Source organism: Flavobacterium sp. GSA192, assembly GCF_006386525.1.
In the GTDB taxonomy this organism is placed as follows: domain Bacteria; phylum Bacteroidota; class Bacteroidia; order Flavobacteriales; family Flavobacteriaceae; genus Flavobacterium; species Flavobacterium commune.
This window is the reverse complement of sequence record NZ_VAHC01000002.1, coordinates 576,714-634,384: the sequence shown is the minus strand read 5'-3', so window position 1 is coordinate 634,384 and position 57,671 is coordinate 576,714. Positions and strand designations below refer to the sequence as shown.

The window sequence follows — 57,671 nt, the reverse complement described above, 5'->3', positions numbered from 1 at the left end:
CAAATTTGAGCCCTATTTTAGGTTTACAAGGTTATCGTTCGATTATAGAAATTTTAAATACTAATGCCTTCGAAATTCCGATTTACGCTATTGGAGGCATCACATTAGAAAATATAGATGATCTGATGGAAACAGGAATTCAGGGAATTGCTGTTTCGGGTTTAATTACAAATAGTGACAATCCATCAGAATTAATTAACCAACTTAAAGAAAAATTATATGTTACCATTTAATATAGGAGACAAAAGTTTCGAATCCCGGCTGTTTTTAGGAACAGGAAAATTTGGTTCGAATATACAAATGGAAGAAGCTATTTTAGCTTCGGGCAGCGAATTAGTAACCGTTGCCCTAAAGCGCGTTGACTTAGAAACAGAAACCGATGCTATTTTATCGCATTTGAAACATCCGCATATTAATTTATTACCTAATACTTCGGGTGCCCGAAATGCAAAAGAAGCTGTTTTTGCAGCACAATTAGCAAGAGAAGCACTAGAGACAAATTGGTTGAAACTAGAAATCCATCCCGATCCAAAATACCTGCTACCCGATCCAATTGAAACTCTAAAAGCCACCGAAGAATTGGCTAAATTAGGTTTTGTCGTTTTGCCATACATCCATGCCGATCCTGTTTTATGTAAAAGATTAGAAGATGCCGGAACAGCAGCTGTAATGCCTTTGGGATCACCAATAGGAAGCAACAAAGGACTAAAAACTATCGATTTCCTGGAAATTATCATCGAACAATCTAAGGTTCCTGTGATTATTGATGCGGGAATTGGAGCACCATCAGATGCTGCCAAAGCTATGGAACTGGGTGCCGATGCCGTTTTAGTAAACACCGCAATTGCAGTAGCCGGAAATCCAAAAATGATGGCTGAAGCATTCAAAGAAGCTGTAATTGCAGGAAGAAAAGCCTACGAAGCCAAACTGGGACAGCAATACTCGCATGCAATAGCATCAAGTCCATTGACGTCGTTTTTATATGAATAATTTTTCAACCGCAAAGTTCGCAAAGCAAAGCGCCAAGAACGCAAAGCTTAGTGAACTTTGCGTAAATCTTTGTGCCCTTTGCGGTTAAAAACTATGACAACATTTAAATCGGTTTTTGAACAATACAACTGGAACGAAATTCAATCCAAAATTTATACTACTACAGCCAGGCAAGTAGAACAATCATTGTCGAAATCAAAAAGAAATCTTGATGATTTTTTGACTTTAATTTCTCCTGCTGCTCAGCCGTATTTGGAACAAATGGCGCAATTAAGTCATGAATTGACTAAAAAAAGATTTGGTAAAACGATTCAGATGTATGCTCCGTTGTATCTAAGTAATGAATGCCAAAACATTTGCACCTATTGTGGTTTTAGTCTGGATAACAAAATCAAACGAAAAACCCTCACGGATTCGGAAATAAAAATCGAAGCCGAAGCCTTGAAAAAAGCAGGATTTGATCATGTTTTATTGGTTACCGGCGAAGCCAATTACACCGTAAACATCAATTACTTCCTGAATGCAATTGAACAAATAAGAGAACAATTCTCTATTATTTCTGTCGAAGTACAACCACTTTCACAGGAAGAATACGAGCGATTGCATGAAGCAGGAGTCTATTCGGTTTTAGTGTATCAGGAAACCTACCATCAGGAAGTCTATAAAAAATACCATACCAAAGGCAAGAAATCAAATTTTGATTTCCGTCTTGACACTCCTGACCGAATTGGGAAATCGGGTATTCACAAAATTGGATTGGGCGTTTTATTAGGTTTAGAAGATTGGCGCACTGACAGTTTCTTTAATGCCTTGCATTTGGATTATTTGCAAAAGACTTATTGGAGAACCAAATACGCAGTTTCGTTTCCAAGGCTACGCCCCGCCGAAGGAATTATCGAACCCAATTTTATCATGGACGATAAGGATTTAACCCAACTAATTTGTGCTTACCGTTTGTGGAATGAAGATGTGGAAATTTCAATTTCTACCCGCGAGAATGAAAAATTCAGAAATAACATTATTCCGATTGGAACTACCAGTATGAGTGCCGGTTCTAAAACTAATCCAGGAGGTTATGTGGTTGACCCACAATCATTAGAGCAATTTGAAATTAGTGATGAACGTTCAGTAGCAGAAATTGCAAGAATTATTACCGAAAGAGGATACGAACCTGTTTGGAAAGATTGGGACAGAACTTTTGATTTTAAATTTTAGATCAACGATTTTAGATTGCAGATGTAATGAGCGTAATACAAGATTTTTTAAGATACAATCGACAGGTAATTTTACCTGAAATTGGAGAAGAAGGACAAGAAAAATTAAAAAGTGCCAAAGTACTTGTTATTGGTGCCGGCGGTTTAGGCTGTCCTATTTTACAATATCTGGCTCCTGCAGGTGTTGGAACCATTGGCATTGTAGATTTTGACACTATCGAAATTCATAATCTTCACCGTCAAATTTTATATACCGAAGAGCAACTAGGATTAAGCAAAGCCAATACAGCAAAAGCGACTATCGAAAAACTAAATCCGTTAATTACAGTTTCGGCTTTCGAAGAAAAACTAACCGCTGAAAATGCTTCCAGAATTATTGCCGAATTTGATATCGTAGTCGATGGTTCTGATAATTTTAGTACCCGCTATTTAGTGAATGATACTTGCGTAACTTTAGGAAAACCTTTGGTTTATGGCAGTATTTTAGGTTTCGAAGGTCAGTTAGCTGTTTTTAATCATCAGGGAAGCAAAAATCTACGTGATTTATTTCCTGAACCGCCTAATCCTAAAGATGTACCTAATTGTAGTTTTAATGGCGTTTTAGGTACTTTACCGGGGATGATTGGCACCATGATGGCACACGAAACCTTGAAATTAATTATCGGTTTACCGGGTTTAAAAAATGAATTGGTCTTATATAAAACCCTGGATTGGAGTTTTACTAAATTAACTTTTTAAAATTGTCATAAACTCATCGCGTTCAATTTCGCGACAGCCTAAACTTTCAAGATGAGAATTATAAACCTGACAATCGAGGAGTTTGTAATTCTCATTTTTAAGTTTCTCAACTAAGGCTATAAAAGCTACTTTAGAAGCATTGGAAACCGAAGAAAACATACTTTCTCCACAAAAAATGTGTCCCAAATCGACTCCATATAAACCACCAACGAGTTCATCATTCTGCCAAACCTCAACCGATTTGGCTATTCCTAATTCATTGAGTTTACAATAGGCTTCAATCATGTCATTAGTAATCCAGGTTCCGTTTTGACCCTCTCGTTTTATGTTTTGACAATTAGAAATCACATCCCTGAAATTCTGATTGAAAGTCACTTTGAACATTTTCCTGTTCAGGATATTACGCATGCTTTTAGAAACTACCAATTCATCCAGAAACAAAACCATTCTGGGATTTGGCGACCACCAGGTAATAGGTTCCCCATCTTCAAACCAAGGAAAAATTCCGCTATGATAAGCCAATTGCAATCTCTCAGGAGACAAATCGCCACCTAAGCCTATAATTCCAGAGGAATGGGCTAAATGAACAGGCGGAAAAAATAAGTCTTGAGATAAATAATACATGCTTAAATTTCAAAAATCAATGGCAATGGCAAAACAAAAAAGTCAGAAATTCAAGTAAACTCAAACTTCTGACTTCTCCCGATAGCTATCGGGACTTCTGACTTTTTTAATTCTTAGAACGGCAAATCGTCCGGTTCGTCTTCGTTTAAGTTGGTAGCTGGTGCAAATGCAGGAGCAGCAGGCATTGGCGCAGCAGCAGGAGCTTCTGCAGCCATTTTTTCGATTCTCCAACCTTGGATACTGTTAAAATATCTTGTTTCTCCTTGTGGATTTACCCATTCTCTACCTCTTAAATTGATAGATACTTTTACTGCTTCACCAATATTGTAATTGTTCAACAAATCACATTTATCTTGTGTAAACTCAATCATTATATGTTGAGGATATTGCTCCTCTGTAGTTACAACTACTTCTCTTTTTCTAAATGATGCACTAACTTGTTGCTCTGGATTAACAACTTTAATTTTCCCTGTAACTTCCATCTTCGTTATTTTAACTGTTATATAATATTATTTTTCAAAAGCATTCCTAAACCAGAAAACAAGCTTCCCATTCGAATTTTACAAGTTCAAAATCAATTGAATGCAAAAACACAATAGAAAAACATTTGATATACAAATATAATAACTTCTTCTATCTGACCACAATGTTTGTTTTACAATTTTAATTTTAATTTTTAATTCCTTGTCAAGCAATGAGATTTCGGCTTTACTTATAATATTTTCTTAAGAAGAAACCACATAAAAACTTTAAAGCGAACTAAAACAATAATACGTATATTTCGTTATATTTATGGTTCAAAATATAGCGCATGCAATTTTCTGACAAAAGAAGTACCGGAAGATGGATACTTATTTTTACTTCATTTCTTATCATTTCCTTGATCCTATGGAATACCTATACTTTTTTTCAGATTTTTAAAAATGAAGAACGTCTCAAGATGAATCTTTTGGCCAAAGCCCAAAAAACACTCATCAACGCCGATGAAAATACCGATGTGGAACTTCCGCTTCAAATTTTTAAAAATAACACTTCTATTCCTGTCATTCTTACCGAAAATGACAGCATTATCAACACCATTAACATTGACGAAGCCATAGTAAAAAATAAATCGAAAGCTATGGATTTTTTATCCCAATTAAAGAAAGAAAATGACCCAATTATCATTGAATATGCGCCTAACAAATACCAGAAATGGTATTATGGAAACTCGGCTTTACTAAACAAACTAAAATATTACCCTATCGCCTTATTGCTGATTATTTTCTTATTCTCAGCTCTGATGTATTATTTTTATCGCAGTACTAAAATTGCCACTCAAAACAAACTTTGGGCGGGAATGGCAAAAGAAACTGCCCATCAGATAGGCACACCACTTTCGTCTTTAATAGGCTGGGTCGAAATCTTAAAAACAGAGAATATTGACCCCACAACCACAATCGAAATCGAAAAAGATGTTGATCGATTGCAAACCATTACCGATCGTTTTTCAAAAATAGGCTCCGAACCTGTTCTAGAAAAAAGCAACATTATAGAAGAAACTTTAAAAACCTACAACTACCTACAATCCCGATTTTCTAAGCAAATTGAATTTTCTTTTGAAAGTCCGAAATCCGAAATCTACACCATGCTCAATCCTACTTTGCACAGCTGGACTATAGAAAATTTAATAAAAAACGCCATCGATGCGATGAAAGGAAAAGGAAAAATTGCCGTTTCCATAGAAGAAGAACCACTGTATGTAAGAATTAATGTTACTGATACCGGCAGCGGAATCCCTAAAAATCAATTCAATACCATTTTCGAACCGGGATTTACCACTAAAAAAAGAGGCTGGGGATTAGGACTTTCTTTAACCAAACGAATCGTAAAAGAATACCACAAAGGAAACATCAAAGTTTTACATTCTGAAATTGGTAAAGGAACCACCATGCAGGTCAAATACAACAAAATCTAATTTATAACCCTGGATACAGGTCTCTTAACGACTGTATAAAACATTGTTTTTCTAACTAAGGCAGGCTTAGTAAGATATGAGTTAACAAATTTCAAATGTTCTTCTGAATTCTCCAGTCTTTTGGATATTGCCTGTTTTAAATCATCAATACTGCTTTTATTGAGATTATTTGCATTTTTTTCAAAATCCAAAAGAGTCTCCTGACATTTCATTAAATTATCTCTCGGCTCTTCAATCTTTCTTTTTATTTCTTCATCGGAAACTATCGGCTGAAATTGCTTATTCCTATAATTGATAAAATCGTTTAACTGCTTATTAGCTCTATTAAATTGATTTACAATTTCGGTAAATTTATTTCCTTTTTCACGTTCGCTTTCGTTTCGCCAAGCTGTTTTTGCATGGACAAAAGCCTGAGAAATATGCTGATTTCTCATCCCTCCCTTTTCGATTCGGTCAGCAACTCCCTTTAATTGTTCTATCCTGGGCAATTTTTCGAATCTTATTATTTCATTGGCAAAATCAAACTTTTGCTTTGCATTATCTCCGGCATAAACTCCTTCAGTAAATTCCTGATTAGTTATTGGATAATCCCGCAACTGCCATAAATAGTCAAATGGCATGTGTGTATTTATCATTAGCTCAGGATCTACCTTAAAGTGTTTGTCATCAAGTCTTCTGGTAAATATTCCATTAATAACATATCCAGAACCCCATGTTGGGTCAAACAAATACCATTTATTATCAATTCGGGCAGCATTCCAGGCATGAGATAAATTATCTACTTTTACTTTATTCCACTTTGTATATCCTGTAATCACCATTGATTTTACTCCAACTGAATTAGCCAATTGATTAAAAATACTGGCATAATCAAAACAAACTCCTTTTTTATCATTAAATGTCCTTTCAATTCGATCTTGTAATTTTTCATCAAATTTTACTTCGAACATATTATCAACATCATAACTAATTGTTTTAGCAACCCAATAATAAACCGCACGAATTTTATCATTTTCTGTTTGAAAATTGCTTTTGATATAAGAACTAATACTATCCATAGACTGATTGAAACCAAGCGGCATTTTATCCATTCTGTCATCAATTAAATCGTAATTTTTCTGGATTTTCTGTTTCTTTTGTGCCAAAACAGAAAAAGAACAAAAACAGGCTAATATCAAAAAAGTGTATCTCATAAAAATTTAAAAAGTACTAAACTACATCAAATATATAAAATAAGATTAATTCTACAAGATACGTCAATCTCATTTTTTTTAAACAAAAAAAATCGTTTAGAAATTACTCTCTAAACGATTTTTATAAATTGTATATTGTAAAAAACTACAAGTTAGCCCTAATTCCCTGAGCCAGTTTTTCAAATTCTTCTTTGCTTAAAGCTACTTTTTTCTGAAAACGTATATCCTCCATTGTATTTAATGGAATCAAATGTACATGAGCATGCGGCACTTCAATACCTATAACCGAAATTGCAATTCGGTTACACGGAATAGTTTTTTCTAAGGCAACAGCCACCTTTCTCGAAAACTGCATTAATCCTAAATAAACGTCTTCGTCCAAATCAAAAATCTTATCGACTTCTACTTTTGGAATACACAAGGTGTGTCCTTTAGCATTTGGATTAATATCTAAAAAAGCGAAATAATTATCATCTTCAGCAATTTTATAACATGGAATATCTCCGTTTACTATTTTGGTGAATATAGAGCTCATATTTATACTTTTTAATGGTGAAATTTACTCTCTTGTGATTTCCAGAATTTCAAATTTCAAAACACCGTTAGGGACTTTAATTTCGGCTACTTCACCTATTGATTTTCCTAATAATCCTTTCCCGATTGGGGATGTAACAGATATTTTCCCGGTTTTTAAATCGGCTTCACTTTCAGCAACCAAGGTATATTTCATTTCCATACCATTAGCCTGATTTTTTATTTTCACGCTTGATAAAACCAAAACCTTAGACAAATCAAGATTTGACTCGTCAATTAAACGGGCATTAGCATGAATTTCTTCCAATTTGGCGATTTTCATTTCCAACATTCCTTGTGCTTCTTTAGCAGCATCGTATTCTGCATTTTCAGATAAATCTCCTTTATCTCTTGCATCGGCTATATCTTGAGATGCTTTAGGACGCATCACCGTTTTTAAATAATCTAATTCTTCTCTTAATTTTTTAAGTCCTTCTGCTGTGTAATAAGATACTGTACTCATAACTTCATCATTTTATAAAATAGAAAAAATCCCATCGCAACGGGATTTCTTTCCACAAAGATAATATATTTTTTTTTAGTCTATAATTATATGTTAACCATATGATATTTCAAATGTAAATAAATTAAATTTGTTTCACTAATACTTTTACAAAATTAAAAACATGAAAAAAATCATACCACTTTTACTGATTAGTCTTTTGTTTTTTTCCTGTTCAGATAATGGCTTTAATAATAACAATCCCTATATACCCAACTATAATTTTTCGGTAGCATTCAACCTGAGTTTACCTCAATATTCGAATCTTAACTATGTAAGTAATGCTATTTATTATGCCGGTCCCGAAGTAGGACCAAGAGGAATTTATGTTTTCAATACTGGAGCCGGCTACAATGCTTTTGATGCCGCCTGCCCAAATCAGGCTCTGAGCAATTGTTCAACCTTAACACGCGATGGCATCAACTTAGTTTGCCCTTGTGATGATGAAGAATACAGCTTATTTACAGGTCAGGGAAAATTAAAATATCCCTTAAAACAATATCGTGCAGAACTAAACGGAAACATCCTTAGAGTATATAATTAAAATCAAAAAGCCTGAAAATTTTAAAATAAATTTTCAGGCTTTTTTAAATATAAAAAACTACAAATTAAAACTTCAATGTTAATCCCGCTAAGAAATTAGCTCCGGCTTGTGGATAATAATAAACATAGCCTCCACCATAATCAGCTCCATCCGAAACATAATGTCTATTTGCAATATTATTTGCCAATACACTTATTGTAATTGACTTAAAAACACTTTTAGGAAAAATAGTATAAGTAGCATTAAAATCGTTTACAAAATAATCATTTAATTTTCCTTGTCCGTCATTGATATTGTTCAAATATTGACTTCCCACAAATTTAGACAACAGGTTCAGCTGCAAATTTGCTACAGGAGAAAACAAAAGACTGTTAGCCGCAATTAATTTAGGAGAAAAAGCAATATTAGTATTTCCCAAATTAGCTGTACCGCTTCCGCTATCCAGTACAAAATCAATATTTTTATTGTCACTCAAGGTAAAATTAGGTCGGATTGCCCATTTTTTATCTAATTGAAAACTGGCATCAACCTCTATTCCTAAGCGATAACTTTTCCCAACATTAGTTCGAACCGGATTTCCTACATCATCCAATTCACCTGTTAAAACCAACTGGTCTTTGTATTTCATGTAATAACCATTGATATTTATCTGTGTTTTTGGAGCCACAAATCGCCAACCCAATTCAAAATCATCCATTCTTTCCGGTTTCACATTTCCCCCTTCATAATCCGTTCTGTTAGGCTCACGATTAGCTCTGGCATATGAAACGTAAACAGCATTTTTATTACTTAGCGTAAAATTAAAACCCGCTTTAGGATTAAAGAAATTGAAATTATCATTTACCAATCCTGTTTCTGCACTATTAGCTTGATAGTGCACATTTCTCAGCTGTGCATCAACATAAACATTAACAAAAGATCCAATTTGATAATTGATTTTTGCAAAAACATTTCCATCCGTTTTTGAAGCAAAGTCGTCATAATAGCGATCTCCTAATTCACTTTGAGAAGCAAATCGTGCCCAAATTACCTTTCCAAAATGATCGCCTTCATATTTATTCCAGCCTCCGCCTAAAATAACATCAAGCGTTTCATTTTTATAATTTGCCGAAAAAGTAGTCCCGTAAAAATCATTATCCAACCATTTTTGACGCACTAAATCAGTTGTAACCTCTGATCCTACAGGATTTAAACCGTAATCGGAAAAATCAGCATCTTCTTTGTAATTCTCATAATAGCCTTTCCCTTTCGTATAATGAAAAGCCAAATTGGTATTCCAGTTAGAGGACAATTTTTCATTCCAATGCAACTGATAGTGGTCTTGTTGGTAATTATCGGTTTCGTTGTCATAAAAACGGGTATTACCCGATTCGTCTGTATAAATTCCACCAAAATTAAACGTTCTATCTGAGCCCAAAGTAGCAGCATCAATTCCGTTCCAGGCTTGATATGTTTTTTCAGTTCCTCCAAAAACTAAGGCTTTAACCAAAGTAGTTTTGCCCACATAAGTTCCCTGCAAGAAATACGACTTTAAATCCGAACTTCCTCTATCAACATAACCATCTGATTTTAAAGCCGACAAACGTCCTGCCAATTCAAAATGGTCGTTCATTAAACCGGAACTAAATTTTACAGTATGCTTTCTTGTATTAAAACTCCCAAAAGAATTAGCAATTTCGCCGCTGCTCTTTTTGGAATAAGCATCAGTCAATAAGTTCAAACTTGCCCCAAAAGCACCCGATCCATTTGTTGAAGTTCCTACTCCACGTTGTAATTGCATGCTCTCTACAGAAGATGCAAAATCAGGCATATTTACCCAAAAAGTTCCGTGACTTTCCGAATCATTATAAGGAATTCCATTAACCGTAATATTCACACGGGTAGCATCGCTACCACGCACGCGAATTCCGGCATAACCAATTCCGTTTCCGGCATAAGAAGTACTCACCACCGATGGCATGTAATTCATCAAAGCCGGAATATCCTGGCCTAAATTGCGGGGAGCAATTTCTTTTTTGTTTAAATTAGAAAAACTAACCGGTGTTTTTGTGGTAACCCGAATGGCAGAAACCAATACTTCATCAAGTTGGGTAATTTTTGTAGTGTCTTTAACTTGAGAAAAGGAGAATAAAGAGAATAGAGAAAAGAAAAAAAACATCAAAAATTTTGAGCTTTGTGTCTTTGCGCCTTTACTGCGTCCGTTCGCTGTCGCTCGGTCGTGGCAAGAAAAAATAGTATTCATCCGTAATTGTTTTACGAATAAAAGGGGGAATTATTCTTTTTGTTTAATTAAAAATAGATTTGTTCAACCGAAATAAATCAATAGTTAGACTATTAATCTATCACATTTTCCCTTAGCAACATTACTCGCTCAGGTTCGTTGGGTATGATCTCAGCTCGTTATTTAGAGCACCCCTTTGAGACGGCGCAAAGGTAACACTAAAAAATCAAATCCCAAGGGACAAATTCTAAATTCCAAAAACTAGTCTTTAGACGATTTCTTATTGGAATTTTAATCTAAGTTTGGTTTTCTACGTGATTGCTTAATTTCAGATAAATTCTTTTTATCCTTAATTCGTTTTTTAATCACCGATTTTGGGACTTTTGTAGCCTTTCTGATTTTAGGAACATGGAGCCCTTTTTTAATCAGTTCCAAAAAACGTTTCGTGACAATTTCTTTATTTTTAAGTTGACTTCTGTCTTCATCACAATTCAGAATCAAAACTAAATCAGCAGTCAATCTTGAGGAAAGATTCGTTTCCAACAAGGCTTTTTCTTCCTCAGACAAAGCCTGAGAATTTTTCAAATCAAAAGACAACACCACTTTTGACGAAACCTTATTTACATTTTGTCCTCCGGCTCCACTGCTTCGAACCGCTTTATACTGTAATTCGGCTATGATTTTTTGAATTTCCATTTTTACAACGACTGATGGGCTTCTTTCAACAAATCATTTACGGTTTTCACCGGATTAAAAGTAATCAAAGGCACTTCGACAAAAACAGTAAGCCAATTAGCCATAGCTCCGTTCCACAAACCCGGTAATTCGTAACCTTTGATATCTTTTCCCTGATAATTTTTCTCCACTATAAAACCGCTATTCTCATCCACAAACTGATGCAAATCAAACTTTTCATTTTTATAATTTTTAGTCGCACAAACTAAATCCACAGGATTAAAATGAGTGGCATTGGCCATAATTTTAACCTGCTTTTTATTGTTCAAATCCACTTGCGAAGATTCTACAATTTGTAACGAAATTTCTTTTTCTGCATTTTTCACCCAAAAAGGACCTCCTCCGGGCTCGCCTTCATTTTTTACCATCCCGCAAACTCTGATAGGACGATCTAAGATGTTTTTGAGGAATTTTATTTTATTTTCGAAAGTATATAAATCAAAATCAGCCTTGATATCTACATTCAATTTTACTTTTAGGAAATTTTTAATCTCCTCAATTTGATTGTTCTCTGCCGTATAGCGGTCAATCAAATTCAAACAGGCAAAAATTTGCTGTTGCAATTCTAACAAAACACCGGCCAACGCTTTTTTATAAAGGGCAATTTTTTCATTATTGTGCAAAATAACATTATCAATATTTTTGATAAAAATAATATCGGCATCTAAACGATTCAAATTACCAATCAAAGCACCATGACCTCCTGGTCTGAAAAGTAATTTTCCATCCTCAGTTCTAAATGCTTTATCATTCATATTGACAGCAATGGTATCGGTACTTTTATCCTGATAAGAATAACTTACTTCAATACTCGTATGCGTTTCTTTTTCAACCTTATCCTTAACATTATTAATAATTTGCTCGAACTGTTCCTGATGCGACTCTGAAACCGTAAAATGCAAATAGGATTTATTGTTCGTACTGGAATAATAACCACATTCATACAAATGTTCTTCAATAGGTGTAGCAATTTTGCTAACATATTTATGAAAAGGCAAAATCCCTTTAGGCTTGGATGCAAAATCAAAATACTTCGAATCCAACATGAATTTTATAAAATAATAATTTTTATAATCACGGGACAAAGTGTCAAAATCGGGAAATTCCTCTTTTAATTTTGAGTAAATAACATCAAAAAAAGGCAACTTCTCCATTCCTACGATAAAAACGGGCAGTTTAGTATCTTTTTTTCTGTTGATATAGGCGTTAATAGTTTCTTTTTCGATATCAAACTCATTCAGAAAAGCCGTCAGAAATTTAAACATTCTACTGGCTGCTCCTGATGCCGGTACAAATTTCAACAACTTTAAATTAGATTTGTGTTCATCAAAAAAGTTCGCATTTTCTACAAATTCTTCTTCTGTTAATCTCAATATTCCATTACCAACAGTAGCCGGTTCCAGTAATTCCATCTTAGCAATTCCTTTCTTAAAAATAGCCAATTCTTTTTTGATATTTTCTAATGAAACTCCATGCTCTTTGATTTGTTCAAAATCTTGTTCTGACAATCCCATACTTTTAATTTTATTTAAATCATCAATTGATTTCGATTTTTCTATCACCAAATCTTTTACTTCACTCATGTAATTGCAATAAAATATTCTAAAATTACGACTCTAAAACTACTCTTTCATTGGTTTCCTTACGCTGGTTACTCAAAATTTTCTTCCATTCCAAATAACCATATATGGCAAGAATTGTAAAAATTAAATATTGCAAACTCGTAAAGGTATAACCCTTAAAAAAATACAAAGGTATCGAAATGAAATCTCCTACAATCCAAAAAATCCAATTTTCAATTTTTCGTTTCGCCATCAACCACATTCCAACAAAAAACTGTGCTGTTAACAAGGTATCTACATAATTATACCAAGAAGTAAATTTATCAAAATACTGATAGACCAAAAACACAAAAACCAAAGTTATAACGAAAATCAATGCCGCAATTTTATGTTCTTTTTTTGTAGCAACAGCAACCGGAAATTCTTCAACTTCTCCTTTTTTTCTGGTCCAATGGTACCAACCGTAAAGGCTCATTACAAAATAATATACATTAATCATCGAATCGCCTAACAATTCCCATTTCCAAAGTAAATAAGCATATATAGAAGTATTGACTAATCCTGTTGGAAAAACCCAAATATTATCTTTTTTGGCAAACCAAACACTCGCTAATCCAAAAAACACTCCTATTAATTCCAACACAATTTCCGATGTGGGATAATCAGCATATTGAGCAAAAAAGAAATCTATCATTTACTTTTTTTTTGAGTATTAAAAAAATCAGCGTCTTTTTCAAAAGCCGTTCCTATCACAACCAAATCAGCTCCCGATTCATACGCTTTTTGAATCCCTTGTCCATCTACAATTCCGCCTCCAACAATTAATGGAATTTCAATATTTTGAGCAACTAACCGAATCATTTCTTGCGGAACTGCCTCTTGAGCACCACTTCCCGCTTCCAAATAAATTAATTTACTGCCTAACATTTCTCCTGCCTGAGCAGTTGATAAAACCAAATCAAGATTGTCTCTTTCTAAAGGTTTGGTTTTACTCACCCTTTCAACAGCCGTTTCACTCCCACTTTCGATTAAAATATAACCGGTAGATAAAATTTCAAGTTGTGTTTGTTTTAAAATCGGTGCTGCATTCACCTGATGTCCTATTAAATAATCAGGATTTCGTCCGGACAATAAAGATAAAAACAAAATTCCGTCGGCATGATTCGAAATTTGAGAAGGATCGCCCGGAAAAAGAACTATTGGTAAAATACAATTCTGTTTAATTCTGACAATCAAATCGTCTAAAATTGTACTTTCAACAAGGCTTCCGCCAATAAAAACATGAGTTGCGGGAGATTGATTAATCTTGTAAATCAAATTTGCCAATGTATCCCAAACCACTTTATCCGGATCCAGAAGAATGGCCAATAATTTCCGGTTATTTGCCTTAGCAATTTGTATATCGTTGTAAATTGATGCTTTTTCCATGAGAAGGTAAAAGTAAAAAGTTTTTAGAGTACAGAAAACCATTTCGAAAGAATTATATTTGTTAACCCTTTAAAAATCCAAAATTCATTTCATCATGATTGCAATTGAATTGCTCGAAAAATACAACGGCATTGTAAAAAACTACAAAAGCGGCTATACTATTTTTGAAGAAGGCAAACAGCCAACGCATTATTACCAAATCATTTCGGGCGAAGTAAAGATGAACAATTACAATGATGAGGGCAAAGAATTCATTCAGGGAATTTTCTATAAAAACCAGTGTTTTGGTGAACCACCTTTATTTATCGATCAGGTTTATCCGGCGAATGCTGTTGCTGTAACAGACTCCGAATTGATTATAATTACAAAAGATAAATTCTTTGAATTACTAAAAAACAATTCCGAAATCAGCTTGAACATCATCAAAAATCTATCACAAAGACTCTATTACAAATCGGTTATGGCTGCCGAGATTTCGTCTCAGGATCCGGAGCACCGCGTACTGCGACTAATTGATTATTCAATCGAACAATTGAATTTTAAAAAAGAAGAAGCCGGTTTTCTAATCAATTTCACCCGACAACAAATAGGAGATTTAACTGGTTTAAGAGTCGAAACCGTTATACGGGCTATAAAATCCCTGGAAAAAAAAGGCGATTTAAAAATAATTAACCGAAAAGTATATCGCTAAAAAATAGTATTTCATATGATTTAAGTCATAAAATGCTGCTGTAGTGTCGTTGTAAATTTGTGGTATTAAAACAAATTATTATGACACTTTACAACACTACCTTCGAAAGATTCCATCAAAACTTTATCGGATCGGCCACTTTGAGCATTCTGGTACAAAGCTGTTTAGGCGGTGCAGCTGCCATGAGTATTTTAGCTAATGGCACCTCATTAATCCAAATGATACAACTGGCCATTATTGTGTTTATCAGCATTATTGCCAACACCTCTATTCTGGCTCAAATGACACATAAATTTATTTTTAACTGTGTACTTTTAAGTGCTGTTTCAAGTATCTTTTTTATTGTTATAAACCTTTTATAAAATGAAAAAAGACATCGAGAACAGAACCGATGTTAGCCTTTTGGTTCACACCTTTTATGATAAGATAAGAGCCGATGCCGAAATCGGCTTTTATTTTAACGAACTGATTCCTGACTGGGATTCTCATTTAGAAAAACTGACTGATTTTTGGGAAACCAATTTATTTGGTATTCGAAAATTTAAAGGCAATCCAATTGAAGTTCACAATAAAGTGGACAAGCATTTTAACGGTCAAATCAACGCAAATGAATTTGGGATTTGGCTTAACTATTGGTTTCAAACCTTAGATACTCTTTTTGAAGGAGAAAATGTGGAAATCCTAAAACGCAGAGCCCGAAAAATGGGTAGTTTTCTTTATTTGAATATGTTTAAAAACAGAACGAAAAATATAGAAACACAGATTAAAGAAATTCAATAAATCTTATAAATTTATCTTTGCACTACTTACTACTTTTGTTTCTCTTTGCGAAAAACCATTATGCTCTTTACGGTTAAAATAGCACGCAGATAATACAGATTTAAGCATATTTAAACTGCTTTTTAAAAATCTTTGCTCAGCTTTGTGCTTCTCTTTAGGACTCTTTGCGGAAAAAAATTGCGTTTAAATAGCCTATTTCTCCAAAACATACACTAAAGTAAAATGTTCTATTTCTTCAAAATAGACATTGAATTCTTTATGGACTCCATTAAAATTAAGACTTGCCGTGGTTTGGGTTTGATTTAAATCAAAATCATCAACTGCAATATGATCCTTAAAGCTGATTCCTTTTTCGTTGCGGATTTTAAAAATCGCTTCTTTGGCTCCCCAAATCACCGTTAGCTTTTTAACGTATTCCTCCGTTTTTTCACGATTCAGATATTGAAATTCGGCATCACAAAATTTATCGGCAATACGTATAATTTTCTCTCTTTGCAATTCAATATCAATCCCTACCGTTTCATCACTAATAATTATTGACGAAAATTCATAAGAATGGGTTATTGAAATATGCCTTCTATCATGAAGATGTGGTTTTCCAAATTCGTCGTAATACAAGTCAAAATCAGTGTAACCCGCTTCATTCAAAAGTTTGCGTACACTTAGAAAACCACGTTGATGCAATTCAGATTTCATTCCTTCAATTCGAGATTGACATTTAGGATTGAGACTTACTTCTTCAAATAATTGTTCTAAGGGTTCGGCAATCTTCCAAACGTAGATAGCGGTTACGGAATTAAATTGTATTTTTTTAAATAAAGGCATAAAGATTCTGGATTTCAGATTTCAGACTTCAGATTTCAAATTTGGGTTACAACTAGATTTAAGAAATCCATTTTGCTTGGTTTTCATAAATCAAAAATCCTAAATCGTTAATCTACAATCTAAAATACTTTCGATTAGGAACTTAAACAAATCATAAATGTCCCCGAATGCTTTTTAAATAATAAGTTATTACGTAAATTTGCAAAAATTTTACAATACAAATATACTATAAATGAGTACAACGACTACGCCATATGTGGCTTTCAAAGTAAAAGACATTTCTCTAGCGGCTTGGGGAAGAAAAGAAATTGAACTAGCTGAAGCTGAAATGCCAGGTTTAATGGCACTTCGCGCTGAATATAAAGACGAACAACCGCTTAAAGGTGCTCGTATTGCAGGATGTTTACACATGACGATCCAGACTGCAGTTTTAATTGAAACTTTAATTGCTCTTGGTGCTGAAGTTACCTGGTCTTCTTGTAACATTTTCTCTACTCAGGATCAGGCTGCTGCTGCAATTGCTGCTGCCGGAATTTCAGTTTATGCATGGAAAGGTCTTAATGAAGAAGAATTTGACTGGTGTATTGAGCAAACTTTATTCTTTGGCGAAGACAGAAAACCATTGAACATGATTCTTGATGACGGTGGAGATTTAACTAATATGGTTATCGATCGTTACCCTGAATTAGTTCCTGGAATCAAAGGATTGTCTGAAGAAACTACAACAGGAGTTCACAGACTTTACGAAAGAGTAAAAGCCGGAACTTTACCAATGCCTGCAATTAACATTAATGACTCTGTTACTAAATCTAAATTTGATAACAAATATGGTTGTAAAGAATCTGCTGTAGATGCCGTACGTCGTGCAACTGACTTAATGTTAGCTGGGAAAAGAGTTATCGTTTGCGGATATGGTGATGTTGGAAAAGGAACTGCTGCTTCTTTCAGAGGTGCTGGTTCTATTGTAACTGTTACTGAAATTGACCCAATTTGTGCTTTACAAGCTGCAATGGACGGTTATGAAGTTAAAAAATTAGATACTGTAATTGCTAATGCTGATATCATCATTACCACTACAGGAAATAAAGATATTGTTCTTGGTCGTCACTTCGAGCAAATGAAAGACAAAACTGTTGTTTGTAACATCGGACATTTTGATAACGAAATTGATATGGCTTGGTTAAACAAAAACCACGGTGCTTCTAAAATCGAAATCAAACCTCAGGTTGACAAATATACTATCAACGGTAATGACATCATCATTTTGGCTGAAGGTCGTTTAGTAAACCTCGGTTGTGCTACAGGTCACCCAAGTTTTGTAATGTCTAACTCATTTACAAACCAAACTTTGGCTCAAATCGAATTATGGAATAACAGCGCTGCTTACAACAATGACGTTTACATGTTACCTAAACATTTAGATGAAAAAGTTGCTGCTTTGCACTTAGCTAAATTAGGAGTTGAATTGGAAGTTCTTCGCGAAGATCAAGCTGCTTACATTGGTGTTGATGTAAAAGGTCCTTTCAAACCGGAATATTACAGATACTAGATTTTAGATTGCTGATTAGCGATTTATGATTTCAGATTTAGAACCCTTGCAGCAATGTGAGGGTTTTTTGTTTAAACGCAACCTACTTTTAAAAAAAATAAATATAAATTTCACACTTCTTGATTAAACCTTTTCGTTTAATTAACATCTTATGTTAAGTTTAACCAAATTATCATGAGTAAATACTTATCATTACTGTTCTTTTTTGCTTTTTCTTTTTATGCAACTGCGCAAAGCAATTATATCTTAAAAGGAAAAGTTCTAAACATTAACAACCAACTTCCTTTGGAATCGGCTACTGTGTATATCAGTACTGTTAAAGATTCTACTATTTTGGAATACACCTTAACAGACAAAAACGGAAATTTCAATTTTGCAGTTAAAAAAAATGAAAAACCCGTATTTTTAAAAGTAACCTATGTAGGATTTGAAACCTTTGCCGAAGAGCAAAAAGAAATCAATACCAACAAAGATTTCAACAACATTTACCTTGCCGAATCAGTAAACACACTTAAGGAAGTCACCATAAAAGGAGAAGATCCTCCAATCCGAATTAAAAATGACACTATTGAATTCAAAGCTAACTTATTCAAAGTTCGTCCGGACGCTAATGTGGAAACATTATTAAAACAACTTCCGGGAATGGAAGTGGATAGTGATGGAAAAATTACCGCTAATGGTAAAGAAGTGACTCAGGTATTAGTAAACGGAAAACCATTTTTTGACCGTGATGGTGCCATGGCCTTAAAAAACCTTCCTGCTGAAATTATCAATAAAGTTCAGGTTTCTGATTTTAAAACTAAAAAAGAAGAATATTCTAAAGACCAGGCAGCATCTGATAACGCCAGCATTAACCTGACAATTGACGAAGATAAAAACAAAGGTTATTTTGGTAAATTCCTTGGCGGATACGGCACTGACGACCGTTACGAATCCAGTTTTATCGTAAACTTTTTTAACAATAACAGAAAAATAAGCTTATTAGGATCTTCTAACAATATCAACGCTCCCGGATTCTCCATGGATGAAGTTTTTGATAATATGGGTGGAGGCCGAAACAACCAGGGTTCTACAATTAACAGAGGGCAAGCCAATGGTATTACAACATCTAATTTATTAGGAATAAACTATTCTGACGAATTATTTAAAGATTTTCAAACTACTGCCAGCTACGATTATTCTGATAGAAAAACAGAAAATGTTAGCTCATCAAAATCAGTTGAATTAAGACCTGACGGAAATTTTTACGACACTACATCTGATTCTAAAACAGAAAACAGGAACACAACTAACAAAGCCAACGTAGAATTGGAATACAAAATATCGCCTACGATGCGATTATTTGTCTCCCCAAGATTCAACTCTTCTATTTCAGAAAATTTTTCAGATTCAAACAGAAGAAGTATCAATACAACAGATGACATAGTAACGAATGCTTTTACATCAGAATCAACTAATAAAAACGAATCCAACAGCTTTAGCAACTCAATCAACTTCAACAAATCCTTCGAGAAAAAAGCCCGAAATTTAAGCTTTGTATTTAACAACAACAACAACAGTTCCAATTCTAATGGTTTAGTGTATTCAAAAACATTTCGTAGTCAGGAAAACGACACTATTTTTAGAGACCAAAACACCCGAAACAAAGGGATTAATGATTCGTATTCAGCCGAAATTGAATTTACAGAACCCGTAACCGATTCGATTCGTTTTAGAATAGGTATGGAATACAATTTCCAAAATTCCATTAACGACAATAAAACCTTTGACAATACCGGAACAGAGACTGATAAAATCTTTACTAATCTGAATGACGAACAAACCACTTACATTACTTCTAAACAAAGAAGCATCACACCAAAAGCCGGAATTCGATTTGAAAAAAACAAATTTACTTTCGACCTTAATTCTTCTACCAATATCATACAATACGACAACTATTCAGACTATCTGGGAGAAATAATCGATTTGAGAAGAAAATACATTTTACCTAACAGTAGTGCTCAAATTAGATACCGAGCCGACCGATCTAAATTTTTCACTGTTAGATACAACTATAATCAGTCTCTGCCATCAGCCTCTCAATTGCTTCCTATACAAAACGTATCGAACACTTTAAATACCATTACGGGAAATCCAAATTTGAATCCTACCGAAGCACATAGTGCTAATATTAACTATAGAAATTTTGATTTCCGCACCCGATCAGGATACAACCTGTACTTTAGAGCTAACTATTACAACAATGACATAATTGCAACTTCAAACTTTGATGAGAACAACATCAGAAGAACCAGTTATGAAAACATATCCGGTATTTACTCTTTTTCAGGGGGAGGTAGCTGGAATAAATCCATCAAAAAAGAAGAAAATTTATTACGCTATGGACTAGCTTTAAACACCAGTTATTCCTATTCAAAAGAATTTACTAACAACATATTGTATGGTGCAAAATCAACGGGAATATCGCCAAGAATTTACCTTAATTACGATTATGGTCAGTTTTTTACTATTGCGCCTTCTTATAATTTCTCATACAATGAAACGCAATACGAACTTAGTACACTTAATTCCAGATCCAATGTAGTACACCGACTGAATCTTCAAACCACAAGTTACTGGCCAACTAATTGGATTTGGGGGAATGATTTTGGATACACTTACAATTCTATCAATCAGGAATTCTACTTGTGGAATACCAGCTTATCTTATACTTTCTTAGACAAAGCATTTGTAGCCAAAGTAAAAATATACGATGTTTTAAACCAAAACCAAAGCATTACCCGAAACATATCCTCTTCGGCAATTACCGATAGCGAAAATACTGTTCTAAGACGTTATGCTATGTTTTCTCTTACCTATAAAATCCAGAATTTCTCAGGGATGAAAAATCCTCCGGGAAGAAGAAACCGAAACATGGAAGGTATGGACAGAGGAGGGGAACGCCCGGAAGGTTTTGGCGGCGGCCGACCTGGAGGCCCTATGGATTAATCAAACGCAATTATTAATTCAATTTTAACCAACAAATCCCCTTACTTCTTAAAAGTAAGGGGATTTGTTATTTAAACAAAAAAGCACAGACCAAATCAATTTACCATTTTAATTATTCTAATTCTCATAGAATATTATAGCGATTTATATTTGATAATTACTCAATAGAAAAGATGAATAGAATAGGACTTTAGCCCTATTTTACGAAAATACAGATTCAGCTTTAGCCAAATGTAAAATACCATTTTGGCTAAAGCCGATTACATAATTATTTCAAACTTTATTAAGCAATCAATCTGTATCCTAAAATATCCATCACACTTTTTTAAACACAAAAAAACCTGTTAGATAAGCTAACAGGTTTTTAAATAAATTGAGAAAATCAATTAAGCTTCTACTTCGAATGGAAGGATTGAAACATATGATTTATTATCTCTTTTCTTTTGGAACTTAACAATTCCATCTACTTTTGCATGTAGTGTGTGATCTTTACTAATGTAAACATTTTCACCTGGATTGTGTTTTGAACCTCTTTGTCTTACGATGATGTTCCCTGCGATAGCAGCTTGTCCTCCAAAAATCTTAACACCTAAACGTTTCGATTCTGATTCTCTACCATTCTTAGAACTACCGACACCTTTCTTGTGAGCCATGATGTTTTAGTTTTAATATTGTTATTACTCTTGAGTATCTTCTTTTTTAGCTTTAGCTACCTTTTTCTTTGGAGCTTCAACTTCTTCTGTAGTTGCTTCAACTGCTGCTTTTTTAGAAGCTGCTTTCTTAGCACCTGCTGCAGTAATACCTTCAATTACAATTTGAGTAAGATATTGTCTGTGACCATTTCTCTTTTTGTATCCTTTTCTTCTTTTCTTTTTGAAAACGATAACCTTGTCTCCTTTTAAGTGTTGTAACACTTTAGCTTCTACTGAAGCACCTTCTATAGCTGGGGCGCCCAAAGTTACATTCCCATTATCGTCTAACAAAAGAACTTTATCAAAAGAAACTTTTGATCCTTCTTCGCTAGCTAAACGGTGAACATAAACCTTTAAGTCTTTGCTTACTTTAAATTGTTGCCCTGCTATCTCTACGATTGCATACATACCAAATTGATTTATTGATTTTTAAGGATGCAAATATACAATTATTTTTTTACCACGCAATCACTAAATTTAAAAAAATATTTCTTCTCATTTTTACTTTATTTTCAATACTTTAGAAACCCAATTATAACTTATATTTTTGTTAAAAAAAGTTCGATTACCAAATCAATACTAAAAAAAAGTATTTTTGGATTAACAATATTACCTATTAAGTATTGCAACCTTATTTTTTACTAATCTTATATGAAAAAAACAATAATGGCAATTAGTACTGCACTTTTATTTGGCGGTGTCGCCACAGCCCAAAAAATAACTTTCGAAGAGTACGATTTAAACAATGGCATGCACGTTATCTTACACCAGGACAACAGCGCTCCTGTAGTTATTACTTCGGTAATGTATCATGTAGGCTCTAAAGACGAAAACCCAAACAAAACAGGTTTTGCCCATTTTTTTGAACACTTATTATTCGAAGGAACCCAAAACATCAAAAGAGGCGAATGGTTTAATATTGTTACGGCAAACGGCGGTGTAAACAACGCTAACACTTCAGACGACCGAACCTATTATTACGAAGTTTTCCCTTCTAACAATTTAGAACTGGCGCTTTGGATGGAATCCGAGAGATTAATGCACCCTGTAATTAACCAAATTGGGGTTGACACCCAAAAAGGAGTAATTAAGGAAGAGAAAAATTCGCGCTATGATAACCAGCCTTACGGCAAAATAATTGAAGCTGTTAAAGAAAATTTATTCACCAATCATCCTTACCGCTGGACAACTATAGGCTCTACAGAACATTTGAATTCCGCAAAACTGGAAGACTTTAAAGCTTTTAACGAAAAATTCTATGTGCCAAACAACGCTGTTTTAGTTGTAGCAGGCGATTTCGAACAAGGACAAGCGAAAGAATGGATTCAAAAATATTTTGGACCAATTAAAAAAGGAGATGAAATAAAACGAGAAACTTTTATCGAAAAACCTATAACCGAAACTATCAAAGCAACTCACATCGACCCAAATATCCAAATCCCGATGCTGGTTGCTGCTTACCGAACTCCGTCAATGAAAACCAGAGATGCACGCATTTTGGATTTTATTTCTTCTTATCTGAGCGATGGAAAAAGTTCTAAACTTTACAAAAAAATTGTAGATGACAAGAAAAAAGCACTGCAAATTGGCGCCGTAGGTTTTAACCAGGAAGATTATGGCATGTACATATTATACGGCTTACCAATGACAAACTTCACCAACGAAGATTTACTTAGAGAAATTGACGAAGAAATTGTAAAAATTCAAACCGAATTAATTTCTGAAAAAGATTATCAAAAACTACTGAACCAATTTGAGAATCAATATGTAAATCAAAACTCAAGTGTAGAAGGAATTGCCGAAAATTTAGCCAAATATTACCTGCTTTATGGCGATGTAAATCTTATCAATACCGATATTGACATTTACCACTCTATTACCAGAGAAGAAATTAGAGCCGTTGCCCAAAAATACCTAAATCCAAACCAGCGATTAATATTGGATTACATTCCTAGCCCTGAAAAAAACGAAAACTAAGCTATTTCGAAACATGAAAAAATCAAGTATATTACTCATTCTAATACTAGTCTCAGCAATCATGCAAGCACAAGAACGCAAACAACCCATAGCCGGAAAACCACCAGTTGTCAATATCAAAAAACCACAAAGTTTTACCTTAGCTAACGGACTCACTGTAATGATTGTTGAAAACCACAAACTCCCTAAGGTCACTTACAACCTTACTATTGACAATCCACCATTTGCCGAAGGAAACAAAAAAGGAGTTGATGAATTATGCAGCAACCTGATAGGAAATGGCAGTACTAAAATATCCAAAGAAGACTTTAACGAAGAAATCGATTTTATGGGAGCCACAATAGATTTCAGCTCCAGCAGTGCCCATGCCAGCTCGCTTTCTAAATTCTCAAAACGCACCTTAGAACTTTTAGCCTATGGCGCTTTAGACCCTAATTTCACTCAGGAAGAACTTGATAAAGAAAAAGCCAAACTAATAGAAAGCTTACGCTCTCAGGAAAAAAGTGTTTCGGCCATTGCCAGCAGAATGGTTAATGCGCTTTCTTTTGGAAAAAATCATCCTTCAGGCGAATTCATCACCGAAGAAAGTTTATCCAATATCACCCTGGAAGATGTCATCAAAAACTACAACAACAATTTCGCCCCTCAAAACGCTTATTTAGCAATTGTTGGAGATATTAAATACAACGAAATCAAACCGATAATCGAAGAACTTTTTGGTTCCTGGAAAAAAACAGACATCTCTAAAAGCATCTATCCTGACCCAGTAAACGTACCAACAACTCAAATTAATTTTATCGATGTTCCTAATGCCGTTCAATCAGAAATCTCAGTTGTAAACACCTACAATTTAAGAATGAACCACAAAGATTTTTTCCCTGCGGTAATTGCCAGTTACATTCTGGGAGGAGGTTTCAACAGCTACCTAAACATGAATTTAAGAGAAGCTCATGGCTGGACTTATGGTGCCAGCACTAATATTGGAGCCGGGAAATATGTAACCAATATCAGATCGGCATCGGCAGTAAAAAACAATGTAACTGATAGTGCCGTTGTAGAATTTATCAAAGAAATCAAAAAAATAAGAACCGAAAAAGTAACTACCGAGCAGCTTAACAATGCAAAAGCAGGTTACATTGGCCGATTTGTAATGAAAGCCGAAAAACCGGAATCGGTTGCCAGATACGCTTTGAACACAAAAACAGAAGACTTAGCTGATGATTTTTATGAAAACTACATCAAAACCATTAACGCAGTCACTAAAGAAGATGTATTAGCTGCCGCAAACAAATATTTTTTAATAGACAATTCGCGAATAATTATTGTAGGTAAAGCCAAAGAAGTTATTCCCGGATTAGAAAAACTCAACATTCCTATTTCTTATTTTGACAAATACGGAAATCCTGTAGGAAAACCTCAATTCTAAATAGTAGAAAATGTTATGAGTTAAGAACTAGACGTTACTATTCAACATCATTTAATTCTTAACTCATAACCCCTCACTTCTTCGCACTCAAATAAACACCGATTAAAATAACAAAAGCGCCAAAAAACTGAACGGGCGTTAGTATTTCATTATCCAATAATCCCCAAAACAGTGCTATAACAGGAATCAAATAAGTTACTGATGCAGCAAAAACAGGAGAAGCAATTTGTATTAATTTAAAGAAAAGAATATTAGCAATTCCAGTTCCTAAAACACCCAGAATCATTATAAAACAAGCAGCTTTTTGTGTTTTCTCCAAGTGAATTTGTTCCGGGAAACCTGAAAAAAGCAAAATAAGTATTGCCGGAATTAAAAGCACCACAAAATTCCCGGTCGTTATACTTACAGGACTTACGTCAGACAAATGTCTTTTTATCAAATTAACATTGGTAGCATAACTAAACGAAGCCATAATAATCAACAAAGCATAATAATAGTTTTGTTCCGGATTATTTTGAGCACCGTTATAAACCAAAAGTAAACTCCCTAAAAGCCCAATTAACAAACCCCAAAGTTGTTTTCGTTGAAAATCGATCCCAAAAAACAACACTCCTATTGCCAATGTATTCAATGGCGTCAAAGAATTTAGAATCGAAGTTACCGAACTATCTAATTCCGTTTGAGCAATCGCAAACAAAAAAGCAGGAAAAAAAGTTCCGAAAAGAGCCGTAATAGCAATGTATTTCCACTTTAACTTCGGAATAAGCATTAGACTTTTAAACCCGATTAGCAACAGAAAAAAAGAAGCAAAAATAATTCGTAACGAACCTACCTGAATGGCTGATAATCCCAACAGTCCTTTTTTTATTAGGATAAATGAACTACCCCAAATTAAGGAAAGAACCAGCAAATAAAACCATTTTAGTTGTTTGGATTCCATATTATTTCCACTCCAGCGTTTCCATCAAACGCTGCATATCATTTTTGATATAACTGGCCGCGGGCATAATCGAATCAAAATTAGGTTTGGCATAAAAATAAACTGAAGCCGTTAAAAAATGCTTTGTACTGTCGGTAGCATAAAACTGTGAGTTAGTTGCAGCATTTCCATTTACCCGATAAAACATGCCGTAAACTTTCTTTTGTTGATTCAAATAGGGTTGTTCCAAAATATCATTTGCTTTTATTACGTGCTCAAAAGTCAGTTTTTGAGCATCACGCAATAATTTATTAATATCATTATTTACCGGTTTATAAGTCAGATAAATTGTTGCTTTCATCTTAGGATAAGAAATCGTAAAACCACAGTCTTTTTCGCCTTTTATGATTGCTTTAGAATTCATTTCAAAAGTAAACGGGCATTGATTTTCAAAATGCGCATATTCAGCCACAGGATAATCCAATCGCAAATAACCCGATGGCTTAGGCAACACTTCATCTTTACAACCTGAAAACAACAACAAACCCAAAACACCAATTACAAAAACCGCAGTATTATAATTATGTTTTTTAATGGCACATTTTAAATTAAACATCAATGGTAACTTTTATCTGTTTGATACGTTTTTTATCTACAACCTCAATAGTAAACAGGCAATTTTCAAAAGTAATTTTTTGTCCTTTGACTGGAAAATTACCTGAGATTTCTAAAATAAACCCCGCCAAGGTTTCCGCCTCTCCTTTATTTTCTTCGAATATCTCTTCGTTTACATCAACAATTCGATAGAAATCCTTCAAATTAATTTTCCCTTCAAAAAGATAATTTCTATCATCAATTTGAGAGAAATTAATATCCTCATCATCAAATTCATCACTAATATCCCCTACTATTTCTTCGATTACATCTTCGAGAGAAACTAAACCCGATGTCCCACCGTACTCATCCACCACAATAGCAAGATGACTTTTCATGGACTGAAAATCCTTTAATAAATTATCGAGCTTTTTATTCTCAGGCACAAAAAACGGTTCTCTTATCAAAGTTGTCCAGTCAAATTGCTCCTTATCAATATGAGGCAACAAATCTTTGATAAACAAAACCCCTTCAATCTGATCAATATTATCCCGATATACCGGAATTCTCGAATAGCCTTTTTCTAAAATCTTAGCATATATTTCGCTGAAAGAAGCTGTAATTTCCAAAGCAAAAATATCAATTCTAGGACTCATTACCTGCCTGGTATCGGTATTACCAAAAGACACGATTCCTTCCAATATTTTTTGTTCATCAGTCGAAGTCTCATCAGTTGAAGTCAATTCTAAGGCCTGAGACAATTGGTCAACCGAAAAATTAGTCTTTTGCTTCCCTAATTTATTATGCAAATAAACCGTTGCCCCGCGCATAGGAATACTAATTGGAGAAAGCAATCTATCCAAAATCGAGATAGGATAAGCGATACTTTTAGCAAACTTAACATTATTTCTACTGGCATACACTTTAGGCATCACCTCTCCAAAAAGCAACAATAAGAAAGTCACAACGATAACTTCAAAAATAAATTTCAATACAGGCGAAGTAACTGCCGCAAACAAATCGGAACCAATAAAAGAGAACAGAATAACAACTCCTATATTAATGAAGTTATTAGCTACTAGAAGCGTTGCTAATAGTTTTTTAGGCCTTTGCAAAAGCTCGGAAAGAATTTTTCCTGTCGAAAGATTTTCCTGAAGCGTATCATCAATATCTTTTTGCGACAGCGAAAACAAGGCTACTTCGGCTCCCGAAACTACTGCTGAACAAAACAGCAATACAAATATTCCGGCAAAACCGAACAATAGATCTAAATCTACTGTATAAACGAAATTCAAACTGGGCTCTGGGTCCAAATTAAAAAAGATTAGTTAAACAATCAAAAAGGCAAGTCGTTGATAGGCAAACCTTTATTTGGCGTGTCAAAATTAGTGTTTTTTGTGGATTCCGAACCCTGATTTTGCTTATTGCCCTCAGTATCTTTTTTAGTTGTTAAAAAAGTAAATTCGGTCACCTGAATTTCAGTAGTATGCTTCATAGAACCATCTTCTGCCTGCCACTGACGGGATTTAATTCTTCCCTCCACATAAATTTTATCTCCTTTTGACAAATATTTTTCACATATTTCAGCCGCTTTATTACGCACCACTAAATTATGCCATTCAGTCGAAACAATTTTCTCATTGGTAGTCTTATTAATATACACCTCATTTGTTGCCAACTGAAATCTTCCGATACAATTGCCCGCCTCAAAATAGTGCAACTTAACATCGTCACCCAAATGACCTATTAGCATTACCTTATTTAGTGTTCCGTTCATAGTCATATTTATATTATGGTATCTATCCCAAAGATACATTTTTTTGCACTGCAATTCTATTCCGATTCAATAAAATTATGAATCACAATTGGAAAAGGATATTGCCTTAACTGCTCTTTAGTAATCCCATTTTCGACCACTCCTTTCACATTTAGTTTCCAAAATTTAATATGTAAATGCTGGTGCGATAGTTTATGAACAATACTTTTCTCATTGCACGCTTGCATACTTATAATAGGATTAGTAAAAAACGATTCTTGCTGAACAGCATTCGATACAAACTCAAAATCTTCTTCCTGCAAAGTTTCAATCAAAGGAAACTCATATAAGTTATGCCAAATCCCTTTTGCCGTTCGTTTCTGAATTAAAGTATTCTCCTCGGCATCCGAAAGCATCAAATAATTAAAGTATCTGTTTCGCACTTTCAACTTCTTTGATTTCACAGGCAATTGATCAACTTTCTTTTTTTGCAATGCTGCACAACTATCATTAAAAACACAATTCCCACAATCCGGATTTTTAGGAACGCATTGCAGCGCACCAAACTCCATTATGGCCTGATTAAAAATGGTTGGATTAGCTTCGCTCAGTTCGGCTCCGCCTCGGGTGTCTTTTGGCATTAATTCGAAAGCCAAAGCAGCAAATTCTTTTTTGGCCGAAGTCTGGGCAATATCGGTTTCTACATCAAAATAACGGGAAAGCACCCTGAACACGTTTCCATCCACAACCGGCACAGCTTCATTATAGGAAAAAGAAGCAATTGCAGCCGCAGTATATTCACCTACTCCTTTTAATTGCAATAAGTCCTTATAGTTATCCGGAAAAACACCATTAAGTTCAGTTGCTATATATTGAGCGGTTTTATGCAAATTACGGGCACGGGAATAATACCCCAAACCCTGCCATAATTTTAATACCTTTTCTTCATCGGCATTTGCCAGGTCAAAAACCGTTGGAAAAGCCTCCATGAAAGAAAAAAAATAAGGCATTCCCTGAGCAACTCGCGTCTGTTGAAGCATGATTTCTGAGAGCCAAATATGATAAGGATTGGTAGTATTTCTCCAAGGCAAATCGCGCTTGTTTTCTAAATACCACTTTATTAGAAAGTTATGAAAAATCATCATTAAATATTTGTTGACAAAAGTAAAAGTTTATGTAATTAAAATTTAATGAATTAGCTTGAATAATTGTTTTTTAAATTCATATATTTGCACACTCAAAAAAATTATTACAAAATAATAAATAAGGAAAGAAAATGACGAAAGCAGATATCGTAGCGAAAATTTCAGAAAAATTAGGTCTTGAAAAAGGTGATGTGCAAGCAACAGTAGAGACTTTTATGGAAGAAGTAAAAACTTCATTAGAAACTGGAGATAATGTATATTTAAGAGGTTTTGGTAGCTTTATCGTAAAGACAAGAGCAGAGAAAACAGGTAGAAATATCTCTAAAAACACTACAATTAAAATACCTGCACACAACATTCCAGCTTTCAAACCTGCAAAAGTTTTTGTAGAAGGAGTAAAAACAAATAACGAAGCAAAATAATATTATTAATCATAAAATCTAAAAGATTATGCCAAGTGGTAAAAAAAGAAAAAGACATAAGGTAGCTACGCACAAACGTAAAAAAAGAGCGAGAGCTAACCGTCACAAAAAGAAAAAGTAGTCTAGAACTACTTTTTTCTTTTTAAACGTTCATTGAAATTGAGATTTAAGATTGTAGATTACCGATTTAAGATTGCAGATTTAAAAAATCTAAAATCAAGAATCAAAATTCAGAAATCTAAAATCTCCCCGGGTTAATACCTGTTCAAAAATATTGTTTAATCCATCTGTAAATAAGATTTTAGATCTTAGATTTTAGACTTTAGACTTTCAAAGTCTTTACTCTTCTCTCTATGTTCTATTTTCTAAAAAACAGATAAAAATTTACAAATGAATAAAGAATTAATCATTCGATCTAGTTCTGATTCAGTAGATTTTGCCTTATTAAAAGATGGAAAACTAATTGAATTACACAAAGAAGAAGAGACAAGCAACTTTCAGGTAGGCGATATTTTTATTGCCAAAATCAGAAAACCTGTTGCCGGACTCAATGCTGCTTTTGTAAATGTAGGCTTCGAAAAAGATGCCTTTTTACATTATCACGACCTAGGTCCTAATCTAACTTCCCAACTGAAATTCATAAAACTTGTAAGCGCAGGTAAAATAAAAGATTTCTCCCTAAAAAACTTTCAGTTTGAAAAAGAGATAGACAAAGATGGGACCATTACTGATGTAATAAACGCCAATCAATCTATCTTAGTACAAGTTGTAAAAGAACCAATATCTACTAAAGGACCAAGAATTAGCGCTGAGCTTTCTCTTGCCGGACGTTTTATTGTTTTAGTTCCTTTCTCTGACCGTGTTTCTATTTCTCAAAAAATAGAAGACAAAAAAGAAAAAGACCGACTAAAAAAACTTGTACAATCCATCAAACCAAAAGGATTTGGTGTTATTGTTCGCACAGTAGCCGAAGGCAAAAATACAGCCGAATTAGAAAAAGATTTGCAGAACCTGCTTAGCAGATGGACTGCAATGTGTAAGAAATTACCAACTGCTCATCATCCCTCAAAAGTATTAGGCGAACTCAACCGAGCTTCCTCAATACTAAGAGACGTTTTCAACGATACCTTTACCAGTATCCAAATAGATGATGAAGAGTTGTACAACCAAACAAAGGATTACTTGCAAGAAATTGCTCCATCCAAACAATCTATTGTGAAGTTTTATCAATCAAACGACACGCCAATCTTCGAGAAATACAATATAGAGAGACAAATCAAAACTTCTTTTGGGAAAACCGTTTCCATGAGTAAAGGCGCTTATCTTATTATCGAACACACTGAAGCTCTACACGTTATTGATGTGAACAGCGGAAACCGTTCGAATAAAGCAACTAACCAGGAAGACACAGCAATGGAAGTCAATATGATTGCCGCAGCCGAAATAGCCAGACAATTGCGTTTGCGCGATATGGGTGGTATCATAGTAGTGGATTTTATCGATATGTCTAATCCCGAAAATCGCAAAGTCTTGTTCGACTTCCTGAGGGAAGAAATGAGCGACGATAAAGCAAAACACAAAATCTTACCTCCTAGTAAATTTGGATTAGTCCAAATTACCAGACAAAGAGTAAGACCAGAAAGAAATATTAAAACCAGAGAAGAAGATCCAAACAATGAAAATGGTGAAATCGAAGCACCAATACTAATCATTGATAAAATCAACTCCGACCTGGAAAGAATTTTAAAAACCCACAAAAAAGTAGTACTTAATGTACATCCGTTTGTGGCTGCTTACCTCAGCAAAGGTTTTCCATCATTACGTTCAAAATGGTTCCTTGAACATAAAAAATGGGTGAAAATTATACCACGTGACGCTTACACGTATTTAGAATATCATTTCTTTGACAACAAAGGAAATGCTATAAAAGACTAAACAAAAAACCGTTCCGATAGCTATCGGAACGGTTTTTTTGTGTCTTATTATATCGACAAATTTCTTAGTGCTCTTTGCGTTTTTAAACTTTGTGCCTTTGTGCTAAAAAATTAAATCCTTTGCAACTTTAAAACACGTCTTTTTCTTTGTAAAAAGACTACCGTAAAAAGCACTCCCAGAATCGACATTGTGATACCAACTAAATTTGGCGAAGCATAACTAAATCCGGCAATTAAAGGCAATCCACCAAGGAAAGCCCCTAAAGCATTTCCTGTATTAAAAGCAGCTTGTATCGCTGCCGAAGCAATCATTTCGGCACCTACCGCAGTTTGTATCATCAAAGTTTGAATTGGCGCAGCCACAGCAAAAGCAATACAACCAGTAGAAAAAACCAATGCTAAACTCACATAAGGATTGGACGAAAAGAAAAACACCAACATCAAGTCAACTGCCATAACCGAAAGCAATACGATAATCGTCTTTTCGGCTGAGTAGCGATCGGCTAATTTTCCGCCAATAAAATTTCCTAAAACCATTCCCAAGCCAGCCAACATCATAATATAGGGCACATCACTAGCATCAAAGCCTGAAATATCCGTTAATAACGGAGCAATGTAACTAATCCAGCAAAACAAACCTCCTGCACCAATAGCGGTAATTAAAATAACCAGCCAGGCTTCGGCTTTCTTAAAAAACAACAACTGCGTTTTCATACCTTCTCTGGCTTTAGCCTCAATATTTGGCATCCAAAAATAAAGTGAACAAACCGTTAGAGTTCCAACAATGGCGATAATGATAAAAGTATAACGCCATGAAAAATGATGCCCGATATAAGTCCCTAAAGGAACACCCAAAAGATTAGCAATAGTTAAACCCGCAAACATGACCGATATGGCTTGAGCTTCTTTTCCTTTATCAGCAAGGCGACTGGCTACTACTGCTCCCACTCCAAAAAAAGCACCATGCGGCAATCCGGAAAGTAATCGAACAGCAAACAAAAACTCATAATTAGGTGCAATAATTGAAAGTGAATTAAAAGCAGTAATCATACTCGCCAGAATCAATAGTGTTTTTTTAGGCGGATAATTTCGCGTGATAATCACTAACAAAGGCGCACCAATAACTACTCCAAGCGCATAGGCCGAAATTAAATGTCCCGCAACTGGTATGCTAATATTCAAATTTTTAGCAATATCTGGCAATATCCCCATCATCACAAATTCGGTAATTCCTATCGTCAAACCACCCAAAGCGAGTGAAAGCAAACTTTTTTTCATTTTATTATAAAAGAGATTATTAACTAACATTGTGTCATTGAAACAGCAATGCTTATTTACTTTGCAAATTTATTGATAACTACCACAAAGAAATTGTAATTTTACAATATAAACTTGCAAATTTAGGCTATGAAAAAATTAAATCAATTTGACACCTTAGTGATTGATGAATTTGAGGAAGACCAATATCATCTTCCCAGACACAGTCACACCTATTACGAGATTATTTACATCATCAAAGGGAGCGGGATTCATCAATTAAACAAAAACCTGCTCCCATATAAATCAGGGGATTTGTTTGTGCTTTCCACTGATGACGAACACTATTTTGACATTAAAAAGACAACCCGGTTTTTCTTTATAAAATTTACCGACACCTATTTTAATTCGAATAAAAAACTGGCTTGCGATGAATTCCTGCTCAACACTCCCGAGAATTTCATGCGCGACAAATCACTTAAAGAAAATGTACTGAAACTGGATCCAACTTGCGCCAGCATATTAAAAAACACTATTGACAATATCAGAGCTTACAATAGCAAAGCCAATATTTCTACTTCGCCAATTGCCTTTTACCAAATCTTATCCATCTTCGGACTGATAAAAGAAAGTTTACAACAACAGAATATAAAAATCACCGGCTCAGGAATAGACAACGACCAGATTATTTCCTATATCCATCAGAATATTTACAAACCAAAACTGGTTCAGATTAAAACCATTGCAGAACATTTTAATATCTCCCAGAGTTATTTTGGAACCTATTTCAAGCGCAATTTTTCAATAAGTTATCGGGAATATTGCAACAAACTAAGAACCCAGTTAATAGAAAAAAGGATTCTGAACAAGCAACTATCCATGAAACAAATTGCTTATGAATTTGGCTTCACTGATGAGAGTCATCTTTCAAATTATTTCAAGAAACAAAGGAATTTAAAACCAAGTGCCGTTAAGAAACTATAAAACTATTTCCTCCTCGAAGCAAAAAACCGCTTCATCAGTTCAGCCGCTTCATCTGCCATTACTCCTGAAACAACAGTGGTTTTAGGATGTAGTTTAGTTCCCATTGTCATAAATCCGCGTTGCTCATCACTTGCCCCAAAAACCACTTTTGAAATTTGGCTCCAATACAAAGCACCAGCGCACATTTGGCAAGGCTCTAAAGTCACATACAAAGTACAATCTTTCAGGTATTTTCCGCCTAAATAATTAGCCGCTGCTGTTATGGATTGCATTTCGGCATGAGCGGTGACATCATTCAGCATTTCGGTTAGATTATGACTGCGGGCAATAACGGTGTTGTTGACAACAACAACTGCACCCACAGGAATTTCGCCTTTTTCGAAAGCCATTTCGGCCTCCTGCAAAGCTTTCTTCATAAAATAGTCATCGGTGAAAATATTTTCCATGCTGCAAAAATACAGCATTCAATTCGTACATTTGCGTCATGCCGGAAAATTTGCTTTTAAACATAAACAATCCAACCGATTTACGCCTGCTTGACGAAGCCCAACTTCCTCAAGTAGCACAGGAATTACGTGATTTTATTATCGATATTGTTTCGGTAAAAGAAGGACATTTGGGTGCTAGTTTAGGTGTTGTCGAATTAACCATTGCTTTACATTATGTATTCAACACGCCCGATGATGCATTAATCTGGGATGTTGGTCATCAGGCTTACGGACATAAAATCCTGACGGGTCGCAGAGAAATTTTCCATACTAACCGCCAACTCAACGGAATTTCTGGTTTCCCAAAAAGAAGCGAGAGTATCTATGATGCTTTTGGCGTAGGCCACTCCTCTACTTCCATTTCGGCAGCTTTGGGAATGGCGATTGCATCCAATTTAAATGGTGATTTCAACAAACAACATATTGCAGTAATTGGCGATGCTTCAATAGCTTCAGGAATGGCTTTTGAAGGATTAAACCATGCCGGAGTGACCAATGCTAATTTATTAGTTATTCTAAATGATAATGCTATCGGGATTGACCCTAGCGTAGGTGCCTTAAAAAAATACCTTACCGCAGTAAAAGAAGGCAAAAACCCGAGGCAAAATAATATGATTAAATCCCTGAATTTTAATTATTCGGGACCTATAGACGGCAACGACATTTTTGCTGTTATCAAAGAACTAAAGCGTTTGCAAAAAATAAAAGGGCCTAAATTCCTGCATGTAATCACCACTAAAGGCAAAGGATTACAACAAGCCGAAGAAAACCAGGTGCAATATCATGCTCCAGGGAAATTTGATGCTTCAACAGGCGAAATCATCCCAAAATCAGAAGAAAATTTACCTCCAAAATATCAGGATGTTTTTGGACTGACCGTATTGGATTTGGCTCAAAAAAATGAAAAAATAGTAGGAATCACACCTGCCATGCCTACGGGAAGTTCATTGAAATTCATGATGGACGCCTTACCGGAACGCGCTTTTGATGTGGGAATTGCCGAACAACATGCGGTAACCTTAGCTGCTGGAATGGCAACTCAAGGAATGATTGTATATTGCAATATCTACTCTACTTTTTTACAAAGAGCTTACGACCAAGTCATTCATGATGTAGCCATACAAAACTTGCCAGTTATTTTCTGCCTCGATAGAGCCGGACTCGTTGGCGAAGACGGAGCCACACATCACGGCGTTTTCGATATTGCTTATTTGCGCTGCATTCCTAACCTTATAATTTATGCTCCTGCAAATGAAATTGCGCTACAAAACATTCTATATACTGCTCAACTAGGACTTGAATCCCCAATTGCTATCCGATATCCACGTGGTCGCGGCAATATTCCTAATTGGAAAAAAGAACATTTTGGTCATTATCAAAAAATAGAAATCGGCAAAGCAAATTGTATCAAAAACGGAACCAGAGTAGCGGTTTTATCTAATGGAACAATCGGAAACAATGTTAGTTTAGCCTTAAACGAAATTGAAAATCCGGATACAATTGCACATTATGACTTCCCTTTTGTTAAACCATTGGACAAAAACCTGTTAGATGAAATTTTTAAAAAACACAAAAACATCATTACAATTGAAGATGGCACAATTATTGGAGGATTTGGAACTGCTATTTTAGAGTTTGCTGCCCAAAATAATTATCATTCCAATATTAAAACACTAGGAATTTCGGATAAATTTATTGAGCAAGGAACTATAAATCAGCTACAACAACTTTGCGGAATTGATGTTAATACACTAAAATCACTTTTTCGAAGTTATATAAACAAGTAATTTGCGCAACCCAAAATTTCAATTTACGAATGAAAGCACAAAATATCCGTTTCTTTATAATTACATTTTTATTTACAATTACTATTCCTGTTTTTTCACAATCGGTTAGTGACTCAACCCAAACAGATACGATAAAAAAGATTATTCTTCCAGTATTAAACGATAATTTTTACAGAAAACCGCCTCCGGCAAAACTAAAATACAGTTTTGCCCGAGAAGTTGCTCTGCCTGAGCCTGAAAAAAAACTCCCTTCTCATTGGACTAAGAAAAACATACTTGGATTTGACATTTCCGAAATAGCTTTTGTTAACTGGAGTGCCGGTGGAACCAGTTCCATTTCAGGATTGCTTAAAGGCGATTTTAACAGAACCTACGACAACAAATTAGTAAAATGGGTGAACGAACTTAGTGTAAGATACGGAATGAACAAACAGGACGGAATTGAAGTTCGTAAAACAGATGATGCTTTCCAGTTCAATTCTACCTTTGGACACAGACATGATCCGGAGAGCAACTGGTTTCATTCGGCTAAGCTAAATTTCAACACCCAGTTGACCAATGGATACAAATATCCTAATAAAGAAAATCCTATTTCCAGACTTTTTGCTCCAGCTTATATGTTTCTTGGTTTTGGTGCTGAGAATAGTACAAAATCAAAAAGTCGTGTAATTTACTTCTCTCCTTTTACCTACAAAGCCACCTTAGTTTGGGATCAGGAATTAGCCGACAAAGGTGCTTTTGGTGTTGAAAAAGCCATTTATGACAGCGAAGGAAATATAATTACAAAAGGGAAAAGATCTAAAAACGAATTAGGTTTTTTAATTACCAATCGTTACAAAAAAGAGATTTACAAAAACGTAATCTTTGTAAACAGTTTAAGTCTGTACTCTGATTATGTAAACAAATTTGGTAACGTTGATGTGGATTGTGATTTAGCCTTAAATCTGGTTGTCAACCAATATGTAAAAGCCAATATCGGCACCCGAATTCTATACGACGATGATATCAAAAACAAAACCGAAGTAGCAGGAGTTCAGGTTACCGAAGGTCCTAAAGTGCAATTAAAACAAGTACTGGGCGTTGGGTTAACTTACGCTTTTTAAGACTTAACTTTTTTTGCTTCCGTTTATTGTTTTGTATAATTCCAGTGCATTTCCATCGGTAAGTAAAGAAACATAATGACAAATATGCAACAAACGATCGTAAAGATTTTCCTTTTCCAGATTGTGCTTTTCAGGTAATAATTTCAAAATTAGTTTATCATAATTAGAGGCCGTTTCATTGAATTTGTTGTCATAAGCCGTAATAAACTTATCCAATAATGTCTGAATAATTTGGTAGCCTACCAATTCTTTTTCAATCACTTCGCGGCTTTGGTAAATCTTGTCGATACTAATTTTGATTATATCATCCATTTGCGCTTTATATTTGCTTTTATCCATCAAGGCAAAAGGGAATTTCCCTTGCAAAATTGCCTCTTCATTGGCAATAAAAACCTTTACGGCATCATTTATCAGACTACTGATTGCCAAAGCCCGCAAATAACTGATTCGGTCTTCTTTAGTTTCTAAAGTTTTATATTTTGCAGTATTAATACTGTCTTTTACCAATTTAATCAGGTATTCCAAAGCAAAATCTTCGGAAACCAAACCTAAATTAATTCCGTCTTCAAAATCAATAATGGTATAACAAATATCATCTGCTGCTTCGACTAAATAAGCCAAAGGATGTCTTTCAAAACCAATATCATCCCCAGTTTTATTTGGAATCAAACCCATATCTTTTGCCGCTTCTTCGAAGAAAGCTTTATCTGCCTGAAAGAAACCGTATTTTTTATCAGAGATATTTCGGGTTGGTTTTTTAGGTAAACTCTCTTTTGGGTATTTCATGAAAGCACCTAAAGTGGCATACGAAATTCGGAGTCCGCCTTCAATTCCGGGACGACTGGATGTCATTACCGAAAAACCATTGGCATTCCCTTCAAAATCAATTAAATCCTGCCATTGTTTTGGACTCAGAAACTCTTTGTATTTCTGCCCTGCTCCTTTCGAAAAATATTCTCCAATAGCCTTTTCGCCCGAATGCCCAAAAGGAGGATTCCCTATATCATGTGCCAAAGATGCCGCTGCGACAATGGCTCCAAAATCGTTCATGTGAAAACCATGAACCTCTCTTAGATAAGGATATTTCTCAATAATTTTTTTCCCAACCAAACGCCCTAAGGAACGTCCCACAACCGAAACTTCTAAACTATGTGTCAATCTGGTGTGAACAAAATCTGTTTTTGAAAGAGGAATAACCTGAGTTTTATCCTGTAAACTTCTAAAAGCAGCCGAGAAAATAATACGATCATAATCAACTTCAAAACCTAAACGGGTGTCATCCTGCTCTATTCTTAATCGTTTGCTTGTATCACCTTGTCGTTTTAAAGATAAAAGTTGTTCCCAGTTCATGTTGATTTCTGATTGAAGATTAACGAATTATAATTTCAGATTTAAAAACCCAAAAATACATTTTATTTTAAACAAAATGATTGATTAACTGCAATACCATGTCACATTAAAACATTTGATTTACCATTAAGAAATTTAGAAAATTTAAGCTTAATAAACCTTAAATCCTTAATGGTTTAACCTTTAAATTTTAAAAACTCAATTCGGTACTATGTTTAATTTCGCCCATTACAAAAACACTTTGGGTATTCCCGATATTCTCGATAGTTGACAATTTATTCATTACAAAATCCTGATAGCTCGCCATATCGGCAACTAAAATCTTCAGCATAAAATCATAATCCCCCGCTATGTTATAACATTCTATGATTTCGGGAAGTGCCACAATATCTTTTACAAAATTAGCACCCACATTTTTAGCATGTTCTTTCAAACGCACATTGCAAAAAACGGTCATTCCTCGATTGAGCTTTTTCTTATCCAATAAAGCCACATATTTCATAATATAACCTTCTCGTTCCAATCTTTTGATACGTTCATAAACGGGAGTTGCCGTCAAAAACAATTTAGCTGCCAGGTCTTTTATACTAATATTCGAGTCCTGTTGGAGCTGTTTTAATATTTGTAAATCGGTGTTGTCTAAATTTTCCATAGAATATTTTACTGCTAAAGTTGTTTTTACGATTTATTATCAGAATAAAAACCTGAAATAAAACACAAAAACCATTCATTTTACTTAATTAACAACCAAATTTAAGTATTAAAATCTACAAACATACCTTTGTTCAGTAATAAATACTGATAAAAATGAAAACAAATAATTTAGGTTACCCTAGAATTGGAAGCAATAGAGAATTAAAAAAATCCAGTGAACTCTACTGGGCCGGAAAGATTTCAGCCGAAGAACTATTGGCTACAGCCGCAACAATCAGAAAAGAAAATTGGCAATTACAGGCCAAAGCCGGAATTGATTTGATTCCGTCAAATGATTTTTCTTTCTACGATCAGGTTTTGGATTTGACTTTAACATTAGGAGCTATTCCCGGACGTTATACCGAAATTGCCAAAACAAAACCGGCTTTAGATTTATACTTTGCTATGGCAAGAGGTTCGCAAAAAGACGGACAAGACGTTGTTGCAATGGAAATGACCAAATGGTTTGACACCAATTACCACTATATCGTTCCTGAATTCACTAAAAACCAACAGTTTTCTTTGTTCTCAGAAAAAATAATCAACGAATTCATTGAAGCTAAGCAATTAGGAATTCATACAAAACCAGTTTTAATTGGGCCAATCACCTATTTATTATTAGGAAAAGAAAAAGAAGAAGGTTTTAACCGCATTGATCTTATCGATGCTTTATTGCCTGTTTATTTCGAAATTTTAGAAAAATTAGAAGCACAAGGTGCAACTTACATCCAACTTGACGAACCTTTTCTTGCCCTTAATCTTACTGACAAAGAAAGAAACACCTACACAAAAGTATATAATGCAATCAACAAACGTTTTCCAAACTTAAAAGTGATTCTTGCTAATTATTTTGACTGTTTTGGAGAAAATCTGGAAACCGCTTTGGCTTTGCCTGTTGATACTTTACACTTGGATTTAGTGCGTTGCCCTTCGCAATTAGACGATATTTTGGAATCCGGAAAATTAGCCAATAACGTAAAACTTTCTTTGGGAGTTGTTGACGGTAGAAACATCTGGAAAAATGATTTCAAAAAATCTTTAGCTTTAATCGAAAAAGCAGCAGCTGCAATAGGAAATGACCGTGTTTTAATTGCACCTTCTTGTTCCTTAATCCACTCACCTTGCGACTTAGATTTGGAAACAAACGACAAAACGCTAACTCCGGAAATCAAACAATGGTTGGCTTTCGCCAAACAAAAAATCGAAGAAATAGTAGTGCTTCAAAATTTAGCTTCCGGAGAAATCACCGAAAATGACCAGGCTCATTATCAGGAAAACACCATCGCTAACGAGAACCGAAAAACTTCGAAATTAATTCACAACGAAGCAGTAAAAAATCGTGTTGCCAGTATTACAAGCGGAGACGCTCAACGTAAAAACGAATTTGCTGTTCGAAGAGAAAAACAAATTGAAGCTTTAAAATTGCCGCTATTCCCAACAACAACTATTGGTTCTTTTCCACAAACTGCCGAAGTAAGAAGCTGGAGAGCTAAATTTAAAAAAGGCGAATTATCACAATACGAATACGATACTTTATTGGAAAAAGAAACCGAAGAAACCATTCGTTTTCAGGAAGAATCAGGAATTGACGTTTTAGTTCATGGCGAATTTGAGCGCAACGATATGGTGGAATATTTTGGGGAACAATTAGACGGATTTACCTTTACTAAAAACGGCTGGGTACAAAGTTATGGTAGCCGTTGTGTAAAACCACCGGTTATTTACGGAGATGTTTCCCGTCCGAATCCAATGACTGTAAAATGGGCTGAATTTGCACAATCCTTAACTCCAAAATGGGTAAAAGGGATGTTGACCGGACCGGTTACAATTTTGCAATGGTCGTTTGTGCGTAACGATCAATCGCGCTCAGAAACCTGTACTCAAATTGCGCTTGCCATTCGTGATGAAGTAGTAGATTTGGAAAAAGCCGGAATTAAAATCATCCAAATTGACGAACCAGCCATTCGTGAAGGATTGCCTTTGCGAAAAGAAGAATGGGCAGCTTATTTGGATTGGGCTATTAAAGCTTTCAGAATTTCTGCCAGCGGAGTTGCCGATGACACTCAGATTCATACGCACATGTGCTACAGTGAATTCAACGATATTATTCAAAATATTGCCGATATGGATGCCGACGTAATTACCATTGAATGTTCCCGTTCGCAAATGGAATTGCTGGATGCTTTTGCCGATTTTAAATATCCAAACGAAATTGGACCTGGAGTATACGACATCCACTCGCCACGTGTGCCTTCAAACGAAGAAATGGTACATTTATTAGAAAAAGCGGCTGCGGTAATCCCTGCCGACCAATTATGGGTAAATCCTGATTGTGGTTTAAAAACCCGCCACTGGGAAGAAACAAAAAAAGCTTTAATTGAAATGGTTGCCGCTGCTAAAAAAATGCGCGTGGCTGCTGAAAATACAGTTTTTGCTTGATTCATTTTCTTTATTTACAAAGAAGCCTTCTCAATTTAATTTGAGAAGGCTTTTTGATTTTAATGTATTGATTGAATGCGAAAGGATTCACGCTTTTACTTTGTAATTGATAAATCTCTTATTCAAAAAACTTTTAATTTCTTAACCGCGTTTAAAACGCTACGATTGGTCTTTATATTTAAATAGGCACTCGTTGAAAACGAGCGCCAGAGGGTGCAGCTATATTATGATGTTTACAAATGAGTTTTGGTTAATTTATATTTATTTAAATATGGTTCTAATCTCATTTGAAAAATAGGTATCCTTTTCTTTTCTGCTATTTTCGAAAGTCTGATTTTATTTTTTTCTTCAATTTTTGAACCTAATAATATTTCTACAGGTTTAATATTTTGTATAAATTCAACATCTGGTTTTTTATCATTGTAATCAATGTTAGTTTGTTTGATTATTCGCCATTCTTTTTCATAAATCCAATCTGTTGATTTAAAAAGTAATATCTTGTAATAGAATAATTTATCAAAAAAAGGTTTGTTTAATTTTAACCCAATACTTCTGAAATAATTATCAATAAAGTGAAATTCAACATAATGTGTAGCATCAAACCTTTCATCTGAGTACCTGACGGGGAATAATTTTTTATCCGAAAATTCAGTCGCTTTTACTCCTGATACTCCTGTATCAATTGAATAACGTGATTTAAAATTGTAGTTTAATACAAATCCTTTGTGATTATCAGCATAATGTGACCACATTAGAATAGATTCAAAATCTTCAGATAAACAAGCAACTAAAGAAGATTGTTTCATAGCTTTAAGTGATTCGTCTATTAATTTGTCGGCAAATTTTGTACAACTTATATTTGATATCTGTTTATAAACTTCTTTTTCCTCAAGATTTTTAAATGGTTTTAAAGTGGAAAATTTTTCAATAAAATCCTTACCCAAAAGATCAATTTGACTTTTTTTAAAATCTGTATCATTTTTTAACTTTTCAACTACGTCATAATCGTTATCATTAGTAAGGTCATTGATTATTTTTTCTCTATTTATAAATAATAAAGAATCATAAGGATCATTAAATAAAGTAGGTTTGGATAATAGAAATCTATTTCCTTCTAAAGCATTAAAATTATTTTCATTACATGAACGATACCTGTATAGATTTTCAGGTGTTAAATCCCAGCAATACTTAAAAATATCACTAACAATTTTGGACTCTTTTTTTGAATCTAAATCATCGGGGATTTCGGTTTTAATCAAAAAGTTTATTAAATCGTCCTTGTTTGTCATAAAATATCACATAACTCATATATAACTGTCATATACACACCCAACATCAGGCAGATTAACAAAGTTTTTATTTCGTTTTACTTTTTCAAATATATTATTTTTTTTCTTACAACTTATGTAAAAACACCGCAATAAAAAAGCCCTGATTGACTAAGTGTTCAACCAGAGCTTTTCGTTTTTAAAACAAATAATAAACTAAAACTTTTATAAGGTAGCTGCTCCTCCGTCAAGTAATAATTCTCCTCCTATCATGAATTTAGAATCATCTGAGGCCAGATAAAGGAACCCTTCGGCCATTTCTTCTGATGTTCCCAAACGTTTTGCCGGTATTCCTGAAGCATAATAGGCTTTTGTTCCGTTTGCTTCTTCTTCTGAAGCTCCTCCTCTTGCAAATAGTGGTGTGTCAATTGGTCCAGGCGAAAGTACATTCACTCGAATATTTCTATCCAATAATTCGGCTGATAAGGTTCTTGCTAACGAACGAACGGCTGCTTTTGAAGCTGAATAGGCTGCAGTAGTTGCAAAACCTTTGTGGGCTACTGTAGATGCCGTAATGATAATTGAAGCACCATCATTTAGATGCGGCAAGGATTTTTGAATGGTGAAGAAAACCCCTTTGAAGTTGATATCGCTGGTTTGATCAAACATTTCTTCGGTATAATCTGCTAAAGGTGCCGCAATAAATACACCGGCATTCACTACCAATACATCAATTTTGCCAAAAGTATCTTTAACCGTTCCATAGGTGGTGTCAATATTGTTTATATCCGAAACATCGCTTACCAAACCGATCGAAGCATTCCCAATTTCGAAAACCGCTTCATCAATTGTCTTTTTATTACGGCCTGTTATCGCCACTTTGGCACCTTGTTCTGCAAATAATTTTGCTGTTGCCAATCCGATTCCACTGTTTCCTCCTGTGACAACAGCTACTTTGTTTTCTAATTTTTTCATTTTTTTTATAATATTTTAATTATTGCAAGTATTTAAATATCTAAATATTTCGATTTATTTAATTAAAAAAAAGGCTAAAAGCCTAAATTAGAAATATAACGACTATAAGCATCGCATATTTCTTTATTGATAACAAATTTCAAATTGCGTCCTTCCTTTTCAGATACTAATAATTCAGCTTCTACTAATTGTTTCAAATGGTGAGACATGGTAGATTGTGCCAAATTAAAACATTCTGAAACTTCACAACATTGCATAAAATCCTTTCTTTTACTAATCATATCCAATATCTTCAAACGATAGGGATCTCCTAGTGCTTTAGAAATTTTCTCAACTTGTTTTATGTTCAATTCGGTAATCATGAGGCAAAGATAAAAATATATTTTTAATATATCGAAATGTTTCGATTTATATTATAAATTTGTTACCTCTTTAATTCAAATCCAAATTTGAATTATCTCTCTAAAACATTCTCTATGAAAATTTTATACAGTTACATCAAAACACATAAGACACTTTTATATATTGCCTTACTTTTAGCCACCATCAACCAGTGTTTTTCTTTATATGATTCGATAATCATTGGTAAGTTATTAAATGAATGCGGCGTTGGGGTTGCCAATTTCAATCACAATCAGGGGAACTTTATCAAAGCGGTTTCGGGTTGGCTTTTATTATCATTAGGAGCTGCAATGGCTTCCAGAATTGCCAAAAACTTTCAGGACTATTTTACCAATATCATCATTCAGCGAACAGGTGCTCAAATGTACACCGATGGGATTCAAAAAGCGCTTCAATTGCCTTTTCAGGACTTTGAAGACCAACGCAGCGGAGAAACCTTAGGTAAACTTCAAAAGGTAAAAATTGATTGCGAAAGATTCATCACTCTGGCCATTTCGTTGATTTTTCAATCAATAGTCGGTATTGTGTTTGTTGTGGTTTATGCCGCAAGTATTCATTGGCTTTTAGGCCCAATTTTCCTGGCAACTGTTCCTGTAATTGCTTATATCAGTTCGTTTTTAGGAAAAAGAATCAAGAAAGTTTCCAGAGAAATTTTGGGCGAAACGACCGCTTTAGCCGGAGCTACTACTGAATCTTTACGAAATATCGAATTGGTAAAAAGCTTAGGATTGACCGAACAGGAAGTCAACCGATTAAATGCTACTACCATTAAAATCCTTGGATTAGAACTCAAAAAAGTGCGTTTTATCCGTTCGTTGAGTTTTATACAAGGTACAACGGTGCATTTTATGAGAACCAGTCTGGTTTTTGCGCTTTATATGTTCATTTTTCAAGACATCATCAAACCCGGTGACCTGATTACGTTAATGTTCTTTTCATTCTTTTTGTTTAATCCGTTGCAGGAATTAGGAAATGTGATTGCAACTTATAACGAGACAAAAGCGTCTATGGATAATTTTGCTGATTTGATGAATTCTAAAAGTGAAGAAACTCCTGAAAACCCAAAAACGATCGGTGCTATCAATCATTTGAGTTTTCAAAATGTTTCTTTCAAACATCAAAGTGCGAATACTTATGCCGTGAAAAACATTTCATTTGAAGCCGAAGCCGGAGAAACCATAGCTTTTGTTGGTCCATCGGGAAGCGGAAAAACAACTTTGGTAAAAATGCTCGTTGGATTGTACAATCCTGCTGAAGGTGCTATTTTTTACAATGAAAAAAACGCCAAAGACATTGACCTAACCGAATTAAGACAACAATTGGGTTTTGTAACTCAGGATGCTCAATTATTTTCGGGAACGATAAAAGACAATTTACTATTTGTAAAACCAAATGCTACAGACGAAGAAATCAATGATGTTTTGCAAAAATCGGCTTGTCAGAATTTATTAAGCAGAGCCGAAAACGGCATCAACACCACTATTGGTGAAGGAGGTGTTAAAGTTTCGGGAGGAGAAAAACAACGTTTATCTATTGCCAGAGCTTTACTTAGAAATCCGCATTTACTGCTTTTTGACGAAGCTACCTCAGCATTAGATTCGATTACCGAAGAAGAAATCACCAAAACAATCCGAAGTATTTCCTCTAAGCAAGATCAAATTACCGTATTGATTGCACATCGCTTGTCCACGATTATGCACGCTGACAAAATATTTGTTTTGGAACAGGGAGAAATTATCGAACAGGGGAAACACCTTGATTTATTAGAAGAAAAAGGCTTGTATTATGCCATGTGGAGACAGCAAATTGGTGAAAGAAAATAGTCCAACTAAGCTTCAACAGCATTGGTCAGCGTATTCAAATCTTTTTTCATTTTGTTCAACTTGCGTTTTTTAACCACATAGGTTTCCGAAAAAGAATCATGCCATCCTCTTGGAATTTCTCCAAAATAAGTAAAAGCTTCAAAAGGAATAAAACGGCAACAGGTTCTAATAAAAAAACGCTTTCCGGAAGGTTTAGAACCATCAGCATTAACAACGATAGTATGTGTGATTAACTTGGCAATAGTTCGGGAAAAATAAACTTCGGTAAAATAATAATACAAAAAGGCGACTATCGCTGAATAAAAACTAACTTCCAGAATAGCCATATTTTCTACCCAATTAGTAAGAGCAAAATTATTAGCCGACAAAGCCACTAAAATAATTGTGGTTCCTAAACTTAAAACAATGATATAAATAAACATTAAATCGATGCAAAGATTAAGAAAACGCTGAAATTGGGTGGCGTATAAATCATTGGTTATTGTAAATCCTTCGTTTTTCATGACTATCGTATTTAGTGTTAAAAAAGAATCTTTAAACAATATTAACTTACTCAAATATAAGGAATTATTAACTAAGAAAGAAAGCGAGTTTTATGTTTTTCGATTAAAACCAAAAAAAACAGCTATCATTACGATAGCTGTTTTTCTTTATTCTTTGTTCTTTATTCTATTCTCTAAAAAATTACGCTCCACACATTTCGCAATCCTCCGGACCGCCTGCTTGGGCTTGTAAAATCATCTTTTTATAATCTTCAATATCAATCGCTTCTGTTTTTATTTCTTCAGCAACTGGCTGTTCTTTTTTATCGTTATTTAAAGTAAATTTAATTGCATCTACAGCCGATTTAGTTCTTAAATAATACATACCTGTTTTCAATCCAGATTGCCAAGCATAGAAGTGCATTGATGTTAATTTAGCATAATTAGCATCTTGCATAAACAAGTTCAATGATTGTGACTGGTCAATAAAATATCCTCTTTGACGAGACATATCAATAATATCCTTCATTGACATTTCCCAAACGGTTTTGTACAATTCTTTTAAGTCTTGCGGAATAATATCAATGTTTTGAACTGATCCATTATGACGCATAATTTCTTGTTTCAAACTTTCATTCCACAATCCGCGTTCTACTAAATCATGTAATAAATGTTTGTTTACTACAATAAATTCTCCTGATAACACACGACGGGTATAAATATTAGAAGTATATGGTTCGAAAGCTTCGTTGTTTCCTAAAATTTGAGAAGTCGAAGCAGTAGGCATTGGCGCTACTAATAAAGAGTTACGAACTCCGTGTTCCATCACTTCTTTTCTTAATGAAGCCCAGTCCCAACGACCTGATAATTCCTCATCTTTCAAGCCCCACATATTGTGCTGGAATTCTCCCTGAGAAATTGGAGAACCCGCATAAGTAGAATAAGGTCCTTCTTCTTTAGCCATTTCCATAGAAGCGGTAACAGCAGCGAAGTATAAGGTTTCAAAAATTTCCTGATTTAATTTTTTAGCTTCCTCACTTGTAAACGGCATACGCAACATAATGAAAGCATCGGCCAAACCTTGAACTCCTAAACCAACCGGTCTATGACGAAGGTTAGAATTTTCTGCTTCAGGAACCGGATAGTAATTTCTGTCGATAACCTTATTCAGGTTTCTGGTTACACGTTTCGTTACATTGAATAAAGCTTCGTGATTAAATGCGCCGTTTTCAACAAACATTGGCAATGAAAGCGAAGCCAAGTTACAAACTGCAATTTCATCCTTAGAAGTGTACTCCATAATCTCAGTACACAAGTTAGACGAACGAATAACTCCTAAATTCTTTTGGTTTGATTTACGGTTAACGGAGTCTTTGTACAACATGTATGGTGTCCCTGTCTCAATTTGAGATTCCAGGATTTTCTCCCATAATTCACGCGCTCTAATGGTTTTTCTACCTTTTCCACGGTTTTCATAGTCGATGTACATCGCTTCAAATTCGTCTCCATAAACATCATACAATCCCGGGCATTCGTTAGGACACATTAAAGTCCATTGTCCATCTTCCTGTACGCGTTTCATGAATAAATCAGAAGTCCACATGGCAAAAAATAAATCTCTTGCACGCATTTCTTCTTTTCCGGTATTCTTTTTCAAGTCTAAGAATTCGAAAATATCAGCATGCCAAGTTTCGATATAAATCGCAAAACTACCTTTACGTTTCCCACCACCCTGATCTACATAACGAGCTGTATCGTTGAATACTCTCAACATCGGAACAATACCGTTTGAAGTTCCGTTTGTACCACGAATGTAAGAACCTGTAGCACGAACATTATGAATAGAAAGTCCAATTCCTCCCGCTGATTGCGAGATTTTAGCCGTTTGCTTTAAAGTATCGTAAATACCGTCAATACTATCATCCTGCATTGCCAAAAGGAAACAAGAAGACATTTGAGGTTTTGGCGTACCTGCGTTAAACAAGGTAGGAGTTGCATGCGTAAAAAACTTTTTAGACATCAAGTCGTAAGTTTCTAAAACAGCCTGTAAATCATCTAAGTGAATTCCAACAGCCACACGCATTAACATATGTTGCGGTCTCTCCACAATTTTCCCGTTTATTTTCAATAAATAAGAACGCTCTAAAGTTTTGAAACCGAAATAATCATAATTAAAATCTCTGGTATAAATAATATGAGAATCTAAGAAAGCTGCATTTTCCTGAATTACTTTGAATACTTCATCTGAAATTAACGGAGCTTCCTGACCATTTCTTGGATTCACATAATGATACATTTCGGTCATTGTTTCCGAAAATGATTTTTTTGTATTCGAATGCAAGTTCGAAATTGCAATTCTCGCTGCTAACTGTGCATAATCCGGATGCGCAATAGTCATCGATGCCGCAGTTTCGGCTGCTAAATTATCTAACTCTGACGTAGAAACTCCATCATATAATCCTTCAATCACGCGCATGGCCACTTTTACGGCATCCACTAAATCATTTAAACCATAGCAAAGTTTTTTAATTCTTTCTGTGATTTTGTCGAACATTACTGGCTCTTTGTGGCCGTCTCTTTTTACTACGTACATAAGTTTTGGTTTTTGTAAAACAGGGAATCCCTTCACTGTTTTTGGTTATTTGTAATCTTTGTTTTTTGCCTGACAGGCATTAAAGCACAAGGCTTTAATTATTTTTTACTCGAAAACGAGTCTTTTTTTCTTAAAAATCAGCGTCGAAAGAAATTTTCTGAGCATCAGAGTCATTCGCAGTTCCACTGTTTAAAACACCTGCTTTTTGATATTCGGCTACTTTTTTCTCAAAGAAATTAGTTTTTCCCTGAAGCGAAATCATATCCATGAAATCAAATGGGTTTGCTGTGTTGTACACTCTTTCGCAACCTAATTCTACTAACAATCTATCCGTAACAAACTCTAAATATTGCGTCATCAAACCGGCATTCATTCCAATTAAACTTACCGGAAGTGACTCAGTGATAAACTCTCTTTCAATATCCAAAGCGTCAACGATAATCTCTTTGATTCTTTCTTTAGACACTTTATTCACCAGGTGGTGGTTGTGTAAATGCACTGCAAAATCACAGTGTACACCTTCGTCACGAGAAATCAATTCGTTAGAAAAGGTCAATCCTGGCATTAAACCACGTTTTTTCAACCAATAAATAGAACAGAAAGCACCTGAGAAAAAGATTCCTTCTACAGCAGCAAAAGCAATTAATCTTTCAGCAAAAGAATCAGATTCTATCCATTTTAAAGCCCAGTCAGCTTTTTTTCTAATAGCAGGAAAAACATCTAAGGCATTAAATAATTCGTCTTTTTCTTTTTCGTCTTTTACATAAGTATCTATCAAAAGGGAATAAGTTTCACTATGAATATTTTCCATCATAATTTGGAAACCATAGAAAAATTTAGCTTCAGCATATTGTACCTCATTTACAAAATTCTCAGCTAAGTTTTCATTTACAATTCCGTCAGAAGCAGCGAAGAAGGCTAAAATATGTTTGATAAAATATTTCTCATCTGAATTCAACTTGTTGTTCCAGTCATGTAAGTCCTGAGACAAATCGATTTCCTCAGCTGTCCAAAAACTAGCCTCCATCTTTTTATACCATTCCCAAATATCATGGTGTTTTATAGGAAATATTACGAAACGATTTTTATTCTCTTGTAAAATGGGTTCTACTTGCGACATTGCTATTATTTTTATATGAGATTTAAGGATGTTTTTTGCTTTTTGAAGCTTTACAAAGATTATGAAATATTGCGGTAATTAAAAGTCAAACTTATTCACAATACACCCTAGTTTTTAACAAAGAAAGAAAAGACATTCAAATCCATTTAAAAAAACAAACCTTTATAAATCAATCATTTAAAAATCCGAAAACGTTATAAACAAGCGTAAAATATAGGATTTAAACAATACTAAACAAGAAAAAAAACGTTTATTTTGACTTGACTTTTGCCCATTCACGAGCTACTATTTCGAGCTCTAAATACCAATCTTCGCCAAACCTTCTAATCAATGCTTCTTTGACGAATTTATACACCGGAACTTCCAACTCTTTACCTAAAGAGCAGGCATCATCACAAATATCCCATTTGTCATAATTAACCGCTGCAAACTCCGTGAAATCTTTTACACGAATAGGATACAAATGACAGGAAACTGGTTTTTTCCAATCTACAATTCCCTGATTATAGGCTTGCTCAATACCGCAAAGAGCAGTTTTTCCATCAAAAATTACATAAGCACAATCCTTATTATCAATTAATGGCGTTTCAAGGTCACCATCGGTACCTTTTACCCAGGTTCCCTGAGCCTCAATAGCCTCAATACCTTCTTTGCGTAAAAAAGGTTTTACTTTAGGAAATATTTCCTCTAAAATTTTAGTTTCCTCTTCATTTAAAGGCGCACCCGCATCACCATCAACACAGCAGGCTCCGTGACAGGCTGATAAATTACAAACAAATTCTTTTTCTAAAATGTCTTCCGAAACTATGGTTTTTCCTAACTGAAACATGGATTTACTTAGTATAATTTATAAAATGCAAAGATAATCATTCCTTATCGTACACTATCAAACAAGCTCTGTTTTATCCTGAACTTTAACTAAATTCAAGCCTATTTAAAATCAAAAAAAACAAGCACTAATCCGCAGTAAACCAAGGACTACAACAAAACCATAACTAATTAAAAACCAAAAACTTATGATTCTATTTTAACATATCGCTGTTAAATTATAAGCTTCTAATGTTAAAGGACTATTGCTCTAAACATTTTTTTTATAATTTTACCCCGTAATTTAGCCTGTAGAAACAACTTGAATTTCAATCTACAAGCCAACACTAATATCATGAAAATCTTTACTAACATCTTAGTGTTTCTAGCATCAGCACTGGTCATTTTCAACATCACTCAATTGGATTTCAATAATCTGTTTGGAGGAGATAACGCAGTTGCTTTTATTGGAATAGCTGCTTCTTGTTGCGCCATCTTAATTCTGGTGATTTTTAGATTATCTAAGAAAATAGATGACAAAATGAACGACAAACTATAAATTATATGTTTGACGTACTTATAATTGGCGGTGGAGTTTCGGGAATGTCGTGCGCTTTCGTTCTTGGCTCAGCCAAAAACAAAAATTTTGTAAGTGACAAAAAAATTGGCATTTTCACTCACCAAAAATCCTCTTCATTACAAGACGCCCTATTCAATAATGCCTACGGGATTCCGGCAGGAAAACCAGGATCGGAATTACTTAGTGAAAGCATCATTCACTTAAGCGAAAGTTACCCTCACATTTCACAAATTCAAAACGAAAAAGTGATTCGAATTGAAGGTGAATCTCCTAATTTTAATGTTATCACCAATAAAAACAGCTACCAAACCAAAGCTATTGTAATAGGTATTGGTTCAGCAAACACATTTGCCATCGAAGGATTGATGCAATATGTTATTCCGCATCAAAAAGCACTACCTGAAAAACAAAGAATACAATTAAAAAACAGTGACCATAAAGTAGCCGAGGGAATTTATGTAATAGGAACTTTAGCCGGATGGAGAAGTCAGTTAGCTATCGCCTCAGGAAGCGGTGCCGCAGTAGCTACCGACATTCTTACCTTATGGAATAACGGCACTGAAACTCACGCTCACGACAGCATTCGATAAAATCCACAAAACAAGTTAAAAAAAACAAACCATTAAGACATTAAGCTTATTAAGCGTAATACCAAATTTTCTTAATGCCTTAATGGTTAAACTAAAAACTTTATTACAATTCTGCCAAAAGAGAAAAACTCCTTATTTTTTATTGAGAACTGTTTTAATCATCACGTCTTCTTTTAAAACAATATCATAATAGGCTTTTTCTCCATACAATTGCCTTGCAAATTCCGCATTCAAATAACGTTTAATAAGCGTTTTACTTTTCTCTAACTGAATTGCTTTGGCGTGTATTGAAATCAAATTTTTAAACGCAGTAAAATAGTCGTCGGTAGTATTCATTTTCTTTAAAAACTGTTCGAACGAAAGCCCTTTAAAACTATTTCTATTTTTATCCAATTGTTCAAAAACAAAATTCCCTACAATCCCGGATTCCATCAAATACACCGTTGCCTCACTGGCATTTTCAAATTCAAGCGGTACAAAAACATCAGGAACAATTCCGCCACCGCCATATACTAATCTCCCTTTAGCCGTTTTAAACCGCACGCTGTCATCCACTTTTATACTATCTTTTTCATACAATTCGCCATTTTCAAAACGAGATTCCGACTCTTTAAAATACTGCTCCTCTCCCTTTGAATAAGGTTTTTGAATGGATCTGCCGGTAGGTGTATAATAACGCGCTACGGTTAATCGAACAGCAGAACCATCATCAAAATCAATTTCTCTTTGCACTAATCCTTTCCCAAAAGAACGACGTCCTACAATAGTTCCCCTGTCATTATCCTGAATTGCACCAGCCAAAATTTCGCTGGCCGAAGCCGAATTTTCATTAATTAAAACAAATAATCGACCCGCTTCAAAATCGCCTTTTTTAGTGGCATAAGTTTTCTCTACTCTGCCTCTTTTATTTTTTGTAAAAACAATCAGTTTTTTATTAGCCAATAATTCATCGGCAATTTCAATGGCTTCTTCCATATAACCTCCTCCATTGTCCCGAAGATCAATTACCAGCGATTTGGTACCTTGTTTTTTAAGTCGGATTAAATTTGATTGGAATTCCTCATAGGTAGTTTCGGCGAAACGATTGATTTTAATGTAAGCCGTAGTGGTGTTTAACATCAAACCAACATCGACACTTTTCAAGGGAACAATGCCGCGCTTAATTTTAAAATTAATTTTTTTCTTTTCGGAATTCCTGTAAACCGTAAGCAGCACTTCGGAACCTTCTTTTCCTTTGAGTTTGGAAAATAAAGTATCGGTAGGTAACTTTCTTCCGAATAATTTTGCTCCGTTGGCATACAAAATTCGGTCTCCGGCTTTGATTCCTGCTTTTGCCGAAGGGCCATTTTCAATAGGCTGAACAATAGCAACCGTATCTTTATAAACATAAAATCGAACACCAATCCCCACAAAATCACCTTTCATATTCTCAGCTACCTCGGCCTGTTGTGTTGGCGGAACATAAACCGAATGCGGATCTAATTGAGCTAAAATATTATCGACGGTTCTGTCAACAATCGAATCGGTATCAATATCATCAACATATTCATTGTCGATGAAATCAATCAACTGATTGAGTTTTGCTTTCGAACTATTTGTGGGCGAAAGCTGATTTTCTGTTGAAAAATCCAACAAACCACCTATAAAAATTCCTATCGCCAGAATAGCGCTAATATAAATAGGAATGTATTTACTATCTATTTTCACTTTTTAATCTTCTAATTCCGGAATATGATCCACAATTACACCTGCTTTCTTTAAAAACTGAATTCCCGAATCATCACGGTATCCGTTTTGATATACAACCCTCTTAATTCCGGATTGATGAATTAATTTACTGCATTCTTTACAAGGCGAAAGTGTGATATACAATGTAGCTCCTTCACAAGATTGTGTAGATCTTGCCACTTTTAGAATAGCATTGGCTTCGGCATGCAACACATCCCATCTGGTTAGACCTTCTTCGTCTTCACAACAATTATCAAAACCCGAAGGCGTACCATTGTAACCATCAGAAATAATCATTCTGTCTTTAACAATAATAGCTCCTACCTGTTTGCGTTTGCAATAAGATAAAAGCCCCCATTCCTTAGCAATTCGAAGATAAGCCTTATCGTATTTATTCAATTTCTTTTGTTCCATAATCTATCTTAACCAAATTTCATTACCAATAATAATTGGCAAAACTACTCCAATAATAAATGCCGACATAACCAAAGTCCAATCTCTTTTAGAAAACCGAAAAACAGTTTGCACTATATATGCCAAAATCAAAACAACCAGCATGACAACTAACTGAGCAGCTTCGATTCCCAACGCAAATTCTAAGATTGCTAACAACTTAGAAGTTGCACTTCCATGGTGAATGGATTTAAAAGTATTCAAAAATCCTAAACCGTGGATAATCCCAAAGAAAAGTGTGATAAAGAAAACCAAATTAATACTTTCCTTTTTACCCGATTTTCCTGCTGTAAAAAGATGAAACAAGGCCACTATTAAAATTGTAATGGGAATCAACAATTCGATTACGGCTACTTTGACAGCTATAATTCCATAAATAGTTAACAATAATGCAATAGTATGACCTAAAGTAAATGTAGTCACTAAGAGTAAAATGCGTTTCCAGTCTTTAAAAGCAAGCGGAATTGCAAGGGCGATTAGAAACAAAATATGGTCGTAGGAATAGATATTTAAAATATGTTTTAATCCTAATTGAAAATAAATTAAAAATTGGGACATCGATTGCATTATTTGATTGATAAAGGGATTGTAAACTTACGATTAATTTTGAAACCCTCAATTCAATTGCAGAGCAAACGCATCAGTTTTATTTTTGCCACAAATCACACTAATTTGTAGCAATTTTAATGACTTAAAAAAAATTACACTAATTTTAAATCTGCCTTTGACAGATTCGTGTAATCAATAACATCACAATTTGTGTTATTCGTGCAATCTGCCTGTCGGCAGACAGGTTCGTGGCTGTTTTTTTTATTACTGAAAGCGATGCGTTTGCCCTCAATTCAATTGCAAATTTCTTTAAAATAAAATTGATTCTAAATTAGATTTCCCATTAAATTAAAATTCAAAAGAAAATTAATAATTTAAAAATTGAAGTATATTTGTCTAATAAAAAAACACAGAAATTATGTCATTTTCAGATTTATTTGATAGCGAATTTAAACAAAGAAACAAAGGTCATTTTGCTGCAATTGTTCGTGTTGCTCTAGCTGACGGCATTGTTTCTGAGGAAGAAAAAGCGTTCATCAACAAACTAGCTACAAGACTTGAAATTGCCCCTTCAGAATACGAAGAGATTGTAGAAAATCCGGCAATTCACCCAATTAATCCCCCTTATTTATATTCTCAAAGACTGGAGCGTTTGTACGATTTAGCAAGAATGGTTCATGTTGATCACCAATTAGGAGACAAACAAGAAGTACTTTTGAGAAAAATAGGAATTGGCTTAGGTTTTACACCAAGCAACGTAAATCACATTATAGCAAAAGCCTTATCATTAGTTGACAAAAAAGTGGATTTTGATACTTTTGCCTACGAAATGCAAAATATGCACAAGTAATTTTACCTTTTTAAGTACATAAAAAAAGCTCTTGATATTGAATTCAAGAGCTTTTTTTATGATGTATTTATCTGAAAAACTATTATTTAGAAGCCTTCAACATAAACTCTTCTGCCTTAGTCACCATGTTATAACTTCCACAGAAAAACGGTACACGTTCATGTAATTCTGTTGGCTTAATTTCCATTATTCGTCTAAATCCATCCGAGGCTTTACCACCGGCTTGTTCAGCAATAAAAGCCATTGGATTGCATTCGTACAGCAATCGCAATTTACCTTTAGGCGCCTTAGAACTTGTAGGATAAATATAAATCCCTCCCTTAATCATATTTCGGTGAATATCTGAAACTAAACTACCAATATATCTTGAAGTATAAGGTCTATCCCCTTCTTCGGATTGACAATATTTAATATAATCCTTAACTCCTTGAGGAAACTGAATATAATTCCCTTCATTGATAGAATAAATATGTCCGTCTTTAGTAAATTTCATATCAGGATGCGAAAGATAGAAAGTACCAATTGCAGGATTCAACGTAAAACCATTCACTCCATGACCAGTGGTATAAACTAACATTGTCGATGTACCGTAAATTACATAACCCGCCGCTACCTGCATGGTTCCCGGTTGCAAAAAATCTTCTAAGGTAACAGGAGTTCCCACCGGAGTAACACGTCGGTAAACCGAGAAAACAGTTCCTACCGAAACATTCACATCAATATTAGAAGAACCATCCAAAGGATCCATTAAAACGACATATTTGTTTTTATGCCCTTTGTCTTTTCCTTCAACAGTTATAAAATCATCATTTTCTTCAGAGGCAATTCCGCAAACAATCTCGCGATTTTTTAAAGTTTGGATAAAAACCTCATTAGCATAAACATCTAATTTCTGCTGGTCTTCTCCTTGAATATTTTGTTCACCAGCCGCTCCGGTAATATCAATTAAACCCGCTTTATTTACTTTGTAACTTACTACTTTTGCAGCCAATCGGATTGAATTGATTATTCGGGATAATTCGCCAGATGAATATTGAAAGGCATTTTGATTTTCAATAATAAATTCTCCTAAGGTTTTAGTGCTTTCTTCCATTACGAAATCGATATAATTTGAATTTGAAGTCACAAATATCGTTTTTTTTGTGATAATGATTCAATAAAACTTACTTAGTTTGGCAGTATTGTATATTTGCTAATAATTAGCAGCCTATCAGTTTTCAGGAAAGCCTTATTGTTAAATTTTAATCCAAATAATACGAATATATGAATATTAGAGTAGGTAAAAAAGAAGACATGAAGGCGGTTCTTAGCCTAATTCAGGAGTTAGCCGAATTTGAAAAAGAACCCGATGCTGTCAAAGTTACAGAA

Annotated in this window: 57 protein-coding genes (2 of these 57 cut by a window edge); 24 read left to right on the top strand and 33 right to left on the bottom strand. The window is 34.5% G+C overall.

Annotated features, from left to right (window positions below; all coding sequences use genetic code 11):
* The 4 genes from FDM27_RS06730 to FDM27_RS06715 form a co-directional block, all read left to right on the top strand.
* On the top strand, window positions 1-233 hold the final stretch of the coding sequence (locus FDM27_RS06730; protein WP_140485683.1) for a thiamine phosphate synthase. It extends 400 nt beyond the left edge of the window; the window shows 233 of its 633 coding nt (coding positions 401-633); its start codon lies beyond the left edge, outside the window; its stop codon occupies window positions 231-233.
* Window positions 220-990 (top strand): thiazole synthase, encoded by a 771-nt coding sequence (locus FDM27_RS06725; RefSeq protein ID WP_140485682.1) that lies wholly within the window; start codon window positions 220-222, stop codon window positions 988-990. Before FDM27_RS06730 ends, FDM27_RS06725 begins: the two co-directional genes overlap by 14 nt.
* Before the next feature lie 93 nt (window positions 991-1,083).
* The gene (thiH, locus tag FDM27_RS06720) at window positions 1,084-2,205 is read left to right on the top strand and encodes a 2-iminoacetate synthase ThiH (protein WP_140485681.1); all 1,122 of its coding nucleotides are present in this window, start codon (window positions 1,084-1,086) and stop codon (window positions 2,203-2,205) included.
* A gap of 26 nt (window positions 2,206-2,231) precedes the next feature.
* On the top strand, window positions 2,232-2,942 hold the full coding sequence (locus FDM27_RS06715) for a HesA/MoeB/ThiF family protein (protein ID WP_140485680.1): 711 nt from the start codon (window positions 2,232-2,234) through the stop codon (window positions 2,940-2,942).
* On the opposite strand, the gene aat is transcribed toward FDM27_RS06715, so the two are convergent.
* Together aat and FDM27_RS06705 are read right to left on the bottom strand one after the other, a co-directional pair.
* Window positions 2,931-3,566, bottom strand: a complete 636-nt coding sequence (gene aat / locus FDM27_RS06710; protein WP_071184698.1) for a leucyl/phenylalanyl-tRNA--protein transferase — start codon at window positions 3,564-3,566, stop codon at window positions 2,931-2,933. The two genes, FDM27_RS06715 and aat, sit on opposite strands and share 12 nt — an antisense overlap.
* Window positions 3,567-3,679: 113 nt before the next feature.
* Window positions 3,680-4,048: a DUF3127 domain-containing protein gene (locus tag FDM27_RS06705; RefSeq protein WP_071184697.1), complete on the bottom strand. Its 369-nt coding sequence runs from the start codon at window positions 4,046-4,048 to the stop codon at window positions 3,680-3,682.
* 329 nt (window positions 4,049-4,377) lie between these two features.
* Between FDM27_RS06705 and FDM27_RS06700 the strand changes: the two genes are divergently transcribed.
* Window positions 4,378-5,523, top strand: coding sequence for a sensor histidine kinase (locus tag FDM27_RS06700; protein WP_140485679.1), 1,146 nt, complete (start codon window positions 4,378-4,380; stop codon window positions 5,521-5,523).
* Here FDM27_RS06700 and FDM27_RS06695 read toward each other — a convergent pair.
* From FDM27_RS06695 to greA, 3 genes are all read right to left on the bottom strand, one after another.
* Window positions 5,520-6,716, bottom strand: a complete 1,197-nt coding sequence (locus FDM27_RS06695) for a transglutaminase domain-containing protein (protein WP_140485678.1) — start codon at window positions 6,714-6,716, stop codon at window positions 5,520-5,522. The genes FDM27_RS06700 and FDM27_RS06695 overlap by 4 nt on opposite strands.
* Before the next feature lie 145 nt (window positions 6,717-6,861).
* A complete protein-coding gene (locus FDM27_RS06690) occupies window positions 6,862-7,251 on the bottom strand; it encodes an HIT family protein (RefSeq protein WP_140485677.1) in 390 nt (129 codons plus the stop codon).
* 24 nt (window positions 7,252-7,275) lie between these two features.
* Window positions 7,276-7,752, bottom strand: coding sequence for a transcription elongation factor GreA (greA, locus tag FDM27_RS06685; protein ID WP_035656904.1), 477 nt, complete (start codon window positions 7,750-7,752; stop codon window positions 7,276-7,278).
* Between the two features lie 163 nt (window positions 7,753-7,915).
* Here greA and FDM27_RS06680 point away from each other — a divergent pair, with 163 nt between their 5' ends.
* Window positions 7,916-8,335, top strand: coding sequence for a Rieske (2Fe-2S) protein (locus tag FDM27_RS06680; protein ID WP_071184693.1), 420 nt, complete (start codon window positions 7,916-7,918; stop codon window positions 8,333-8,335).
* A 64-nt stretch (window positions 8,336-8,399) separates the two neighbouring features.
* On the opposite strand, the gene FDM27_RS06675 is transcribed toward FDM27_RS06680, so the two are convergent.
* The 5 genes from FDM27_RS06675 to FDM27_RS06655 form a co-directional block, all read right to left on the bottom strand.
* Window positions 8,400-10,577 carry a TonB-dependent receptor gene (locus FDM27_RS06675; RefSeq protein ID WP_140485676.1) on the bottom strand — a complete coding sequence of 726 codons (2,178 nt, stop codon included), beginning with the start codon at window positions 10,575-10,577 and terminating at the stop codon, window positions 8,400-8,402.
* Window positions 10,578-10,847: 270 nt separating this feature from the next.
* Window positions 10,848-11,252 (bottom strand): alternative ribosome rescue aminoacyl-tRNA hydrolase ArfB, encoded by a 405-nt coding sequence (gene arfB / locus FDM27_RS06670; RefSeq protein ID WP_071184691.1) that lies wholly within the window; start codon window positions 11,250-11,252, stop codon window positions 10,848-10,850.
* A gap of 2 nt (window positions 11,253-11,254) precedes the next feature.
* The gene (locus FDM27_RS06665) at window positions 11,255-12,874 is read right to left on the bottom strand and encodes a DUF4301 family protein (protein WP_140485675.1); all 1,620 of its coding nucleotides are present in this window, start codon (window positions 12,872-12,874) and stop codon (window positions 11,255-11,257) included.
* Window positions 12,875-12,899: 25 nt separating this feature from the next.
* The gene (gene pnuC / locus FDM27_RS06660) at window positions 12,900-13,547 is read right to left on the bottom strand and encodes a nicotinamide riboside transporter PnuC (protein WP_140485674.1); all 648 of its coding nucleotides are present in this window, start codon (window positions 13,545-13,547) and stop codon (window positions 12,900-12,902) included.
* Complete coding sequence (locus FDM27_RS06655) at window positions 13,544-14,281, bottom strand: geranylgeranylglyceryl/heptaprenylglyceryl phosphate synthase (RefSeq protein WP_140485673.1); 738 nt, start codon at window positions 14,279-14,281, stop codon at window positions 13,544-13,546. The genes pnuC and FDM27_RS06655 overlap by 4 nt, the downstream gene beginning before the upstream one ends.
* Before the next feature lie 94 nt (window positions 14,282-14,375).
* Here FDM27_RS06655 and FDM27_RS06650 point away from each other — a divergent pair, with 94 nt between their 5' ends.
* From FDM27_RS06650 to FDM27_RS06640, 3 genes are all read left to right on the top strand, one after another.
* On the top strand, window positions 14,376-14,972 hold the full coding sequence (locus tag FDM27_RS06650) for a Crp/Fnr family transcriptional regulator (RefSeq protein ID WP_140485672.1): 597 nt from the start codon (window positions 14,376-14,378) through the stop codon (window positions 14,970-14,972).
* Window positions 14,973-15,052: 80 nt separating this feature from the next.
* A complete protein-coding gene (locus FDM27_RS06645; protein WP_140485671.1) occupies window positions 15,053-15,334 on the top strand; it encodes a hypothetical protein in 282 nt (93 codons plus the stop codon).
* Window position 15,335: 1 nt separating this feature from the next.
* Complete coding sequence (locus FDM27_RS06640) at window positions 15,336-15,752, top strand: group III truncated hemoglobin (RefSeq protein WP_140485670.1); 417 nt, start codon at window positions 15,336-15,338, stop codon at window positions 15,750-15,752.
* A 192-nt stretch (window positions 15,753-15,944) separates the two neighbouring features.
* On the opposite strand, the gene FDM27_RS06635 is transcribed toward FDM27_RS06640, so the two are convergent.
* Window positions 15,945-16,577 (bottom strand): 4'-phosphopantetheinyl transferase family protein, encoded by a 633-nt coding sequence (locus FDM27_RS06635; RefSeq protein ID WP_140485669.1) that lies wholly within the window; start codon window positions 16,575-16,577, stop codon window positions 15,945-15,947.
* A 232-nt stretch (window positions 16,578-16,809) separates the two neighbouring features.
* On the opposite strand from FDM27_RS06635, the gene ahcY reads away from it, so the two are divergent.
* Window positions 16,810-18,126, top strand: a complete 1,317-nt coding sequence (gene ahcY / locus FDM27_RS06630; protein ID WP_071184684.1) for an adenosylhomocysteinase — start codon at window positions 16,810-16,812, stop codon at window positions 18,124-18,126.
* A gap of 174 nt (window positions 18,127-18,300) precedes the next feature.
* Entirely contained in the window at window positions 18,301-21,117 is a 2,817-nt protein-coding gene (locus FDM27_RS06625) for an outer membrane beta-barrel protein (protein ID WP_140485668.1), read from the top strand.
* Between the two features lie 386 nt (window positions 21,118-21,503).
* Here the strand turns inward: FDM27_RS06625 and rpmA are convergent, their stop codons facing one another.
* Window positions 21,504-21,770 (bottom strand): 50S ribosomal protein L27, encoded by a 267-nt coding sequence (gene rpmA / locus FDM27_RS06620; RefSeq protein ID WP_026712573.1) that lies wholly within the window; start codon window positions 21,768-21,770, stop codon window positions 21,504-21,506.
* A gap of 24 nt (window positions 21,771-21,794) precedes the next feature.
* Entirely contained in the window at window positions 21,795-22,217 is a 423-nt protein-coding gene (gene rplU, locus FDM27_RS06615; protein ID WP_071184682.1) for a 50S ribosomal protein L21, read from the bottom strand.
* 243 nt (window positions 22,218-22,460) lie between these two features.
* Between rplU and FDM27_RS06610 the strand changes: the two genes are divergently transcribed.
* Together FDM27_RS06610 and FDM27_RS06605 are read left to right on the top strand one after the other, a co-directional pair.
* Complete coding sequence (locus FDM27_RS06610) at window positions 22,461-23,786, top strand: M16 family metallopeptidase (protein WP_071184681.1); 1,326 nt, start codon at window positions 22,461-22,463, stop codon at window positions 23,784-23,786.
* Window positions 23,787-23,799: 13 nt separating this feature from the next.
* Window positions 23,800-25,212, top strand: coding sequence for a M16 family metallopeptidase (locus tag FDM27_RS06605; RefSeq protein ID WP_255510496.1), 1,413 nt, complete (start codon window positions 23,800-23,802; stop codon window positions 25,210-25,212).
* 73 nt (window positions 25,213-25,285) lie between these two features.
* Here FDM27_RS06605 and FDM27_RS06600 read toward each other — a convergent pair whose 3' ends face one another.
* Genes FDM27_RS06600 through mutY form a run of 5 tightly spaced genes read right to left on the bottom strand, consistent with a single transcriptional unit; the run spans window position 25,286 to window position 29,623 of the window.
* Window positions 25,286-26,152 carry a DMT family transporter gene (locus tag FDM27_RS06600; RefSeq protein WP_140485667.1) on the bottom strand — a complete coding sequence of 289 codons (867 nt, stop codon included), beginning with the start codon at window positions 26,150-26,152 and terminating at the stop codon, window positions 25,286-25,288.
* Between the two features lies 1 nt (window position 26,153).
* A complete protein-coding gene (gene gldD / locus FDM27_RS06595) occupies window positions 26,154-26,747 on the bottom strand; it encodes a gliding motility lipoprotein GldD (RefSeq protein WP_140485666.1) in 594 nt (197 codons plus the stop codon).
* Window positions 26,740-28,038, bottom strand: coding sequence for a gliding motility-associated protein GldE (locus FDM27_RS06590; protein ID WP_071184678.1), 1,299 nt, complete (start codon window positions 28,036-28,038; stop codon window positions 26,740-26,742). The genes gldD and FDM27_RS06590 overlap by 8 nt, the downstream gene beginning before the upstream one ends.
* A gap of 23 nt (window positions 28,039-28,061) precedes the next feature.
* Complete coding sequence (locus FDM27_RS06585; protein ID WP_071184677.1) at window positions 28,062-28,502, bottom strand: single-stranded DNA-binding protein; 441 nt, start codon at window positions 28,500-28,502, stop codon at window positions 28,062-28,064.
* A 56-nt stretch (window positions 28,503-28,558) separates the two neighbouring features.
* Window positions 28,559-29,623, bottom strand: a complete 1,065-nt coding sequence (gene mutY, locus FDM27_RS06580) for an A/G-specific adenine glycosylase (RefSeq protein WP_140485715.1) — start codon at window positions 29,621-29,623, stop codon at window positions 28,559-28,561.
* A gap of 134 nt (window positions 29,624-29,757) precedes the next feature.
* On the opposite strand from mutY, the gene FDM27_RS06575 reads away from it, so the two are divergent.
* Together FDM27_RS06575 and FDM27_RS06570 are read left to right on the top strand one after the other, a co-directional pair.
* Window positions 29,758-30,048 carry an HU family DNA-binding protein gene (locus FDM27_RS06575; RefSeq protein ID WP_007805026.1) on the top strand — a complete coding sequence of 97 codons (291 nt, stop codon included), beginning with the start codon at window positions 29,758-29,760 and terminating at the stop codon, window positions 30,046-30,048.
* Between the two features lie 390 nt (window positions 30,049-30,438).
* Window positions 30,439-31,983 carry a ribonuclease E/G gene (locus tag FDM27_RS06570; RefSeq protein ID WP_140485665.1) on the top strand — a complete coding sequence of 515 codons (1,545 nt, stop codon included), beginning with the start codon at window positions 30,439-30,441 and terminating at the stop codon, window positions 31,981-31,983.
* Between the two features lie 110 nt (window positions 31,984-32,093).
* Here FDM27_RS06570 and FDM27_RS06565 read toward each other — a convergent pair whose 3' ends face one another.
* Window positions 32,094-33,260: an MFS transporter gene (locus FDM27_RS06565; protein ID WP_071186236.1), complete on the bottom strand. Its 1,167-nt coding sequence runs from the start codon at window positions 33,258-33,260 to the stop codon at window positions 32,094-32,096.
* A 129-nt stretch (window positions 33,261-33,389) separates the two neighbouring features.
* On the opposite strand from FDM27_RS06565, the gene FDM27_RS06560 reads away from it, so the two are divergent.
* Window positions 33,390-34,223, top strand: coding sequence for an AraC family transcriptional regulator (locus FDM27_RS06560; protein WP_140485664.1), 834 nt, complete (start codon window positions 33,390-33,392; stop codon window positions 34,221-34,223).
* A gap of 2 nt (window positions 34,224-34,225) precedes the next feature.
* Here the strand turns inward: FDM27_RS06560 and FDM27_RS06555 are convergent, their stop codons facing one another.
* Complete coding sequence (locus FDM27_RS06555) at window positions 34,226-34,669, bottom strand: nucleoside deaminase (protein ID WP_140485663.1); 444 nt, start codon at window positions 34,667-34,669, stop codon at window positions 34,226-34,228.
* Window positions 34,670-34,707: 38 nt separating this feature from the next.
* Between FDM27_RS06555 and FDM27_RS06550 the strand changes: the two genes are divergently transcribed.
* Both FDM27_RS06550 and FDM27_RS06545 read left to right on the top strand, forming a co-directional pair.
* Window positions 34,708-36,498 carry a 1-deoxy-D-xylulose-5-phosphate synthase gene (locus FDM27_RS06550; protein ID WP_140485662.1) on the top strand — a complete coding sequence of 597 codons (1,791 nt, stop codon included), beginning with the start codon at window positions 34,708-34,710 and terminating at the stop codon, window positions 36,496-36,498.
* Between the two features lie 29 nt (window positions 36,499-36,527).
* The gene (locus FDM27_RS06545) at window positions 36,528-37,601 is read left to right on the top strand and encodes a DUF3078 domain-containing protein (RefSeq protein ID WP_071184670.1); all 1,074 of its coding nucleotides are present in this window, start codon (window positions 36,528-36,530) and stop codon (window positions 37,599-37,601) included.
* 3 nt (window positions 37,602-37,604) lie between these two features.
* Here FDM27_RS06545 and FDM27_RS06540 read toward each other — a convergent pair whose 3' ends face one another.
* Together FDM27_RS06540 and FDM27_RS06535 are read right to left on the bottom strand one after the other, a co-directional pair.
* The gene (locus FDM27_RS06540) at window positions 37,605-38,951 is read right to left on the bottom strand and encodes a deoxyguanosinetriphosphate triphosphohydrolase (protein ID WP_140485661.1); all 1,347 of its coding nucleotides are present in this window, start codon (window positions 38,949-38,951) and stop codon (window positions 37,605-37,607) included.
* A gap of 190 nt (window positions 38,952-39,141) precedes the next feature.
* Window positions 39,142-39,603: an Lrp/AsnC family transcriptional regulator gene (locus FDM27_RS06535; protein WP_071184668.1), complete on the bottom strand. Its 462-nt coding sequence runs from the start codon at window positions 39,601-39,603 to the stop codon at window positions 39,142-39,144.
* Window positions 39,604-39,758: 155 nt separating this feature from the next.
* Here FDM27_RS06535 and metE point away from each other — a divergent pair, with 155 nt between their 5' ends.
* Window positions 39,759-42,083, top strand: a complete 2,325-nt coding sequence (gene metE / locus FDM27_RS06530; RefSeq protein ID WP_140485660.1) for a 5-methyltetrahydropteroyltriglutamate--homocysteine S-methyltransferase — start codon at window positions 39,759-39,761, stop codon at window positions 42,081-42,083.
* Window positions 42,084-42,316: 233 nt separating this feature from the next.
* Here the strand turns inward: metE and FDM27_RS06525 are convergent, their stop codons facing one another.
* From FDM27_RS06525 to FDM27_RS06515, 3 genes are all read right to left on the bottom strand, one after another.
* Window positions 42,317-43,342, bottom strand: coding sequence for a DUF2971 domain-containing protein (locus tag FDM27_RS06525; RefSeq protein ID WP_181161642.1), 1,026 nt, complete (start codon window positions 43,340-43,342; stop codon window positions 42,317-42,319).
* Window positions 43,343-43,576: 234 nt separating this feature from the next.
* Window positions 43,577-44,326, bottom strand: a complete 750-nt coding sequence (locus FDM27_RS06520) for an SDR family oxidoreductase (protein ID WP_140485658.1) — start codon at window positions 44,324-44,326, stop codon at window positions 43,577-43,579.
* Window positions 44,327-44,400: 74 nt separating this feature from the next.
* A complete protein-coding gene (locus FDM27_RS06515) occupies window positions 44,401-44,688 on the bottom strand; it encodes an ArsR/SmtB family transcription factor (protein ID WP_071184664.1) in 288 nt (95 codons plus the stop codon).
* 114 nt (window positions 44,689-44,802) lie between these two features.
* Between FDM27_RS06515 and FDM27_RS06510 the strand changes: the two genes are divergently transcribed.
* Window positions 44,803-46,551 (top strand): ABC transporter ATP-binding protein, encoded by a 1,749-nt coding sequence (locus FDM27_RS06510; protein WP_071184663.1) that lies wholly within the window; start codon window positions 44,803-44,805, stop codon window positions 46,549-46,551.
* A 5-nt stretch (window positions 46,552-46,556) separates the two neighbouring features.
* On the opposite strand, the gene FDM27_RS06505 is transcribed toward FDM27_RS06510, so the two are convergent.
* The 4 genes from FDM27_RS06505 to FDM27_RS06490 all read right to left on the bottom strand — a co-directional run bounded on the left by FDM27_RS06505 (window position 46,557) and on the right by FDM27_RS06490 (window position 51,575).
* The gene (locus FDM27_RS06505; RefSeq protein WP_140485657.1) at window positions 46,557-47,054 is read right to left on the bottom strand and encodes an RDD family protein; all 498 of its coding nucleotides are present in this window, start codon (window positions 47,052-47,054) and stop codon (window positions 46,557-46,559) included.
* A gap of 181 nt (window positions 47,055-47,235) precedes the next feature.
* Complete coding sequence (locus tag FDM27_RS06500) at window positions 47,236-49,626, bottom strand: ribonucleoside-diphosphate reductase subunit alpha (RefSeq protein WP_140485656.1); 2,391 nt, start codon at window positions 49,624-49,626, stop codon at window positions 47,236-47,238.
* Window positions 49,627-49,756: 130 nt separating this feature from the next.
* Window positions 49,757-50,746, bottom strand: a complete 990-nt coding sequence (locus tag FDM27_RS06495; RefSeq protein ID WP_140485655.1) for a ribonucleotide-diphosphate reductase subunit beta — start codon at window positions 50,744-50,746, stop codon at window positions 49,757-49,759.
* Between the two features lie 250 nt (window positions 50,747-50,996).
* Window positions 50,997-51,575: a DUF3109 family protein gene (locus FDM27_RS06490; protein WP_066327327.1), complete on the bottom strand. Its 579-nt coding sequence runs from the start codon at window positions 51,573-51,575 to the stop codon at window positions 50,997-50,999.
* A gap of 333 nt (window positions 51,576-51,908) precedes the next feature.
* On the opposite strand from FDM27_RS06490, the gene FDM27_RS06485 reads away from it, so the two are divergent.
* A complete protein-coding gene (locus FDM27_RS06485; RefSeq protein ID WP_071184658.1) occupies window positions 51,909-52,112 on the top strand; it encodes a hypothetical protein in 204 nt (67 codons plus the stop codon).
* Between the two features lie 5 nt (window positions 52,113-52,117).
* Window positions 52,118-52,723 (top strand): FAD-dependent oxidoreductase, encoded by a 606-nt coding sequence (locus FDM27_RS06480; RefSeq protein ID WP_140485654.1) that lies wholly within the window; start codon window positions 52,118-52,120, stop codon window positions 52,721-52,723.
* 132 nt (window positions 52,724-52,855) lie between these two features.
* On the opposite strand, the gene FDM27_RS06475 is transcribed toward FDM27_RS06480, so the two are convergent.
* The 3 genes from FDM27_RS06475 to FDM27_RS06465 are packed head-to-tail and all read right to left on the bottom strand — an operon-like array spanning window position 52,856 to window position 55,462.
* Window positions 52,856-54,430 carry a S41 family peptidase gene (locus FDM27_RS06475; RefSeq protein WP_140485653.1) on the bottom strand — a complete coding sequence of 525 codons (1,575 nt, stop codon included), beginning with the start codon at window positions 54,428-54,430 and terminating at the stop codon, window positions 52,856-52,858.
* 3 nt (window positions 54,431-54,433) lie between these two features.
* Window positions 54,434-54,865 carry a deoxycytidylate deaminase gene (locus tag FDM27_RS06470; RefSeq protein WP_071184654.1) on the bottom strand — a complete coding sequence of 144 codons (432 nt, stop codon included), beginning with the start codon at window positions 54,863-54,865 and terminating at the stop codon, window positions 54,434-54,436.
* Window positions 54,866-54,868: 3 nt separating this feature from the next.
* Window positions 54,869-55,462 (bottom strand): HupE/UreJ family protein, encoded by a 594-nt coding sequence (locus FDM27_RS06465; RefSeq protein WP_071184653.1) that lies wholly within the window; start codon window positions 55,460-55,462, stop codon window positions 54,869-54,871.
* 409 nt (window positions 55,463-55,871) lie between these two features.
* Here FDM27_RS06465 and FDM27_RS06460 point away from each other — a divergent pair, with 409 nt between their 5' ends.
* Window positions 55,872-56,303, top strand: coding sequence for a fructose 1,6-bisphosphatase (locus FDM27_RS06460; RefSeq protein ID WP_071184652.1), 432 nt, complete (start codon window positions 55,872-55,874; stop codon window positions 56,301-56,303).
* 82 nt (window positions 56,304-56,385) lie between these two features.
* Here FDM27_RS06460 and fbp read toward each other — a convergent pair whose 3' ends face one another.
* The gene (gene fbp / locus FDM27_RS06455) at window positions 56,386-57,396 is read right to left on the bottom strand and encodes a class 1 fructose-bisphosphatase (RefSeq protein ID WP_071184651.1); all 1,011 of its coding nucleotides are present in this window, start codon (window positions 57,394-57,396) and stop codon (window positions 56,386-56,388) included.
* Window positions 57,397-57,566: 170 nt separating this feature from the next.
* On the opposite strand from fbp, the gene FDM27_RS06450 reads away from it, so the two are divergent.
* Window positions 57,567-57,671: the 5' end (the start) of a GNAT family N-acetyltransferase gene (locus tag FDM27_RS06450; protein WP_140485652.1), read on the top strand. 375 nt of this gene lie beyond the right edge of the window; 105 of the gene's 480 nt are visible here — the first part of the coding sequence; it begins with the start codon at window positions 57,567-57,569; the stop codon falls past the right edge of the window.

Excerpts from the sequence above, each read along its gene's own strand:
- FDM27_RS06600 (WP_140485667.1), bottom strand. The coding sequence starts at position 26,152 with ATGGAATCCAAACAACTAAAATGGTTTTATTTGCTGGTTCTTTCCTTA.
- FDM27_RS06715 (WP_140485680.1), top strand. The coding sequence starts at position 2,232 with ATGAGCGTAATACAAGATTTTTTAAGATACAATCGACAGGTAATTTTA.
- FDM27_RS06550 (WP_140485662.1), top strand. The coding sequence starts at position 34,708 with ATGCCGGAAAATTTGCTTTTAAACATAAACAATCCAACCGATTTACGC.
- FDM27_RS06700 (WP_140485679.1), top strand. The coding sequence starts at position 4,378 with ATGCAATTTTCTGACAAAAGAAGTACCGGAAGATGGATACTTATTTTT.
- FDM27_RS06535 (WP_071184668.1), bottom strand. The coding sequence starts at position 39,603 with ATGGAAAATTTAGACAACACCGATTTACAAATATTAAAACAGCTCCAA.
- mutY (WP_140485715.1), bottom strand. The coding sequence starts at position 29,623 with ATGATTTTTCATAACTTTCTAATAAAGTGGTATTTAGAAAACAAGCGC.
- FDM27_RS06560 (WP_140485664.1), top strand. The coding sequence starts at position 33,390 with ATGAAAAAATTAAATCAATTTGACACCTTAGTGATTGATGAATTTGAG.
- thiH (WP_140485681.1), top strand. The coding sequence starts at position 1,084 with ATGACAACATTTAAATCGGTTTTTGAACAATACAACTGGAACGAAATT.
- fbp (WP_071184651.1), bottom strand. The coding sequence starts at position 57,396 with ATGGAAGAAAGCACTAAAACCTTAGGAGAATTTATTATTGAAAATCAA.
- FDM27_RS06585 (WP_071184677.1), bottom strand. The coding sequence starts at position 28,502 with ATGAACGGAACACTAAATAAGGTAATGCTAATAGGTCATTTGGGTGAC.
- aat (WP_071184698.1), bottom strand. The coding sequence starts at position 3,566 with ATGTATTATTTATCTCAAGACTTATTTTTTCCGCCTGTTCATTTAGCC.
- FDM27_RS06465 (WP_071184653.1), bottom strand. The coding sequence starts at position 55,462 with ATGTCCCAATTTTTAATTTATTTTCAATTAGGATTAAAACATATTTTA.
- FDM27_RS06470 (WP_071184654.1), bottom strand. The coding sequence starts at position 54,865 with ATGGAACAAAAGAAATTGAATAAATACGATAAGGCTTATCTTCGAATT.
- FDM27_RS06575 (WP_007805026.1), top strand. The coding sequence starts at position 29,758 with ATGACGAAAGCAGATATCGTAGCGAAAATTTCAGAAAAATTAGGTCTT.
- FDM27_RS06605 (WP_255510496.1), top strand. The coding sequence starts at position 23,800 with ATGAAAAAATCAAGTATATTACTCATTCTAATACTAGTCTCAGCAATC.
- FDM27_RS06505 (WP_140485657.1), bottom strand. The coding sequence starts at position 47,054 with ATGAAAAACGAAGGATTTACAATAACCAATGATTTATACGCCACCCAA.
- FDM27_RS06690 (WP_140485677.1), bottom strand. The coding sequence starts at position 7,251 with ATGAGCTCTATATTCACCAAAATAGTAAACGGAGATATTCCATGTTAT.
- FDM27_RS06460 (WP_071184652.1), top strand. The coding sequence starts at position 55,872 with ATGTCATTTTCAGATTTATTTGATAGCGAATTTAAACAAAGAAACAAA.
- FDM27_RS06510 (WP_071184663.1), top strand. The coding sequence starts at position 44,803 with ATGAAAATTTTATACAGTTACATCAAAACACATAAGACACTTTTATAT.
- pnuC (WP_140485674.1), bottom strand. The coding sequence starts at position 13,547 with ATGATAGATTTCTTTTTTGCTCAATATGCTGATTATCCCACATCGGAA.
- FDM27_RS06725 (WP_140485682.1), top strand. The coding sequence starts at position 220 with ATGTTACCATTTAATATAGGAGACAAAAGTTTCGAATCCCGGCTGTTT.
- arfB (WP_071184691.1), bottom strand. The coding sequence starts at position 11,252 with ATGGAAATTCAAAAAATCATAGCCGAATTACAGTATAAAGCGGTTCGA.
- FDM27_RS06555 (WP_140485663.1), bottom strand. The coding sequence starts at position 34,669 with ATGGAAAATATTTTCACCGATGACTATTTTATGAAGAAAGCTTTGCAG.
- rpmA (WP_026712573.1), bottom strand. The coding sequence starts at position 21,770 with ATGGCTCACAAGAAAGGTGTCGGTAGTTCTAAGAATGGTAGAGAATCA.
- metE (WP_140485660.1), top strand. The coding sequence starts at position 39,759 with ATGAAAACAAATAATTTAGGTTACCCTAGAATTGGAAGCAATAGAGAA.
- gldD (WP_140485666.1), bottom strand. The coding sequence starts at position 26,747 with ATGTTTAATTTAAAATGTGCCATTAAAAAACATAATTATAATACTGCG.
- FDM27_RS06540 (WP_140485661.1), bottom strand. The coding sequence starts at position 38,951 with ATGAACTGGGAACAACTTTTATCTTTAAAACGACAAGGTGATACAAGC.
- FDM27_RS06500 (WP_140485656.1), bottom strand. The coding sequence starts at position 49,626 with ATGTACGTAGTAAAAAGAGACGGCCACAAAGAGCCAGTAATGTTCGAC.
- FDM27_RS06640 (WP_140485670.1), top strand. The coding sequence starts at position 15,336 with ATGAAAAAAGACATCGAGAACAGAACCGATGTTAGCCTTTTGGTTCAC.
- FDM27_RS06705 (WP_071184697.1), bottom strand. The coding sequence starts at position 4,048 with ATGGAAGTTACAGGGAAAATTAAAGTTGTTAATCCAGAGCAACAAGTT.
- FDM27_RS06570 (WP_140485665.1), top strand. The coding sequence starts at position 30,439 with ATGAATAAAGAATTAATCATTCGATCTAGTTCTGATTCAGTAGATTTT.
- FDM27_RS06650 (WP_140485672.1), top strand. The coding sequence starts at position 14,376 with ATGATTGCAATTGAATTGCTCGAAAAATACAACGGCATTGTAAAAAAC.
- FDM27_RS06645 (WP_140485671.1), top strand. The coding sequence starts at position 15,053 with ATGACACTTTACAACACTACCTTCGAAAGATTCCATCAAAACTTTATC.
- FDM27_RS06610 (WP_071184681.1), top strand. The coding sequence starts at position 22,461 with ATGAAAAAAACAATAATGGCAATTAGTACTGCACTTTTATTTGGCGGT.
- FDM27_RS06545 (WP_071184670.1), top strand. The coding sequence starts at position 36,528 with ATGAAAGCACAAAATATCCGTTTCTTTATAATTACATTTTTATTTACA.
- FDM27_RS06480 (WP_140485654.1), top strand. The coding sequence starts at position 52,118 with ATGTTTGACGTACTTATAATTGGCGGTGGAGTTTCGGGAATGTCGTGC.
- FDM27_RS06485 (WP_071184658.1), top strand. The coding sequence starts at position 51,909 with ATGAAAATCTTTACTAACATCTTAGTGTTTCTAGCATCAGCACTGGTC.
- FDM27_RS06565 (WP_071186236.1), bottom strand. The coding sequence starts at position 33,260 with ATGAAAAAAAGTTTGCTTTCACTCGCTTTGGGTGGTTTGACGATAGGA.
- FDM27_RS06695 (WP_140485678.1), bottom strand. The coding sequence starts at position 6,716 with ATGAGATACACTTTTTTGATATTAGCCTGTTTTTGTTCTTTTTCTGTT.
- FDM27_RS06635 (WP_140485669.1), bottom strand. The coding sequence starts at position 16,577 with ATGCCTTTATTTAAAAAAATACAATTTAATTCCGTAACCGCTATCTAC.
- FDM27_RS06515 (WP_071184664.1), bottom strand. The coding sequence starts at position 44,688 with ATGATTACCGAATTGAACATAAAACAAGTTGAGAAAATTTCTAAAGCA.
- ahcY (WP_071184684.1), top strand. The coding sequence starts at position 16,810 with ATGAGTACAACGACTACGCCATATGTGGCTTTCAAAGTAAAAGACATT.
- FDM27_RS06675 (WP_140485676.1), bottom strand. The coding sequence starts at position 10,577 with ATGAATACTATTTTTTCTTGCCACGACCGAGCGACAGCGAACGGACGC.
- FDM27_RS06490 (WP_066327327.1), bottom strand. The coding sequence starts at position 51,575 with ATGTTTCAGTTAGGAAAAACCATAGTTTCGGAAGACATTTTAGAAAAA.
- FDM27_RS06625 (WP_140485668.1), top strand. The coding sequence starts at position 18,301 with ATGAGTAAATACTTATCATTACTGTTCTTTTTTGCTTTTTCTTTTTAT.
- FDM27_RS06680 (WP_071184693.1), top strand. The coding sequence starts at position 7,916 with ATGAAAAAAATCATACCACTTTTACTGATTAGTCTTTTGTTTTTTTCC.
- rplU (WP_071184682.1), bottom strand. The coding sequence starts at position 22,217 with ATGTATGCAATCGTAGAGATAGCAGGGCAACAATTTAAAGTAAGCAAA.
- FDM27_RS06655 (WP_140485673.1), bottom strand. The coding sequence starts at position 14,281 with ATGGAAAAAGCATCAATTTACAACGATATACAAATTGCTAAGGCAAAT.
- greA (WP_035656904.1), bottom strand. The coding sequence starts at position 7,752 with ATGAGTACAGTATCTTATTACACAGCAGAAGGACTTAAAAAATTAAGA.
- FDM27_RS06520 (WP_140485658.1), bottom strand. The coding sequence starts at position 44,326 with ATGAAAAAATTAGAAAACAAAGTAGCTGTTGTCACAGGAGGAAACAGT.
- FDM27_RS06665 (WP_140485675.1), bottom strand. The coding sequence starts at position 12,874 with ATGAGTGAAGTAAAAGATTTGGTGATAGAAAAATCGAAATCAATTGAT.
- FDM27_RS06495 (WP_140485655.1), bottom strand. The coding sequence starts at position 50,746 with ATGTCGCAAGTAGAACCCATTTTACAAGAGAATAAAAATCGTTTCGTA.